The following is a 51,996-nucleotide window of genomic DNA, read 5'->3' on the forward strand; positions in this document are numbered from 1 at the left end:
CGTTTGAATCCGCTTTCTTTTCAGAAAAAACATCTCTATCAATCTTAACAACTAGCAGACTATACATCTATACTTTACCTTTTTTAAGAGCATTTGTGTAGCATTTACACAAATTTGCAAATTTTTTCGCCCCAAAAAATTGTTACATCATTTCAGTTCACCTTTCTTGACTGGTACATTGACCACTACATATACTCGAAAGAACAGAGAAAAATATTTAGGGGATGAATATATGGGAGAAGCAGCACTCGTAAAACGAGAACCATTATGGACAAAAGAATTTATTGCGCTCATTTTAGCAAACTTATGTATGTTTTTAGGCTTTCAAATGTTAATTCCAACATTACCTGTTTACGTGAAAGAAATTGGTGGCACGAGTTCAAACATCGGATTTGTTGTTGGAATGTTTACTGTGGCAGCTTTAATTATTCGGCCGCTCACTGGAAATGCACTACAAAAATTTAGTAAAAAGCTAATTTTAATGACTGGTACTGCAATTTGCCTACTAGCGATGGGCAGCTACCTATTTGCCTCTACTATCTTCCTCCTTCTTGCTGTTCGCATTTTACACGGAGCTGGTTTTGGTATTACAACCACAACATATGGAACTGTAGTCTCCTATTTAATTCCTGCAGCCCGCCGTGGTGAAGGTATGGGATATTTCGGTCTCTCTGGAACGATCGCTATGGCACTTGGTCCTCTTATCGGACTCTGGCTTATGCAAACTTATAACTTTACGATTCTTTTTTTATGTGCACTATCTTGCACAGTCGTTTCATTAATATTAACAAAGCTACTCAAAATTCAAACTACTGAGAAACCAATTCAACAAACACACGAAACGTTTTTAGATGGATTTATCGAAAGAAAAGCTTTACTTCCTTCATTATTAATATTGTGTATTACATTAATGTACGGAGGAATTGGAAGCTTTATCACGTTATTTGCTACGCAAGTCGGTATCGCTGATATTAGCCTTTTCTTCTTATTTAACGCCCTTGCCATCGCTGTAACACGTCCCTTCTCAGGAAGACTATACGATGTAAAAGGCCATGCATTTGTTATTATTCCCGGTGTTATCTTAACATTTACAGGAATTATTCTGTTATCGTATACAACAACAATACCAAGTTTAATCATTGCAGCAAGCTGTTACGGAAGTGGATTCGGCGCTATTCAGCCGGCCTTACAAGCATGGATGATTGACCGTGTAGCTCCGCATCGCCGCGGCGTTGCTACCGCAACATTCTTCTCGGCATTTGACCTCGGCATTGGAGCAGGTGCAATTATTTTCGGATTCATCGCACACTTTACAGACTATGCAACTGTATATCGTTATTCTTCTGTATTACTTATCGCGTTTCTCTTTATTTACATTACAAATGTACGAAAACAAAAACAGATGGATAAAAAGAATGAAAAAGCTGCTGGATAACCCAGCAGCTTTTTCTAACCCTCATCTATCTCGATGATACTTTAAATTTGTTGTTACATTGTCTCCAAAATAAGTCTCAGATTCATACTCTCCAGAAGCAACTATTTTAGTTGTTAACAACACTTTATTTCCAGCTAATTGAATGTTTGCCTTTTGCAATACATTACTTCTTATATTTGTAAATGTAAAAGTCCCAACACCATTATTATCAAACGTAACAATAGCTCCGCATAAAATGAATATTATTATTAACACAGTAGATGCATATTTCATTATTTTCTCCACGCCTATACTTAATTCTGAATTTGATTATATCCTCTTTATTTGGATATATATTATCCTCTCATATTATATAGTTCTAAGACACTATTTACTTCGCATATTTTTTTACGTTAAACAAAAAGTATACAAAGGACTTCCAAATCAAATGTTATTTCTTTACAATACAACCCTATATAACGCATTAAAACCAATTAAATCCAGGGGTTTCTTTAAATAAATGTAAACTTTTTATCCCTTTGTAAATTTAATGTAAAGTTTACATTGATATCATTTACACCACCTCAAATTTTAGTTAATAATTACACCGTACATGAAATTTTAAGGAGTGAAATGCGTGGAATTTAATGTTCAAGACATGATCTTCCAGTTTATTGGTGGATTAGGTATTTTCTTATTTGGGATTAAGTACATGGGGGACGGTCTGCAACAAGCAGCTGGTGATCGCCTACGTGACATTCTCGATCGTTTTACAACTAACCCACTTATGGGCGTACTAGCAGGTATGTTAGTTACCGTACTGATTCAATCTAGCTCAGGAACAACCGCTTTAACAGTTGGACTTGTAAGTGCTGGATTTATGACACTAAGACAAGCAATTGGTGTTATTATGGGTGCTAACATTGGTACGACCGTTACAGCATTTATTATCGGAATTAAAATCGGAGAATATGCTCTTCCAATTATGGCAGTTGGAGCAATCTTACTATTCTTCTTTAAAAATAAAAAAGTACAATCTCTGGGACAAGTCGTATTCGGATTTGGTATGTTATTCTTCGGTTTAGAATTAATGAGCACAGGTATGAAGCCACTACGCTCTTTAGAATCATTCCAAGAATTAACTGTTAGTATGAGTAACAGCCCAGTCCTAGGAGTTATCGTAGGTACAATCTTTACATTAATTGTACAAAGCTCAAGTGCAACAATTGGAATCTTACAAGAATTATTCGGCCAAGGTGCAATCGATTTAAAAGCTGCTCTACCTGTACTGTTTGGTGATAATATCGGAACAACAATTACCGCTGTATTAGCAGCGATTGGTACTTCTATTGCAGCAAGGCGCGCAGCATTAGTACACGTTATCTTTAACATAGTTGGTACCATCATCTTTACAATTTTATTAGTACCATTTACAAACTTAATTCAATATTTCCAAACATCGTTAAACTTAAATCCAGAAATGACAATTGCTGTTGCGCATGGAACATTCAACGTAACGAATGCGATTATTCAGTTTCCATTCATTGCAGTGTTAGCGTGGATTGTAACAAAAATTATTCGCGGAGAAGATGCCGCTATTGACTTTAAACCGCAGCATTTAAATCCAATCTTTATTGAACAATCTCCTGCTATCGCCTTAACAGAGGCACAAAAAGAGATTATTCGTATGGCAGAGTTCTCATTACACGGCCTAAAAGAAGCAACTCAATTTTTAAATACAAAAGAAAAGAAACATGCTGATATGGCAACTCAACTAGAGGGTGCTATTAACAACTTAGATAGAAAAATTATGGAGTATTTAGTGCTACTTTCTGAAAAACCACTTTCACCAATGGATTCCGAAAAACATTCTGTCTTAGCGTCTGTTGTTGGAGATATTGAACGCGTTGGCGACCATGTAGAAAACGTTGTAGAACTTGTGGACTCCCAAATTTCTAACCGTGTCACACTATCCGATGAAGCAATGGCGGAACTAAATGAAATGCTTGAACTAACAATTTCAACATTACAAGATGCAATTGGAGCTTTAACAAACTTCGACACTGAACTTGCACAAACGGTCATTACGAAAGAACGTAAAATTGACCAAATGGAACGTGTATTACGTAAGCGCCACGTGCTACGCCTGAATGAACGTAGTTGCTCAGGTGATGCAAGCATCATCTTTATTGATATGGTAAGTAATTTAGAGCGTATCGGTGATCACGCTGTAAATATTGCAGATGGAGTTTTAGGGGAACAAGGGAAAGTTGCATTAAAACAAACACTATAATACAAATTGAAAAAACTGATATAAAATCTTTCTTTTTTGGTGAGAAAGAGCGTCCGTCCTTGCATAGAAGCGGTCAGGGTCTTTTTTAGCCCCATGACGAGTGAAAACAAAGAGAGAAAACGAGTACAGGTCTCCTTTTGTTTTCATAGCAGCGACTTATATGCCAACAAATCAAAATGGATTTAATCGAGTAGAAGACATGGCAATCCCATGTCTTCTATCACTTTATAATTGATTTTTTTCCTTTTCATTTATAAGAATTGCTCGAAATGATGTATGATTTATTATGTCTATCTCCTTTACTCCTAACAAACAGTTTTTTCACTTCATTATATAAGGCCTATAGAAGAATGTAATATAATCTTCCTCTTGAACATATTTCAACAAATCTTACTTCTTTATTATTTTTTCATAATATGTATTTCTATTTCTAATACGACAAATTATAATTGTTCTATTGCTTATTCTCCTAAAATTCACTTTACGAAAGGCGGAAAAATCTGACTTTTCGTGAAATAAATCGGATTTTAGCGAAATGTAAATGATTTGTAATGTTCTTTTTCGCTAACATTCATTATAATTAGGTGATATGAGTATCGTATTTCAATCCAAATGAAGGAGTATATGAAATGGATCAAAACCCATCTTTGCAAGAAAATATACGAAATAATAAGAAAAAAGGAAAGAAAAAAACAAAAATTATTATAAGTGTCCTTTTATTATTTTTAATAATAGGAGGCAGTTATACTTGGTTTTTAGTAAATAAAGCATCCTCTGCTGTTTTTAATGCCGCCCACGATTTAGCACGCGGTGATAAATCAGATTTACGTGATAAAGCAGTTAAACCTATTTCTAACAATGTATCTGTATTAATCATGGGCGTTGATGAAAGCGATGTCCGTGGCAAAGAGTACGGTGCTGCTATAAGAACAGATGCAATGTTACTTGCAACTTTTAATAAAGATAGTAAAACTGTAAAACTTTTAAGTATTCCACGAGACACATATACTTATATCCCAATAGAAAAGAAAATGGATAAAATTACGCATGCACATGCATTTGGTTCGGCTAAAAATGGAAAAGCTGGTGGCCCGCAAGCTAGTATTGATGCGGTAGAAGATTTACTCCACGTTCCTGTTGATTACTTTGTAAAATTCAACTTTAAATCATTTATAAAAATTGTGGATGATTTAGGTGGTATTGAAGTAGACGTTCCTGTTGAATTTACTGAACAAGATAGTAACGATAATGCAGGTGCAATCCATTTGAAAAAAGGCGTTCAAAAATTAAACGGTGAAGAAGCTCTTGCTCTTGCTAGAACACGCCATATTGATAGTGATGCAATGCGTGGTCAACGTCAACAACTTGTTATCGAAGCCATTCTGAAAAAACTAACAAACATTGATTCTGTAACAAAAGTAGGAAATATTATTGATCACATTAATGGACAATTCGTTACAAACTTAACATTTGATGATATGTTATCATTCTATAAATACGGTTCAGATTCTTCACTTGAAAAATTACAAATTAATGGTAAAGATTGTTATATGTCAGCTGGTGATAAAGAATGCGGTCGTGCAAGTGATGGTGGTACGTATTATTATGTACCAGTAGAAAAAGATTTAGACGATTTAACAAAACAACTTCGTACTCATCTTGGACTATCTGAGTATAAGAAAGTTGATTCTGATGATAAAGAGAACAAGAAAAAAACAAGCTCTGAGAAAACAAAAGATACGAAACAAGATAACGATAATCGTCAAAATTCTACTAACCAAAAAAGTAACAATGACGATGAAAACGTAAAGACCAAAACATCATCGAATGAGAAAACAAAAGATACAAATCACGATAGCGATAATCGTCAAAATTCTACTAACCAAAAAAGTAACAATAACGATGAAAACGTAGAGACCAAAACATCATCGAATGAGAAAACAAAAGATACAAATCACGATAACGATAATCGTCAAAACTCTACTAACCAAAAAAATAACAATAACGATGAAGACACAGAGACAACATCGAATAAAAATTAATAAAAAACCCAGCTCTATAGAGATAGAGCTGGGTTTTTATACACCTTAATATAATTTTGAAAACAACAAAAATTCTAATTTTTTTAACTATCAATTTCAATATCTTTAAATTATAATAAAAGGTAGAGTTATATTCTAATTAACAGGAGGCACAAACATATGAAAGCCGCAGTAAAGCATAACGTTTCAGACTTTAAAGATTATCTACAATCCAATGAAATACATATGGAAGAAAACATAGATGAGAATGATGGCTCTGTATTTTTTTCAGTAAACTTAGAAACAGAGAGTGGTGCAAAAGTTCGTCTTATCGCTGCCTTTCATAACGAACATCCTACTGTCGATATATATTGCTTCAATCTCGCTCAAGTTCCTGATTCAGCTAAGAAAAACGAAATATTGCATTTAATCAACGAACTAAATACAGCATATAGATTCGCAAAATTCACAATTAGTAACAGCGACTCCATTGATATTTCAACTTCCCTTGTATTTACAGAACCATACTTTAACCCTGCCCTTGTATTTGAACATACTAGACTATTATATAAAGCTGCAAATGATGAATATGAAAGATTAATGAAACTTATTTGGGCTTAATAACTTGAACGCCACTGGTTCTCCAGTGGCGTTCTTACATTCTTTCTATACTAGCCTTCTTCTTAAAATATCTATCCAGTAATATCTGGTAATACACTTCCCAAAAATCATATTACAATGCGATATCCATCCAAATTTTAATAGATGTTGAAACAATCAATATCGCTAATATCCACTGCAATATTTTTTGATTTAACCTCTTCCCTACACTTGCTCCAAGCGGTGAAGCAATTAAACTTGCAATCGCGATCATTATAGACGGCAGTACTACCACTTGTCCTGTAGTTACTTTTCCAATTGTAATCCCGATAGATGAAATAAAAGTAATTGCTAATGAAGTTGCAATTGTCATATGTGTAGGGATTTTAAGAATGACAAGCATAATTGGCACAAGTAGAAATGCACCGCCTGCTCCAACAATACCAGAAGAAGTACCTACGATAAATGCTAAAACACTAGCTAATCCTTTATTATACGTCAATGCTTCTAAAGGAAGCTCGCTGCGATTTTTTTTCGGAATAAACATCATAATAGCTGCTATCGTAGCTAAAATAGCATATACAATATTAACTTGCCCTGCATCTAATACTCTTGAACCTAGACTCCCGACAAAACTTCCCACTAAAATACTCGTTCCCATATATAATACCAATGTTTTATTTATATAACCGCTTTTCCGATAAACCCATACACCTGCAAATGTTGCGAAAAACACTTGAATAGCTGTAATACCACTTACTTCATGTGCCGTATAACCAGTAAACCCTAATAGCACAGGAATATATAAAATCATCGGATAATTAATAATAGCACCGCCAATACCAACCATTCCTGATATAAATGAACCAACAAAACCAATAAGAAAGATTACAATCATAAAACTGAAGCTCATCTTTATTTTTCTCCCTTCTAGAAAGAAGGCGTTCTTTAATGAATTACCTTTAAATAAATAGATTCACATTCCCATCAGAAGCATCTGCTAGATAAGCTGCCACACCAGCGAATTCAACATCTTCCATAATCTCTTCTTCTTTTAGTCCTAATAAATCAACTGTCATTTGACAAGCTACAAGCTTAACAGCTTGCTCTTTTGCCATATCAATTAAATCTGGAAGCGGCATAGCATTGTGCTTTTTCATAACATGCTTAATCATTTGAGGGCCCATACCGGCAAAATTCATTTTAGATAAGCCCATCTTATTTGCACCGCGAGGCATCATCTTTCCAAACATTTTCTCTAAGAAGTTTTTCTTTACTTTTACATATTCATCTTTTCGAAGTGCATTTAACCCCCAAAACGTATGGAAAATAGTCACCTCTTGATCATACGCCGCTGCACCATTGGCAATAATATAAGCTGCCATCACCTTATCGTAATCTCCACTAAACAAAACAATCGTTGTTTTTTTCTTTTTCTCCATGTTAACTCCCCACCTCGATATACCTATGCGGGTATTTTGTGAAATATACAAAAGCCTTTATTTATAAAAGAACCCTGCGTCGTACTCCGTATTATTCTATTTTACCTTCCCAATCTAACATACCACCAGTCATATTTATAACCCCAAAACCATAGCTTTCTAAAAACTGAACAGCTCGTGAACTTCTCCCACCAGAGCGACACACCATAATATATTCTTTGTTTTTATCTAATTCATGCATGCGAAATTCCAACAGGCCAAGTGGAATATGAATAGCTCCCGGAATTTCCCCTTCCATCACCTCTTCCACTTCACGAACATCAATAACGTGTAATACTTCATGATTCATCAATTTATTTTCTAATTCTTTTGCTGTCATTTCTTTCATTTTTCATTTCCTCCTTAATTCCAAGCATTCATACCACCTGAGACATTCGTAATATGTTGAAAGCCTAATTTTTTTAACATTTTTGTTGCTTGTTTACTTCTCATTCCACTTTGACAAATTACAATTACTTCTTTATTTTTATCTAAATGACCCGCTTTTTGTGCTAACTCATTTAATGGGATATTCTGAAACCCTTGAATATGATTCCCTCTAAATTCACCAGGTGTACGAACATCAATAAATTGTTTATTTTTTTTATTCATCTCCGTCTTTAGTTCTTTCCCGTTTATATTTTTAACTCCTTTAACCGGTAAAAAGCGAGAAATGATAAACCAAGCAACAAGTATAGTTAAAACAATATTGAATACTACATTTGCACTCATACACCATCTCCTCCAATCTTTCTCTATACAATTCGTATCCGTAGAGCAGGTCTTTTTGTTTTACGCCTTTTTAATCCAGAACTTCAGTACACCATTTTCTTCCGTATGCTGTAGTACTTCGTGTCCACCTGTTTTTGACCAAGCTGGAATATCCTTTATTGCACCTTTATCTGTTAAATGAACCTCTAGCGCTTCTCCAGATTGTAAAGCTTCCATAGCTTTTTTTGTTCTTACGATTGGCATTGGGCATGCTAAGCCTTTCACATCTAATACTTGTTTTGCATTCATATTCTATACCTCCAACATATTTTTTTATTATTAATCGTGCACCGCACAGCGATTTGGACCAATTTCCATTTCGCGCTCTTCTTCTACACTTGGATTGATTTTCCCCATATTCGTCTGACGAATATCTTGATATGCATTCGGCTGGGGCGGTAAATTTTCTGTAACTGTTTTTCGAAACTCCAACTCATCTTCAATATTTAATCCTGCATTTCGTTTAAATAGATCTTTCAATTTGGCACGAACCTGCCCTTGCTCATCCAATTCGCTTACTTTCGAATAATGCGCTGGTAAAACAATCAAATCTTGAGATAATGTTTTATAACGTTTATATAAAGTGTTACGCAAATCACTTACCCAGTCTTCCGCTTTGCCCGCAAGATCCGGACGACCAATAGAATCTACAAATAAAATGTCACCTGATAGAAGATAAACATCATCTACAATGAATGATGTACTTCCAATTGTATGACCTGGTGAATAGATCGTCTCAATAGCAATTTTTGTTTCTCCCACCTGAATGACAGTTCCTTCAACAAGTGGCTCATAAGAAAAAACAACTTCTCCAGCATCTTTTGGCGGTAACCAATACGTACCTTTCACCTTCTGTGCTAACTTACGACCACCAGAAATATGATCGGCATGTAAATGTGTATCCATAACGTTTGTAATCATAGCACCTTGTTCTTTTGCAAACTCCTCATATGCTTCAATTGTTCGTATAGAATCAATGACTACAGCTTCCCCATTTGAAATAACCATATAGGACAAACATCCTTTTCCAAGACGGTTAAATTGATACACGCTGCCACCATCTTTTAAATCCCCTACTTTAATCGGCTTCACATATTCACTCCAAGCTTTCATACCACCAGCTAAATAATAAACATTTTTCAAACCAGCCTCTATAAGTTGCTCAGCAACAAACTTGGAAGATCCTTCTTTCGCACATACAACAAGAATATCTTTTTCCTTTGGCAACTCTTCCAAGATGCTTTCTACGCCTTCTAACAAATCAAAGTATGGTTTATTAATAGAAGAAACTTGTTTCCCTTCAATTTTCCAATCCATATAATCCACTTCATTACGAACATCTAAAATAAATAATTCTCCAAATAAAACTTTCTCAGCAACATCTTTCGCTTGTAATCCTATAGCACCCACTACCTTACCCCCTATGGTATAAATTTTATTAAAAAAATTAAAAGTTAACTGCCCTACTCAAATTTTTTCTTATTCTTTTTCTGTAGTAGCTTACCATTACATCACTCAATATACATATACCTGTATGGGTATATTAAAATGCTTTTTAAAATCTGTCAACACATTCGTTTGACAGATTATCTGCTTTTTACAAGCAGTTGTACAGCCTCTTTAATTAAATCTTCATTTGATGTATCGCCTTTTTCAAATTGTTCTCGCAAACAGTTTTCCAAGTTCGTTCCTACAATTAATCCAATTGTGCGATCCATAGCAGAGCGAGATGCTGTTAATTGTGTAATAACCTCTTTACAATCTTTTTCTTCTTCAATCATTCGAAGTACACCGCGAATTTGTCCTTCAATTCGCTTCAACCTATTTTTAATATCTTGATTATATTCCAACGTGCTATCACCTCAATACTTTAATAGACATGCTTTATCTAAAAAAATGTCTACTGCACCAGATTGTAGTAAAATTCTTATTTGAATTTACAACCTCATCATATACCCTTCAGGGTATTTTGTAAAGCCATATTTTTATATTTAAAATTAATTCCTACTATATTACCTTATATTATTAGCCACAGCCCCTAATATATTAATATACAATGCAGTTTGGTAAAGCAGTTGCATACAATTTAAAACCACCATCTACATTCTTCACCTTATATCCTTTTTCCATTAACATACGTGCAGCAACATAGCCTCTCATACCTAGCTGGCATGTAATATATATTTCTTCATTTACTGGAATTTCATCCAATCTTTCACGTAATTCTTCTAATGGAATATTAACTGATCCCTTAATCATCCCTTGTTTCAATTCATTTGGTTCACGAACATCAATTAAATATCCACCTTTTTGGGCAATATGATTAATTTCATGCCACTGCACTGTATCTACAAGCCCTTCAATCATATTACTTGCAACATACCCCACCATGTTTACTGGGTCTTTTGCAGAAGAATACGGCGGTGCGTATGCTAATTCTAAATCTGGTAAATCCATTACCTTTAGCTTAGCTTTCATTGCCGTCGCAATTACATCAATTCGTTTATCTACACCGTCACGCCCAACAGCTTGTGCACCATAGATTTCTCCTGATTCTTTATTAAAAAGCAATTTTAATAAAATTGGATATGCATTTGGATAATAACCCGCATGAGAATTTGCCTGTACATGCACTACCTCATAGGGTATATTTAAACGCTGTAATATCTTTTCATTTACTCCTGTTGAAGCAACCGTTAATTCAAATACTTTTGCAATTGACGTTCCCATCGTCCCTTCGTATACAGACTCTGTATGCCCATGAATGATATCCGCTAATAGACGACCTTGTCGATTTGCTGGCCATGCTAATGGAATCATTGTCTCTGTTTCTGTTACAAAATCTTTTACTTCAATCGCATCACCAATGGCATAAATAGATGAATCAGACGTTTGTAGTTTTTCATTTACTTTAATTGTCCCGCGTACTCCAAGTTCTAGTCCTGCTTCTTTTGCCAAGCTACTCTCTGGCTGGACACCGATAGACAGAATTACCATATCAGTATTGATTTTCGAACCACTTTTTAAGCGTACGACTGCTCCGCCTTCTTCAAAAGTATCTACTCCATCTTCTAAAATGAGCTGAACACCATGCTTTTTCATATGTTCGTGTACATATGCTGCCATTTCATAATCAATTGGCGGCATTACTTGCTTTGCCATCTCAACAAGCGTCACATCAATTCCTTTTTCTCTCAAGTTTTCTGCCATTTCAACACCAATAAATCCTCCCCCAATAACAGTAGCATGACGTGGTTTCTTCTCATCAATATACCCTTTAATGCGATCTGTATCTGGTACATTTCGTAATGTAAACAACGTTTTTGCTGTTTCAATTCCTGGAATAGGCGGTACAATTGGCTTAGATCCTGGTGAAAGAATTAAAATATCATAAGACTCTTCATATGTTTCATTTGTCATTACATTTTTCACAACAATTGTTTTTTCTTCTTTATTAATTTTTATCACTTCACTTAAAACTCGAATATCTAAATGAAATCGCTTTGACATCTTTTCAACAGTTTGCACTAACAACCTCTGTCTCTCTTGAATCACACCACCAATGTAATATGGTAACCCACAGTTTGCAAACGAAATATATTCGCCTCGCTCGAACATAATAATTTCATCCTCTTCACTTAAACGACGAAGACGTGCTGCTACTGATGCTCCTCCTGCAACTCCACCGACTACAACAATTTTTTTGCTCATCTTTTCATAACCTCCACGATTATTTTCATTTAACTTTTCTTCTTTTTACTTACTACATATAAATATACAGGACATCAAATTACATATACCCGTATAGGTATATAATAAACACAAAAAAATATAATGACAATATATAAAGCTCAAACTTTATACTTGTTCACAAAATTGAAACAAACTTGGTATGAAAAAAGCCGCTGATCCCAGCGGCTTTACACATATTTCTATCATAAAATCATACTACGCTTGCTTTTAGCTTCGCAAATTCGTTTGAAATAACATCATTTATTTTAAGTAAAATATAGAACAAGAGCTCAGATTATTTCTAAGCTCCTACTATTGCTACTAGACTCTTTTTTATTCCACTACAGCCCCAAGTTATTTTATTTATTGTATAGCTCCATAATTCTGTTCACAATCAACTCAGCAGTATTTTCTTCTGGTGGCATTAATAAGTTTGTAGTTGGTCCATACACTACAGGATTCAATTCCACTTCATATCCTCCATATGTATATTCCTCTTTTGTTGGTAAATAACCAAGATAACCATTCGTATATCCACCAAAAAAAGCTAGTTCATTGTTTAGATTTTCTTTAATAGCTAGAGCTGTTTCTGAGAAAGGTTCCATCGGTATTCCAGAAAATGATCCATCATTGATCCGAAACAATTGAATTTCCAAATCAATTGTTAACTGTTTAATATTTTCTTTATGCTTAGCTACAACGACTTTAAGCCAGTCATCAGTATTAACCCCCCACTGCTTTTCAGCTAGTAGTGCCATTCTTTTTATCTCTTCAGGTTCAGGAATTTCCTTTAATTTCATTTGTAGTGTAGTTGAAATAATTTTCAACTTCGAAATGGGGTTATAAGTAATTGTTGGCAACATGGTTAGGACGTTTCCACTCAATATGTAAGCCATTTGCTTTAATGCATCCTCTGAACCACGATATTTTGCATTAATGTTTCCAGCTGCCCCTTGGACAATTGCTACAGGGCAGTTAAGCGTCCGTTCAAGAATCTCCCTTGTCACGCCTGGGTAATCTGCTGATAACCTATCACTATCTGACTTTAATACGTTAGGATGTGCAGTACAAAAGACAATGATTCCCGTTAAGTTCTTTGTTTTATCGTTTCTAATTGCTAAAACGCCAATTCGTTTATCTACAACACCATTTATGTTTATACCCATCTTTACTTTTCCGTCAGATGTTCTTTCTCTTCGATTTACTCCTAATTCACCCGTAGTTACATTCCACCCCACCTCTGATAATTGCATATTATCATTCGCAATAACGGATCCTTTAATTACATTAGTGATTAAAATCGTTTTATAAGACTTTACTAAACTATCATTGCCGACTGTTTCGGGACCAGAATGGGTATGAGTATAAACAACCGTTATGTTTTCAAATGAAACATTCAGCTCATTTGCTACTTGTTCTCGAATGATTATTGTATCTTCTATTAGCATTCCTATATTATCAATGCTAATAAATACCGCCTTTGTTTGATTATTTTCAAACACATATATTGTTGCATAAATGCGTTCTTCAATATTACTAATTCCCGTTTCCCTATGATATCCAATAAAATCAATACCTAAAGGAGGTGTAATATCCACCTTACATACCCCTACTTTACTCATTTGAACCTCTCCAGTCATCTATGTAATTTTTATATCTCACTCCGCTAAACTCCCCTTTAAATAAAAAAGCCCAATCTAAACAGACAACAATATTATTACATATAAATTTGATTATTTCATTAAATTACCAATTCAAAAAAAGCCGCTGATCCCAGCGGCTTTACACATATTTCCGATGCACCATCTTCCCATCATATGAGAAGATAACACCTTTATTCTCAACATTAGATTCCATATGCACCGTTCTTCCCCATAACTGATGAATGTACGGCAGTACTTTCTCTAAGTATTTTAAATCAAGCTCAATTCCTTCATAACAATGCTTAATATATAATTCCCCATTTTTCAAATAATCCCCATCTTCCACCACTAAATATGGAAATCCGCCATTTGTTCTCATATTAACAAGCTGATCACGAACATGTTCCCATTCTTTATCAATTACTTTATACTCTTTTCCTTGGCGCTGGAATAAGTACATATCTTCTCTCATAACCAATTCTTTATTTAAGTAATTCCTTAAGAAGGATACATCCCATTCAATTTCTCGCACTTCAAAGATTTTTTCACGGCCTGATCCTGGTTTTACACCACGACGTTTCATTTCTTCAGTTGGATTATTATAACGTTCTTCAATATCTTCGAACATTTTAATGCCAAGGTAGTATGGGTTAATGCTTGTTTTTGATGGTTGAACTACCCCAGCGTTAAGCTTCGCAAATTCAATTGCCTCATCAGATGTTAAGTCCATTTCGCGAAGGATACGTTGATGCCAGTACGAAGCCCAGCCTTCGTTCATGATTTTCGTTTCTAGTTGCGGCCAGAAATACAACATTTCTTCTCGCATCATTGTTAAGATATCGCGTTGCCACTCATCTAGCTCCCTACTATATTCTTCAATAAAGAGTAGCAAATCTTTCTCTGGCTGCGGCGGGATTTTCTTTTTCTTCCGCATATTTGGCCGTTCTCGTTTTTTATTTCTATCATCTAAATTCCACAAATCATCATACTGTGAAACTCGTTTCTTTTCTACTTCTTCCTCTTCTAAGTCATCTATGCTCCAAGCTAGCTTCGGCCGCATAAGCGATGGATCAATATGTTCTTGAATGGCCAAAACAGCATCTAAAAACGTTTCTACCTCTTCTTTTCCATATTTATGTTCATATGCTTTAATTCGTTCTGCTGTCGCTGCCATACTTTCAACCATATCGCGCTTTGTATTTGAGAAGCGGATATTATTTTTAAAGAAATCGCAGTGTGCTAATACGTGTGCTACAATCAATTTATTTTGAATCAATGCATTTGTATCGAGTAAAAATGCATAACATGGGTCAGAGTTGATGACAAGCTCATATATTTTACTAAGTCCCAAATCGTAATGTAGCTTCATTTTGAAGAATTGTTTCCCAAAACTCCAATGTGAAAACCGCGTCGGCATGCCATAAGCACCAAATGTATAAATAATTTCCGCTGGGCATACTTCATAGCGCATCGGATAAAAATCCAGCCCAAATCCAGTTGCAATTTCAGTAATTTCAGCGATTGCATATTGTAGTGCTTTATCATCACTAGTTCTCATTATTTTCCCTCCTTACACTTTCCCTTAAGAAAGTGTATGAAGGAAAACAAGCTTTCATGAGAAATGATGAAAAATAGATACTCTACCATTCACTTTAACCAGTAGTCTTCTTCATAATCATATGACAGATACTGCTCTTCATAACAGCGTTGGCACATATTATAAGGGTAATCCCCTAGCATATATTTTTGACAATACTTGTACCTTTTACGATGGTTTAGCAAGTGTTTACTTACATACTCATCAATTACTGCAATATAAAAAAGTACTAGAAAAGCACAAAAAAGCCGGATACAAATTTCACATCATTTGCATCCAGCTTTCCACCTTTATCTATTACCCTTCAATAACTTCAAGCTTCTCCATAATCGGCGTGCGCTCTTTTCCTTCTGGCTTCTTATCGAAATAACCAATATGAAGGATTCCTACAATGCGTTGTCCTTTTGTTAATCCAATTCCTTCTATAAATAAAGGATTATAATTCAATCCGCCTGATTTCCAAACACAGCCTAGTCCACGTTCCCAAGCGAGTAACTGAAAGTTTTGCATCAATGCACATACTGCTGCGTAGTCTTCATCGCGCTGGATTTGACGTGGATCTTCATCCATATACACAATGATTTGAGCTGGTGTACTTAGAAAACGATCGGATAAAATTTTACCTCGTTTTGTTCTTTCTTCTTCTGTAAAAGAATTTAATACAGCATCTACTAATGTTTTACGTCCTTCACCAATATATAATTTACATTTCCATGGCTCACGATGCTGATGGTTTGGTGCCCACGTTGCATCATTTAATAATTCAATTAATAATTCTTTTTCTACTTCTCTATCTGTAAATGTACGAATCGAACGTCTTTCTTTAATGATATTTGCAATGGAAGTATATGTAGTCATATGTTTCTCTCCCTTATTCTCATCTATATGTATAAGTTTGTTATTGATATTGATTTTCAATTTCGATTATAACGCAGTTTTCTACCATTAATCAATGTTTTATGTTGTGAAACTAATAATTTTTTTTTTGTTACATTGCGAAAAAAACTTGAAATGTTCACAAGTTTTTCACAACTTACGGACATGCTATGTGTAAAGTTTTCCATTTCATTCAATTAGGAGGAATTTGTATGTACAAAAGAATTGTATTAAGTATGGCTATGGTAGCACTGCTATGTGGAGTATCTGTCTTCCCAGCTGCAGCTGCCTCGCAAAAAGAAGTAGCGGTGCATCATCATAAGTTAATCTCAGAAGAACAAATCCAGTCGTTAGAAAAACAAGGATACAACAAGCATGAAATTTGGAAAGCAGCACACATTGCAAAGATTAGCAAAAAAGATATTAAAGATGTTTTATCGTACTATAAACAAAATAAATCTTGGAAAGAAACAGCAAAGCATTTTGGCATGGATCCAAAGAAACTGCATAAACACCATATGAGTAAAGAAATGAAGCACGCACTACTGCAAAAAGTAGCCGAAATGCAAAACTCCACACCAGAACAAATGCAGAAAATAATGAAAGATAATAATATTCGTTTGCATCACCTTACAGTTTTAACTATCATTGCACAAAAAAGCAATACACCATTCAATGACGTATTAAAAATGAAAAAAGATGGCATGCATATTAAACAAATCGCAGAAAAATTAAACGTGAAGAAAGAAGATATAAGAGCTGAAATGATGAAATTAATACAGTCTGTGAAAGAAAAAAAGACAAATTAAACATAAAAAGGAAGAAGCATTTGTTGCCCTTCCTTTTTTATGTTTCCTGTATAAAATTTGTTCTTCCCAAAAAAACTAACAAGAGCATTCCATATAAGGGAAGGAGTGAAAATTATTGTTTAGCTTACCACGAAAAAATTCTAAAGCAAAAAACAAAAAAATGAGCTGTACCATTCCAGAATTTATTCATACGATGAAAGAATCTACGGATTTTGTATCCTACAACATAACAGAAAATGGAAAACTCTGTCTTTTTTATTATAAATCTGTCGTGGAAGAGCTCATAATTAAACGATTTATTTTGACACCTATTAAAAAGCAATTAGAACAAATCCAAAACATTGCAGACTTGACAAACATCGTCTTTATTGAAGACATTATTATCTCTCCTTCCATTGATGATATTCGTGAAAAGTTATTGGGTGGATATGTACTCATAGAGTTACAAAATACATCACATGCTGCACAGTATGCTTTAATTCAAGCAGAAAGTACCGTTCTTGGTAAGCGTTTATATAATGATACTGAAAATGAATATAGTGTAATTGGACCGAAAGTTGGTTTTGTGGAGAGCATTGATATAAATATTCACTTATTACGTCGCGGCATCATAACAGAGCAACTCATTTTTAAAGAGATTATTGTCGGTTCTATGTCCAAGACACATGTTACCATTGCCTATATAAAAGGACTAACAAATGAACAACACATTAATACAGCGACGCAGCGTCTTCAAGATATTGATTTTGATGTTCCTTTTGATGCGACAATGATTGAACAATTTTTGAGTGATAATAGTAACTCACCCTTTCCCGTTTTACTGCCAACTGAGCGAGTTGATCGGGCTGTATTCGCTCTTATCACTGGTCAAGTATTAATTTTAACAGACGGATCACCGTATGCATTAGCCGGACCAACAACATTATTAGACTTTTTTGTTTCTCCAGAAGATTATTATTTACCATGGATCATCGGCTCCTTCTTCCGGATTATTCGCTTTTTTGGTGCTTTATTTTCTCTATTTTCTTCTGCCATTTATACAGCTGTCTTAACATTTCATTATCAAATGATCCCATCAGATTTGTTAGGACCTATTATTTTTTCTAGAGCCAATGTACCTTTTCCCCCAGTTTTAGAAGCACTCTTTTTAGAAATTACAATTGAATTACTTCGTGAAGCTGGAGCACGCTTACCTACAAAGGTCGGTCAAACCATTGGTATTGTCGGTGGAATTGTTATTGGACAAGCTTCTGTTCAAGCTGCTTTAACGAGTACAATTTTATTAATTGCAGTCGCATTATCTGCATTAGCTTCTTTCACCACACCGACAGTGAAGATGTCTTCGACAATTCGTTTGCTCCGGTTTCCACTCATTGTTTTAGCCGGTGCCTTTGGCGGACTTGGTCTTATTGTTGGATTTGTGATGATACTTACGCACTTAATTCAGTTAAAATCACTTGGATCACCTTACTTAGTACCTTTATATCCATTTCGTGGTTTAGCTGCATCTGAAGGTTTTATTCGCTTCCCATTTAGCCACACAGCACAGCGTCCTTCTTTTCTACGCCCAAAATCGAATTGGCGCTATAACCCGAGTAAAGCAAAGACAAAACGTGATGGTGAAAAGACATGAAAAAATTTTTAACTGTATGGATCATTGGGGGATTATTTTTCCAATCTGCTTGCACTCAAACTCAAATTATTGATACACAAAGAATTATTCATGTTGCGGGATTCGATATAAACAAAAATAAAGAAGTTCAAGGAACGATTTTGTATCCCGACTATACCCGTGGTGTACAGACGAAACCAAAAATTCAGTCAACATCGGCAAATTCGATTGAAACAATCGCATCTCGTATGAATGGAAAGTCCCCTCACAATGTTGTTGTAGGACAAATGCGTACCGTGTTATTTGGGAAGTCTTTTGGTACATATGGAATTGGTGATATTGTGAATAATTTACAAAGAGATCCCAATATTGGAAGGGATGTACAATTTGCATTTGTCGATGGCTCAGCAGAAAAGCTGTTAAAACACGTTGCGTCAAATGGTTCATTATATCTCTCTGACTTGTTGGATCAAAATATGATGAATGAAAATATTCCTCGTGCTACTTTAAATATTTTTTTATATGATTACTATTCATATGGATCCGATCCATTCATTCCTTACATTCAAATGAGTAATAATAAAGCGGCTACAGTAAAAGGACTTGCATTTCTCAAAAAAGACAAAGTAGTTATGTTTGCCGATCAAAAAGATTCATTTTTAGTAAAATTACTGACTCATCCTACTAAAAATGGTCGTTATGAAACGTCCATCCAAAAAGATGGCCATAAAGGGCTTGTAGTCACACAAAACTTATCTGGAAAAAGCACCTATTACCTTGATGGAAATGGTGAGATTCCGAAAGTAAACATTCATTTAAAACTAAATGGTTTGATAAAAAATTCTCCGAATTGGCTTAATTTAACGAAGCCTCAAAATATAGCTTATATCAAAAAACAAATCGAGCAAACGATGGAAAAACAGTCTAAAGCTTTGATTCAGCAATTTCAACAAAAACAAATAGATCCGTTAGGAATACAGGATCAAATTAGAAGCCGCACGAGAAAATGGAACATACAACAAATACATAAAATGTATCCATCTGTAGATGTAAATATTGATGTAAAGGTTAATGTTGTGCAATCTGGTATCGGAGAATAATGAGGTGACGATATGAATACCCGCAGCAAAGAACTAACAGTATCTCCTTACTTCGCTTTCTTTTTAGTTCACTCTCTTCAAATCGGAGTAGGAATTTTAGGATTTCAACGTATCCTGATTAAAAGAGCTGGATATGACGCTTGGATTTCTCTTATCCTTATGGGATTTGCAACTCACATTGTTTTATTTTGTATGTTAGCGATGCTAGAGAAAGATAACGACTTAATCAATATACACACAACATGCTTTGGAAAGTGGATCGGATCTTTCTTTTCTCTATGCTTTACTGCTTATTTTCTTTTATTTTGCCTTACCATTCTTCAAACATATATTGAAATCATTCAAGTTTGGGTATTTCCTACACTTAAATCGTGGAAGTTGAATGTACTCTTTTTATTCATTGTTTTTTATGTTATAAAAGGTGGATTTCGCTCTGTAACCGGTATCTGCTTTTGGGGGATCGTCATTCCTTTTTTTGTAATCTTTTTTTTAATTTTCCCGATGAAATATGCTCATTTCCGTAATATTTTACCTATTTTGACGCATTCACCTTTACAAATTTTTCAATCAGCAAAAGATTCTATATTAGAATTTCTCGGATTTGAAGCATTACTATTTGTATACCCACTCATTGAAAAAGGAAAATCTCTAAAAAGATGGGCACACGGTGGAATTGCTTTAACAACCATTATTTACGTTATCTTAGCACTCATTTCTTTCATGTACTTTAGTGAAGGACTTTTGCAGCGTACAATTTGGGCAACCTTAACAATGCTTAAAATTATTAAAATTCCTTTCATTCAACGATTTGAGTACATCATTATTTTTGTTTGGTTTCTCATCATTTTACCTAATCTTTGTGTAACGATTTGGTCTTCTTGCCAATCCATGAAACGATCGTTCCATATTCCGTTTAAGTTTACATTGCCTTTTTTCATTTTCGTTGTGTATATCGCGTCTTTATTTATTATAAACAGAGAACATATTAATACATTGAACACGCTCCTATCTCGGGCTGGTCTGTATATCGTATATGTTTATATCCCTCTCCTTTTTCTATGGCATTCCATTCGCTGGCGATTGAAAAATAAACAAAATAAAACTTCACCATAGGAAAGTACTAGCGATTTTGATACAATTTTACTAATACAAAGGCAAAGGGGATATGCAGATGAAAAAATATCTATTCTCTCTACTTGTAATAAGCAGTCTTATGCTTTCTGGATGCGGCGCAGCGGACAAGAAACAAACGTCTGAACCGAAAGAAGAACACGCTTCCCATTCTCAGCAAGGTGATATACAAGAAACAACAAAAGGAATCGACACGCTACCAACGTTTCTGAACAAACTAGACCCACAAATGAAAGAAATCTATACAGTTGCAGGAAAAAATGCCGAATTATTAAATTGGATACCTTGTTACTGTGGATGCGGAGAAAGTGTGGGACATAAAAATAATAAAAACTGTTTTATTCGTGAAATTAAGAAAAATGGAGAAGTTGTTTGGGATTCTCACGCAACGACCTGTGTAAACTGTTTAGAAATTGCGGTAGAATCTGCATCTATGCATCAAAAAGGAAAATCGACTCTTGAAATTCGAAAATACATTGATAATAAATATAAAGAAGGCTACGCAAAACCAACGCCTACCCCAATGCCAAAAGCGTAAAAACGAGGAATTTCCTCGTTTTTTATTTTTTACGTAACATTTCCCTTAGCAAATTCTTTCAAGTGTTTTTCTTCTCGATTGACGTACACTATATGTAACTCCTCAGTAAGGAGGGTACACAATGCAGACATATAACGACTACGATAAAGCTCTCTATTACACGTATTGTTGTAATTGGGACAAGTTGCTTGTTTTAATGGTGCAAACTGATGATCAATTATTTTCTAAACGAATCGAGCATTTTTTACATGCTTACAAATATGGAAAAGAACTACCAGAAGTAGATAAACAACTTCAACTTCTATTCCAATATATCGACCATGCTTCACAAAAGTCGCATATAGAAGAAATAGACCAAGTACAAATGTAAATGAAGCGCTATTCTCTCTTTGAGAATAGCGCTTTTTGAATATTTTTCCACATTCCTGTTCATAATACACATATCAATAGTGGACGGACGTGATTATTTGTATAAATCCTTGTACGTATTTCTCAGCATGATGATACTGCTAATTGGTTGTGAAAAAGCGAATAATCCTCATTTATTTCAAGGGGTAAAACAAGAGAAAAACATATGGAATATCTTAATTATCGGTAGCGATTCACGAGGTGAACAACAAGCCCGTGCTGATACAATTATGATTGCCCAGTACAATAAAAAAGAAAATACAGCAAAGCTCGCTTCAATTATGCGGGATAGTTATGTAGAAATTCCTTCTTATGATAAAAAATATAATAAAATCAACGCTGCCTATTACTATGGCGGCCCTGAATTATTACGAAAGACGATTCAACATAATTTTGGAATCGATGTTTCTCATTACGTTACGATTGATTTTGAAGCATTTGTTAAAATTGTGGATACCATTGCACCGGAAGGAATTGAAGTGAATGTTACACAAACAATAATCGATGATATGGGACTACATGTAAAGCCAGAAATACAACCTCTTCACGGGAAAGATTTACTAAAATACGCGCGTTTTCGCCATGATACTGAAAGTGACTTTGGCCGTGTGAAACGACAACAAGAAGTACTCCGGGCATTGAAACAAACCCTTACTGATAAAGTTCACTCTATAGATGGGGTACTAAATTTACCAATAATGGCACATGAACTCTCTCCATATATAAAAACAAATCTAGATATACCAACGCTCTTTTCACTTGGGAATAATATTTTGTTTCAACCCATTGATAATATAGAGACGATGCGAATTCCAATTGATAACGAATATGAATCTGCTCTTACCAAACACGCTGGTTCCGTATTAAAAATAAATCCAGAAACAAATAAAGAAGCAATTCAAAAATTTTTCAATGCTACAAAAGCCGTAAACACCCCCTAAAAACAAGGTTCATGGACCTTGTTTTTTTATTTCCAAGTTTTCCCCTTATAAAACTTTCCTTGATAAAAATATTTTCTCTTTATTTTCTTGTCCTTTTCATACTATAATTTAGTATGTAACTATTATAAGAGAGGTAAAAAACATGAAACGTGAGAAAAAACAAGAATATGCATTGTTTACTGCTTGGGGAGCTTCTTTTATTGCTACACTTGGAAGCTTATATTTTTCTGAGATCATGAAATTTGAGCCTTGTGTACTTTGTTGGTATCAACGCATTTTTATGTACCCATTTGTTTTATGGCTTGGTATTGCAGTTGTAAAAAAAGACTACCGCATTGCTACATATTCTTTACCAATTGCAAGTATTGGTGCCTGTATTTCGTTATATCATTATGCCATTCAAAAAGTTTCTGCATTCTCAGCAGCAGGAGCAGCTTGTGGACGTGTGCCTTGTACGGGGGAATATATAAACTGGTTCGGATTTGTCACAATCCCATTTTTGGCACTTATCGGATTTGTCACAATTGCCATTTGTAGTTTGATTGTAATTAAAAATAAATAAGGAGATGACATAATGAAAAAAATGCTTATCTTTGGCGGTATTATTATCGTCTTATTTGCAGCTATTTTTGCTGTAACACAGATGGAAAACAAAAATACAGCGAAACAAGAAAAAAATTACTATACAAATAAAATCTCTTCTTCTGATATTCGTAAAAATAACGAGGAAAAGAAAGAACAAACCATTTACTTCTATCAAACAGATTGTCACTACTGTGAAAAAGTTTCACCTATTGTTGTACCAATGGCTAAAGACATGAACATTGATATGAAAGTCATTGATATTTTAAACGATAACCCAACTTGGGATGATTATAAAATTGAAGGAACACCAACAATTATTCATTTCAAAGACGGAAAAGAAGTAAGCCGCATTAGTGGCGAACAGCCAAAAGATACTTTTGAAAAATGGTTTAAAGAAAACAAGAAGTAATAAGAAAAGGAAACTCCTTCTATACATGAAAGCTGTGTAAAATCCCACACTAATGTATAAGGAGGGGGTTTTATGCCAGAGGTACGCTGTTCTGTGTCCAATTGTTCATTTTGGGGACAAGGGAATTTTTGTCAGGCGAATTCAATCTTTGTCCAGCCTGATGATCAAAACACGAATCAATCAAATGAATCTTATACAAATTCGGCCTTAACAGGTGAAACACTTGAAAGCTCTGCGTCAGCAAGTGTTGAGACTTGTTGTCAAACGTTTAGACCAAAATATTAAGACGTAAATCCCCATCTCCTTTTGAGATGGGGATTTTTCTTTCTTTTTTTCCTCATGTCTTAAATAATATGTATAAACATACTATTTAAGAGACGAACAAAAATAAGACATGTTTTTTATATCGGGGAATTACTAATCGACTTTGTATGCCATGATATTCATTCATCATTAACAGATGGTAAACATTTTGAAAAGAAAGTTGTCGCCTTAACTTGTACAAATCGCGGGCAATCGTTTCTTTCCTAACGCTTAAAGATGTAGAAGCATACAGCTAAAGGTATGCTTCTACATTATAACAACCCCATATTTCCATGCATCATGCATTATCGTTATATACACAATCAATATAAAAACTGTTCCAAACAATGTTATCCTGCGATAGATTCCATCTTCCCCTTCTCTCGCTTCAACAAAGGACCAAATAAAACCAACGAAAAGTAATAAATCAATATAGGGAATATACAGATTAAACATAAATGAAACATACAAATAAATAATAAATAAACAATTCGTTAACAAAAAGATTTTAAATGCAAATTGGCTATTCCCTTTTCTCATAACACGCCCGCCCCCAATCTGTACTGTATTATATTCACAAGAACAGAATAGTTGCGATTGGACCAACTAATTATACTTTGCTATATAAATCGCGGCTATGAAAACAAACAGAGATCTCCACTCATTTCCTCTCTTTGTTTCAACATGGCATGGGGCCAAACTTCTATCCACGGACGGATCCTCTCTCTCATCCAAAAAGAAAGGTCTTTCGCTTTTTATTTATATAACAAATAAGCTATCGCCTATTTACGATAGCTTTACTGTACATTATATTTCCTCTTATATATATTACTTAAAATGGAATAAGGCACTTGCTCATAACGAATTTCCCCGCCTGTTTCATCCATAATATACAAATTATTACCTATATAATAACTTCCATTTTTCCCTCGAGAATAAACAGTATATCGTTCATTCGGCAATACTGTTTTTACTTTCGTAAATTGGCCATTTGGTTCTTGCCAATATATATTCATACGATCCACAAGTGTTAACATTCCAATTTGTTCTTCTTCTATTATACGTCCATTCCAACTTGTAACACGATATCCAAGCTTATGCGCTGCATATTCTGGAGATGTATAAAACTGAGAAATAATTACTTTTGTCCGTAACGATACTCGGTCATATAGCCATTTTATATCTCGATCATGCATACGAATGCAACCGTTTGATTCTCTTCTTCCAATTGTCCCTTCTCGATTTGTACCATGAATTGCATATTCTTTTTCATTTAAACCAAGCCATCTTGTTCCAAGTGGATTATTCGGTGCACCACCCGGAATATTTTTACGGTGATATTCTTTATTTTTATATTTATTAATGATACAAAATGTGCCTTCAGGGGTTGGCGTTTGACGCTTTCCAGTTGTAACAGGAAACGTTCTTACATAGTTGCCATTTTCAAAAAAAGATAATTGATTCGTTGTAAGGTTAATTAATATCAGATGATCTGTATCCGCAAAAGTGCTAATTGGTAGACAGAAAAAGAGTATTACAACTAAACATACTTTTTTCATTCATATCCCCCCAAGCATCCCCCTTTAAAATTGACCATAATATATGAGGGTACAATTAGCTTTTACTATGAATTCTATTCTTATGAATGAAAGTACAAAGCTTCTTCAGATTTAACTTATCCATTCACAATTACACCACCATTTACGTGAATGATTTGTCCGGAAACATATGTGGAATCGCCTGAAGCTAAATATACATAAGCAGGTGCTAATTCATACGGCTGCCCTGGTCTTTTCATCGGTACATTACTTCCAAATTCCGATACCTTCTTCTTATCAAAACTCGCTGGAATAAGCGGTGTCCAAATCGGGCCTGGCGCAACACCATTTACACGAATTCCTTTTTGAACTAGTGATTTTGCAAGTGAACGTGTAAAAGCAACAATCGCTCCTTTTGTTGCAGAATAATCAATGAGTTGCTCGTTTCCTTCATACGCAACGATCGAAGCTGTATTTATGATTGTATCTCCCTGCTTTAAATGTGAAAGCGCAGCTTTTGTAACATGAAAATAAGAAAAAATGTTAATGCGAAATGTTTTTTCAAGTTGCTGCGCTGTAATGTATTCTAAACTTTGCTGTGGATATTGCTGTGCGACATTATTCACAACAATATTCAGCCCCCCTAGCTTCGAAGCCGCTTCCTTTACAATATGCTGGCAATGTTGTTCACTACTTAAGTCACCAGGAAGTAATATACACTTCACTCCTTGTTTTTCAACAAGTCTTTTTGTCTCATTTGCATCTTCAAGTTCATCTAAATAAGCAATAGCAATATGCGCCCCCTCTTTTGCAAACGCAATAGATACCGCCCTTCCAATTCCACTATCCCCTCCTGTAATAAGCACGTTTTTCCCTTTTAGTTTTTCACTGCCGCGATAATTAGGATCTTCGTACTCTGGGAGAGGATTCATCATCGCTTCAATCCCCGGTTGTTTATTTTGATGTTGTGGTGGTAATGTTAAAAACCTTTTTTGCTCAGGCATACACATTTCAGCTCCTTCTCATTTCTCTTTCTTATGATGTACACATTTATAAAAAGTACTTATACATGAAAAGCCGAAACATAGGAGCTGTTCTGTGATTAATATTCGAAATTAAGACATAAAATAGAAATTGTTATAAAATTTTTTGTACGAAACTCTTGCAATAGAACTAAAAAACGAATATTATATATAACTGTTGTGACAATTATTCGTAAACAGAAAGGATGTTTATATGTTTAACCTTTCAAAACATAAAACTTCTATTAAAACTGAAATTATGGCAGGTATAATTACCTTCTTAACAATGGCATATATCATTGTCGTAAACCCTGTCATCCTTGGGGATGCAGGTGTTCCATTTGAACAAGCATTTACAGCGACAATTATTGCCGCTGTTGTTGGAACATTATTTATGGCAATCTTTACAAATTTACCAATTGCAATCGCGCCGGGTATGGGACTTAACGCTTATTTCTCTTACTCTGTTGTAAAAGCGCATGAAGGAATGACATTCGCAATTGCATTCTCTGCTGTATTTGTGGCAGGTATGATTTTAATGTTGTTATCATTAACTTCTTTCCGTACAAAATTAATGGAAGCAATTCCTGAAAACTTAAAACACGCAATTACTGCTGGTATTGGCTTATTTATCGCCTTTATCGGTTTACGTATGACGGGCATCGTAACAAAACATCCATCTAACTTAGTTGGACTTGGAGATCTTCATTCGCCTCCAGTACTACTAGCGTTAGCTGGACTTGGGATCACACTTATTCTTATGTCCTTAAATGTAAACGGCGCATTATTCTTCGGAATGTTATTAACAGGAATTATCGCTTATTTCACAGGTCAGTTAACATTCCCAAACGGCATTACATCTATGCCTGGATTACCAGAAGGAATTATTGTTTCAAATCCAATTACTGCTGTTTCTGATGTAATTAACTACGGTTTATACGGCGTTGTATTCTCCCTCTTCCTTGTTACATTATTCGATACAACTGGTACATTACTTGGTGTCGCACAGCAAGGTGGACTTATGAAAGATGGTAAACTTCCAAAATCGGGACGAGCTCTTCTATCTGATTCTTTCTCAGCAACAATCGGGGCTATGTTCGGAACAACACCATCAACAGCATATATTGAATCATCTGCGGGTGTTGCAGCTGGTGGACGTACTGGTTTAACAACAATTACAGTAGCTGCATTGTTTGCCGTTGCTGCATTCTTTGGTCCTCTAGTAGGTGCTGTTTCTGGTGTTTCAGCAATTACATCTCCATCATTAATTATTGTTGGTAGCTTAATGATGGGCGCTGTACGTCATATTGATTGGGATACATTCGACGAAGCATTTCCAGCATTCTTAGTAATCTTAAGCATGCCACTTACATCAAGCATCGCAACAGGTATTGCACTTGGATTCATTTCATATCCACTTATGAAAATGGCAAAAGGACAATTCCGTGCTGTTCATCCACTTGTATATGTATTTGGTATTTTGTTTGCTTATCAATTAGTTTTCTTACCGCACTAATAAAAAAGCCTTGGCTCACAAATTCTGTGAACAAAGGCTTTTTCTAATATTCCTTATTCATTTGCAATTCTTTACTATACTTTTGAATCAAAAATGAAGAAATAAACATTGCCGTATATCCCATACGTCTAAGTCCCTTATATACATTTTCCATATGTATCATTCCTCTATACACTTTTACCCAAATTACACCACAATTAGCTCTAAATAAATTTTATATTCAGTCTATTCCAAGGACAAAAACCCCTTAAAGAGGTTTTTCCATCCATTACCTTTGTAAAAACGCCTGTAAATCCGCAAATTGTCTTGCTGCATCTTTATAGCCTTGTTCATATAAATTTTGCAGCTTTTGTGTATCTTTTTCCATTCGATCCACTTGAAGTGGTACTTCTGGACGAATGACAAATAGATTTCCAGCTAACTCTTCTTTTTCAATATAATGAAGTGTCTCATTGTATACTTCATAACGAGAAAGCATCGTATTGACAAGATTAGGATATTTTTTATAAGCTTTTGCTGCAATCCATCCAAATTTTGATTTTTTCTTCGCATATCCATGGTTTCTCGTTAAAATAACAACCGATTTCTCATAACCATCTTGCTGTGCTTTACGAACTGGGATTGGATCCGAAATTCCACCATCCAATAATTGTTTACCACGGTAATTTACAACTGGTGCGATAAATGGCAATGAGCTAGAAGCTTGTAATAAAGTCAATGCATCTTCATTTGTTCCTTCTTTTTCAAAATACATTGGTTCACCAGTTTCACAATCTGTCGTTCCTACTAGAAAACGCTCTGCACTATTAAAATATGTGTCAAAATCAAATGGCACGTGCTGTTCTGGAATCTCACGAAAAATAAAGTCCATATCAAATAACTGACGTTTTTTCCATAAATTTTTGTAAGATAAATACCTCGGATGTGTTGCATAATCAATATTTACTGTTTTATTTCGATTTCTTTGTCTTGAAATATATGACGCCGCATGGCACGCTCCCGCTGAAACACCAATAACGTATGGAAAATATAACTCCTGTTCCATAAAGTATTCTAGTATTCCCCCCGTATATACACCGCGCATACCGCCGCCTTCTAATACTAAACCCGTATTTTCAAGCATTGTTTTCTCTCCTCTTTATATACATAGACTCTTTAATTATTCATCTTGTTAAATATCTCTTTCTATTATATAAGAGTCTTCACGAAAACCATATTCAGAAGGCTTGGTGCGAACGAAAAATTATTCTTCTACTTCTCTAAATGAGCTCCTACATCCTTTACAAACCTTTGAATCAATGATAATTCCTCTTCTGTATACTGATTTAAAAGTAACAACCACTTCTCTTCAGCTTGTTGATGCAATTTCTCATGCGCCATATAAATTTCATTTCCGTTGTCTGTTAAACGAAAAAATATTTCCTTTTGATTATCTAACATTTTCATCTTTTCAACAAATTGTTTATTAAACAATTTTGTACAAATTTTAGAAATTGCTCCCTTTGTCATTCCCATCTCTTCAGTAATAGCTGTTACATTCATTAATCCTTTTTTTCCTATGCATTGGATCACATGTAATTCTGATAAAGACATACCACTTACCCCTGTCTCACGAAGAAAACGCTCATCATTTCCTTTCATATGCTCTTCTTGTTTATGAAAAAGTGTACGAATATCCGAAAGTATTTCTATTTGCCTTACAGTACGGTCCAAGTCGAATCCCCTCCATGATACTTCATAAGTTTCCACAGAAACAATTTAATTATATACCATTTCAAAATAAAAATTAAATTCATTTTTATCTTTACAAGTAAGAAAATAATGTTAAAATTATTTTAGTTTCCTAGGAAACTAAAATAAGGAGGTTTTCTGATGAATCACTCATTATCTTCATCAAAATTAAAATCTATTTTGTATATCGTTTGTATTAGCGCTCTATTAGGTTCCTTTGCTCAAAACATTTACACGCCCCTCTTACCAATGATTCAAGATTCTTTTCACACCTCTCTTTATCTTGTGAATTTAACTGTCTCTATTTTTACTTTTGTTCTTGCAATTATGCAGCTTGTTTATGGACCATTAATTGATACAAAAGGACGCAAATATATTCTTCTTCCCAGTCTATTCATAGGTACAATCGGTGCAATTGGTTGTGCTTTTACAACAAACATTTATTTATTTCTTATTTTCAGAGCAATTCAAGCATCAGGGATAGCTGCGATACCTGTTGTAGCGGCTACTATTATTGGGGACTTATTCGAAGGAAAAGAACGAGGGAAAGCCATGAGTCTTTATCAAATGCTACTTTCCATTGCTCCTGCTGTAGGCCCTCTCATAGGCGGCTATCTTGGAAATATAAATGGTCACGTATCTATTTTTCTATTCTTATCTACGATTGGCATAGCCCTATTAATTGTAAATATTGCATGGCTACCAGAAACAAAACCGGTTATTCCTAAAAAAGCTACAACAACTAATAATTATTGGAGTATCTTAAAACACAGAACTGGTTCTGCTATTGCGATCATTGGATTTATGCAGTTCTGCATTTATTTTTGTTTTCTTGTTTTTTTACCAGCAATATTAGCCAATTTAGTTCATTTCAACACAAGTAAAATTGGGCTTATGTTTGTACCAATGTCTCTATGTATTATGCTTGGAAGTTATTGCTACAAGTTTTTACAAACATTACTTACAACAAAACAAGCTTTACTTCTCACCAGTTTTCTCAATATCACATGCGTTATTCTATTTTCTTTCACATATCATATAAATATCCCAATCCTTATCATTGCAACATCCCTATACGGTTTTAGCATGGGACTATCAATTCCAACCCATACAACTCTACTAACTGAAGAATTTGTAAGCGAACGAGCAACTGCCATTGGTATCTACAACTTTATCCGTTATATCGGAATGGGTACAGGACCAATCGTAGGCAGTTTTCTACTCTTTAATCAAAATTACTTTTGAATTTTCTTTGTAGAGGCAATTGTTTTTCTGATTGTGGTCTTATATTCTATGAAAAAGCTAACTTCTCATCCTGTAAGAAAAGCTAGAATTCAAAAAGCTAAATAAATATTTATGTATATTACAAACAAAAAAGAGAATGTCCGAAAACAGCTATTTTGCTGCATTTGGACATTCTCTTTTTTATACTCTCTGATCCGCCACAATATGAATATCAATATGCTTCGTCTGCCTCATAATTTCATTTACAATTGATCCTTTTCGAATTTCTTCCCATCTTGTTCTTGCTGATTGACCAAGTAAAATTTGGGTGACCTGTAATCGTTTTGCCACTTCAATAATGACATCAGCTGGCTTTCTTCCTTTCGCTTCTTCCAATACGAAAGTAGCATGAAATTGATTCGTTAACGCTTGCCACTCCTCAATTGTTTGCCTTTTGCTTGCCGATAATGATTCTATATTTTCTCTTTCAACATTTAATACATACAATTCAGCGTTTAATCGATCTGCCATACGCCAACCACGCCGTATTAATTTCTCTGCTGTTGAACTATATTGCACACAAACGAGAATTTTTTCTTTTACACCTATTGGTTCTGTCACTGACTGACTAATCTTCTCGTCCATATCGTCAGCAACTTCACGAAGTGATAACTCTCGTAAAGCTCCTAAATTATTAACCGTAAAAAAATTTTGTAAGCTTTGCTGAATTTTTTCTTCTTTATATATCTTTCCATCTGTCAATCGTTTCCTCAAAACTTCAGGGGTTACATCAACAAGTTGAATTTCATTTGCTTTTTGTAAAATAAAATCAGGAATACGCTCTCGTACTTTTACATTCGTGATTTGTTCCACAATATCATGAACGCTTTCTAAGTGTTGAATATTAAACGCTGATAATACTGATATCCCAGCGTCCAATAATTCTTCTACATCCATATAACGTTTTTTATGTTTTAATCCAGGTATATTACTATGTGCCAATTCATCCACAACAACTACTTGCGGTGCTCGCTTTATAATCCCCTCTACATCGAGCTCATAAAATACTTTTCCTTTATAGTTTATTTCTTTTAACGGTATTCTTTCTAAATCAGCAATTGCTTCTTCTGTTTCTTTTCTTCCATGCGTTTCAATTAAACCTATTACAATATCAATATTCTCTTTTTTCATTTCTTGCGCATCAAACAACATTTTATAACTTTTCCCTACTCCTGGAGCAGCACCTACATACAGCTTTAATTTCCCGCGATTTTGCTGGCGTATATATTCTAAATATTCTTCCGGCGTTCGTCTTTGAAACGTCGGTTTATAGTCATCTGCATACATTACACGCACTCCCTCCCAGTAAACAACGCTACCTCAATCGATTGGATTGAGGTAGCAACAGTACTATTTCATTATTTTTTGTAATTCTAAATTTAATTTCAAAACGTTCACACGATCCTCTCCAAATAATCCTAATGTAGCACCTTCTGTTTGAGACTTAATCATTTGATTTAGTTTTTCTTTCGGAATATTCGTTAATTTCGAAATGCGATCAACTTGTACGTAAGCTGCCTTTGGACTAATATCAGGATCTAATCCAGAACCTGAATTCGTCACTAAATCCATCGGTACTTCCGTAACTGAAACAGTCGGATTTTTATCCTTCCAATCCGCTACACTTTCTTCTACACGTTTTACTAAATCAGGATTAGATGGTGCATAGTTATTTGATCCTGACGCTTCTGCTTTATATTCTATACTAGAGACGCGTCCATGAAAATAACGTGGGTCTTTAAAGTTTTGGCCGATTAACTTTGAGCCAATTACTTCATTTCTTTCATTATATATAAGACTTCCATCCGCATTATCCTTCATCACTGCTTGCGCAATTCCAGTTACAAGCAGCGGGTATAAAAGCCCACAAAGAACAAGAAATGTAAAGGTAACACGAATGACCGGTGAAAGTATATTTTGTTTTTTAGCCATTTTCTTTTCCCCTCTTCCTTATATGAACAATCCTACAATTAGATCAATTACCTTAATCCCAATGAAAGGAACCATGACTCCTCCAAGTCCGTAAATTAATAGGTTTCGACCAAGCAATGCATTGGAACTCATCGGTTTATACGCAATCCCCTTCATTGCTAATGGAATGAGTAATGGAATGATAATCGCATTAAATATTAATGCTGATAAAATAGCTGAAAGTGGCGAAGTTAATTTCATTATGTTCAGTGCTTCCATTTGCGGAATTGCTAATGTAAACATCGCTGGAATAATCGCAAAATATTTTGCTATATCATTCGCGATACTGAACGTTGTTAACGCACCACGCGTCATTAACAGCTGTTTACCAATACCTACAACCTCAATAATTTTTGTTGGATTGGAATCTAGATCAATCATATTAGCCGCTTCTTTCGCAGCTGTTGTTCCACTATTCATCGCTAACCCAACATCCGCTTGTGCTAATGCTGGTGCGTCATTCGTACCATCACCAGTCATTGCCACAAGTTTTCCTTTATCTTGTTCTGCTTTAATAACTGCAATTTTATCTTCTGGCTTACATTCTGCAACAAATTCATCTACACCTGCTTCTTTCGCAATTGTTGCTGCTGTTAATGGGTTATCCCCTGTACACATGACCGTTTTGATTCCCATTTGGCGAAGTTGTTCAAAACGTTCACGCATACCAGGTTTTACAGTATCCTTTAAATAGATTAAGCCATAAATACGATCATCCACTGCAACTACAAGTGGTGTCCCACCTTCTTTTGAAATTAAATCTGCCTTTTGATTCACATCTTTTGGAATCGTACCACCTTGCGCTTGTACCCACTCAATAACAGCACCAACTGCACCTTTTCTTACTTTTGTACCATCAAGTAAGTCTACACCACTCATTCTTGTTTCTGCTTTAAACGGAACAAACTCTCCTTGCTCAGCAAGCTCACTGTTATATGATAAAGCTTTTGATTTTACATATTCAATTACAGAACGACCTTCTGGTGTTTCATCTAAAACTGATCCTAATGCAGCCCATTTTGCTAATTGTTCAATTGTTTCGTTTCCTACAGGAAGTAATGTATGTGCCATCCGGTTTCCAAAAGTAATAGTACCCGTTTTATCTAAAATAATTGTATTAATATCACCCGCAGCCTCTACAGCTTTACCTGACATTGCTAATACATTAAATTTCGTAACACGGTCCATTCCTGCAATCCCAATCGCGGATAATAATCCTCCAATTGTTGTTGGAATTAAACAAACAAGAAGTGCAACAAGTACGGCTGTATCAATCTTAAACCCTAAATAATTTGTAAAAATCGGTAGTGTTACAACTACAATTAAGAAAATAAGAGTTAAACTTGTCAGTACTGTATTCAGAGCAATCTCATTTGGTGTTTTTTGACGGGCAGCCCCTTCTACTAAAGAGATCATTTTATCTATAAATGACTCACCTGGATTGCTTGTAATCGAAATTGTAATCTCATCACTAACAACCATTGTACCGCCTGTTACCGAACAAAAATCACCACCTGCTTCTTTAATAACAGGAGCAGATTCACCTGTAATTGCTGATTCATCCACCGATGCCAAACCTTTAATGACTTCACCATCACTTGGAATCATTTCCCCTTGCTTTACAATTACAATGTCACCTTTTCTCAGCTCAGTCGCTGAAACTTGAACGATTTTCCCATTCTCTTTTATGACATTTGCAAATACATCTTTCTTCGATTGTTTCAAAGAATCTGCTTGCGCTTTCCCACGCCCTTCAGCTAATGCTTCTGCAAAATTCGCAAATAACACTGTAAATAATAGAATGAGAGAAACTGTTATATTAAACCAACCTGGTATACTACTAGATATATTAGGAAGAAACGATAAAATAAAAGTGATAATAAATCCAATTTCTACTACGAACATAATTGGATTTTTCACCATTACTTTTGGATTCAGTTTTGCAACTGATTGTTTCATCGCATGTGTAACAATATCACGATCCATTGTTTTCGCTTGTCTAACTTCACTTTCTACAGCATGTATTGACGATGGAATCGATTGATTTGCTTGTTTTTCTTTTACCACTACTGGTTTCATCATTTACCCTCCATTACTTCAATGTAAGAAATTCTGCAATTGGTCCTAGCACTAACATTGGGAAGAACGTTAATGCACCAACAATTACAATTGTTCCAATGAAAATGCCCCCAAATAAACTATTATCTGTGCGGAACGTTCCTACTGTTTCTGGCACTACCGTCTTCTCTTTCAATGAAGCTGCGACAGCTAACATCGTAATTAAACTGAAATAACGTCCTAAAAACATTACTAAACCAGTTGTAATATTCCAAAATGGTGTATTATCTCCTAGTCCCTCAAATCCAGATCCATTGTTGGCAGCAGAAGATGTATACTCATATACAACTTGCGTTAAACCATGAAAACCTGAATGAGAAATCGCATCCGTCCCTAAATGAGTTGAAAGGGCCAATGCTGAAAATCCTAAAATAAGCAATGGATGAAATAATATTGTTACCGCAATTAATTTCATTTCTTTTCCTTCAATTTTCTTACCTAAAAATTCTGGTGTCCGTCCAACCATTAATCCAGATATAAAGACTGCAATAATTGCGTACATAATGATATTGACAAAACCTGCTCCAACACCACCAAACACTGTATTTAACATCATGTTTACAAGTGGTACCAATCCACCAATTGGTGTTAACGTATCATGCATTGTATCAACTGCACCTGTTTCAGCTGCTGTTGTTACTGTCGCATACAGTGAAGAAAAGACTGTTCCAAATCGTACTTCTTTTCCTTCTGTACTGCCTTGCACATGTTCCATACCCATTTGATTTAATACTGGATTCCCATGTAATTCAGATGAAACAATCGTTACAAACCCAATTAAAAATACCATAAATAGGGAAACGAAAAGGATACGCCCTTGTTTCTTATTGCCAACCATTCGTCCATACGTAAACGGTAAAGCTGTTGGCAGTAACATCATGAGCATCATTTGTAAGATGTTACTGATTTGTCCTGGATTCTCAAATGGATGTGTGGAGTTTGCTCCGAAGAATCCGCCACCATTGTTACCAAGTTCCTTAATTGAAACAAATGAAGCTACAGGACCACGCAAAATACTCTGTTTCACACCTTCAATTGTTTGTGCTGTAACTGCTCCGTCTAAAGTTTGCGGTACACCAAGCGCAACAAAAATCAGTGCTGCAACAAATGCAATGGGAAGAAAGACCCTTGTTAAAGCTCGAGTAAAATCAACGAAAAAGTTCCCCAGTTCCTTGCCTGCTAATCCTCTTATAAAAGCCATAACAAGTGCTAATGTCGTTGCCGGTGCAGCAAACATTAAAAATGTGATCCCAATTAATTGTGATAAATAAGATAATCCGTTTTCGCCGCTATAATGCTGTAAGTTTGTATCCGCCATAAAGCTGATTGCTGTATTAAAAGCAAGCGTTGGCTCCATCCCTTCAATATGAGCCGGATTTAATGGAAGCACGCCTTGTAAGCGAAAGATGAAGTATACAACAACGATCATGAAACCATTGAGTGCAACTAGCGATAAAGCGTATTGTTTCCAACTCTGGTTATACGCTTTAACACCTGCAATTTTGAAAATAATCTTTTCAAAAGGCCCAAATACTTTTTCTAATCTGCTATTTCCTTGAAAGGCTTTCTCTAAATAAGTACCCGTTGGCTTTGCGACAAGAATGAATAACAACATTGTGATTACAACTGCGACCCAAATCATAATAAATGCTTCCCCCTAGTTAAAACTTTTCTGGATTTAATAACGCATAAACTAAATACACCGTAATTGCTGCAACAATAACCGATAAGGCAATCATCATGATTGCTTCCCTTCTTTCACAACTTTATCTGACCAGCTCGCTAGCCCTATCATAGATGCTACCAATACAACACAGATTCCGATCATCACAACATCAAGCATTATAATCCCTCACTTTTGAATGTTAAATTTTACCATATACCCATCAAAAAAAGAACACTGAGGCTCTACTCAGTGTTCAAAAATGAACAACACAAAAGTAAACCTCCTCTCCAAACGCTTACGAGGTTAGCTGTCGGATTCGGGCCTAAAGAGTAGCCCTACTTTCGTAATGAAAGATTCACCCCAAGTGACAATGCACAAAATTGGTTCCCCCGCTCCATTTCTGGACTCAGCGATATCAGGTTGTTTTTGGAAATATTTATGAACAATTTATGAATGTAAATATACTCCTCTATATTTAACTTGTAAAGAGTAAAATTACCTAAAATAAGAAAATATTTCATCATTTAAACGCTTACATTGATTAAGATTAATATTTTATCATCTGTTTCCTTGTCTTTTCTTTCTTTTTCATCAAAATCGATTTTTAATATGAAATAAAAAAAGAGAATGAATTTGAGTACCGTTTTAATAGTACCTTGAATTCATTCCCTTTTTGCATTATAAAAATGAACGCAAGTTTCTCCCACGAATATAGACTCGTGTTAGTTCCACATGCCGCATTTCATACGCAATAATATCCGTTTCTAAATACAAACTCTCTTCTGATGGCAATATCATATATGGTTTTGGAAACATAGAATCCATTGCTAATTCTTGAACTCGCTCTACTGATACTGCCCAACGATGCGCTATATCCTCGCGTAATAACACCTTCATCATCACTTCCCCCGCCCTATTCAAAAAATAAAAAAGAAATGTTATCACAATTTGTAAACACTACAAATGTAGCTCCAATTGTTTGATAGAGCCTTACTGGATATCTTTTATTTCTTGTGACAACTGTAATAGGTGCTTGAAAAGAAAATCGAATACGCTCGGTAAAAAAGCTAACTGTTGGAAGCTCATCTCCTAGCAGGATTACTTTTTTAATCCTCTTGCAAATATTAGTTAAATTCTGCTCACCATTGCAACAATAAGTTGATTCAAATCCACATGCTCGCACTTCAGCCGCTACATGTTCAGTTGCGGTAAAAATAATCATATCTTGTTGAAAAGGCACTAATTCTCGTAAACTGTTTACTTTTTCCTCTTCCCCTACACAAATGAGCGTTACCTCTTTTTCCCCATCCATGTACATCATCCTCCTTAGCATAAAAGAATTCAAATATAGATTGATATTCTCCTATACTAGTCAGACCGATGAAGTGATGTATCCATCCATGCACCATCCTCTCTCAAGACGCTTACGAAGTTAGCTGTCGGATTCGGACTTTGAGAGTAGCCCTACTTTCATCATGAAAGATTCACCCCTAGTGACCATGCACAATTTGGTTCCCCCGCTCCAAATGAATCGGACTCAGCGTTACAAAAAACAGATTCTGGCTGATATAATACTCCTAAATATGGAAAAAGTAAACAATAAAAAAAGCCAGTTATAAAACTGACTTCCCCATCAAAACTTGAATATTTATGCACGGGTTTCTTGACGTTTGCCCCGCATTAACAGGCAGTAAGATCCCAAAAAATGCAGCGAAAGCAAAAGCTACTAGATGGGGAATCAACTGCCTGTAAAAGCCCGATTGGTAAAGGCTAATAATCAGTGGGGGATGAAGCTCTCCACTGATTAAAGTTTCACTTTATATGCAAAATGGTTCGTTGGCCCATGACCACTTCCAATATTCAATTGCTGTTCAATTGCTATGCTAATAAACTTTTTCGCTTCTCGAACCGCTTCTTCGATTGGATACCCATTTGCAAGTCCTGCCGTTACAGCAGATGCAAATGTACAACCGCTACCATGCGTTTGTTTTGAATCAATTCTTTCACTTCTATACTCAATAAATTGTTCACCATCAAATAAGAAATCAATAACTTCATTTCCTTGATAATCCGCATGTCCACCTTTCATAAGAACGTACTTGGCTCCTAATCTATGCAACTCTTTTGCAGCTTCTTTACTATCTTGGATGTTATGAATCTCCATCCCTGTTAATGCTTCTGCTTCCGGTACATTCGGAGTCACAACTGTTGCAATAGGCAATAAATATTCCTTTAATGCTTGCACAGCTTCTTGTTGTAACAATGATGCTCCACCTTTTGCAATCATAACAGGATCTAGTACAATATTATTCCAGCCAAACTTTTTAATATTTTCTGCAACGACCTTAATAATTTCACTACTAAATAGCATGCCGAGCTTAACAGCATCTGGTGTTAAATCAGCACCAATTGAATTTAATTGCTCCTGAATCCCTTCAAGTATAACAGGATATACTCCTTGCACACCAAGTGTGTTTTGAGCTGTAATAGCTGTAATAGCTGTCATTCCATATACACCAAGCTCTTGAAATGTTTTTAAATCTGCTTGAATACCTGCACCACCGCCGCTATCTGATCCAGCAATTGTTAAAGCTTTATTCACTTTCATCTCACTCATCCTTTTCTATCCAAAATAGCGATGATAAATCGTTTTTGCTTCTACTATACCTTTTGTTCCATGCACAAGTACGCGTCCATCTTGAAAGGCAACTAGTCGCTTTCCTTCAACTGAAAATGATAATAAATAGGGATTTACCATTAAATCTGCTACGCGATCGCGCAGCAGCTCTTTATATCGTTTAAAATCTAATTGTTCTTTATAAGGAGGTCTAATTTGAACTGTATTTCTTCCACATAAAACTGCAGTTTTCGATGTATTCTCTTTACTTAAATATGGGTAGAGTGCTTCCCCACCACATGATGGACAATTCGGCTTTCGAAGCTTTTGCACATTCATACATGAATATTCGTTTTTCCATACATCAAACGACACAAGTCCATCACGAAGTGCTTCATAATCCTCTACTAAAATTTTAATCGTTTCCGTTACTTGATGAGAAACAACGAGAGATACAGCAGGTGAAATAATACCTGCTGTATCACATGTTGCTCCGCCAAGCGGAATAGATTGTAATAAACAAGATAAACATGGCGTTTTTCCTGGTAAAATCGTATAAGAAAGGCCGTAACTTCCTACACACGCCCCATAAACCCACGGAATTGAATGTTTGTGTGATATATCATTAACGATAAAACGTGTTTCAAAATTATCAGTCGCATCAATCATTACATCGACATTTGTAACAAGCTGTTCTAATTCCTCTGCTGTCACATCTTGAACATATGCTTCTACAATTACATTGCTATTAATCGCTTGCAAACGTCTTTGTGCTGCTACAGCCTTCGGAAGATTACTTTCTACATCCTCCTCACAATATAGCTGCTGACGTTGTAAATTGCTCCAATCAATATAATCGCGATCCACAATCGTCACATGGCCGACGCCAGCTCTTACAAGCATCTCTGCATTCGCGCTACCAAGTGCCCCAGCACCAATGATTAACACATGCTTTCCGCCTATTTTTTGCTGCCCTTTTTCACCAATTGGAGAAAATAACTCTTGGCGAGAATATCGATTATTCAACTACGCTCATTCCTTCTAACGGGCTACTTGCTGTCGCACAACGCTTACGTGCAATACGTCCTGCTTCAAATCCTAAACGTCCTGCATGAATACCTAATTTCATTGCTTCTGCCATTTTAATAGGATCCTTCGCTCCAGATACAGCTGTATTTAATAGCACACCATCCGCTCCTAATTCCATCGCAAATGCTGCATCAGCTGGGCTACCAACACCTGCATCCACAATTACCGGTACTTTTGCTTGTTCAATAATAAAGCTTAAGTTTAATGGATTTACAATTCCAAGTCCTGAGCCAATTGGTGATGCACCAGGCATAATCGCATGAACACCAAGTTCCTGTAATTTACGTGCTAATACAACATCATCAGATGTATAAGGAAGAACAATAAATCCTTCTTCTAACAACATTTCAGAGGCTTTTAAAGTCTCCACTGGATCAGGTAATAACGTTCTGTCATCACCAATAACCTCTACTTTTACCATGTCACAAAGCCCTGAAGCTTTTGCTAATTTCGCAATACGAACTGCTTCTTCAGCATTTTTTGCCCCTGCTGTATTTGGGAGTAATGTATATTTTTTTACATCAATTTTTTCTAATAAATTGGGTTGGTCTGCATCAAATATATCCATACGACGTACTGCAAATGTTAAAATTTCTGCCTCTGATACTTCAATTGCTTTTCTTTGCACATCAAAATCAGAAAATTTCCCTGTTCCTAATAAAAGTCTAGAATGAAATGTAAATGGTCCAATGTTCAACATAATCAACCGCCTCCTACGAAAGTTACAATCTCAATTTGGTCTCCATCAAAAACAGATATATCTCGATGGTCTTCTTTTTGCAAAATATCTTGGTTACGTTCCACCACAACAATTTTTGTATCCAATCCTAAATGTGTAAGCAATTCTGCTACTGTCTTAACACTCCCAGGTACCTCTACTTGCTTACCATTAATTTTCAAATTCAAACTTCCATCCCCTTTCTATATAAACCTTTCTTGTTAGGTGGGAGAGAGCATCCGACCATGCATAGAAGCGGTCAGATCCTTTTCCTGCCCCATGCCAAGTAAAAACAAAGAAAAAAAACGAGTGTAGTTCAGCTTTTATTCTTTGTCACATTGACTTACATGTTAAAAAATCAAAATACATTTATATAAAGTGAAACTTTAATCAACATGTGTTCTCTTTATCCCCCATCAATCAGGCGTTTACTGCCAGTTCATGCAGGATAAATTGATTTAGAAACCAATGAATCTAGCAAATAATTCCCTTGCTTTCCTTCTATTAAATCTGCCATATATTGACCAGAAACGGGACTTAATAAAATACCGTTTCTGTAATGACCGGTACAAGCATATAATCCTTTTATTTCCTCGTGTGCCCCCATATAAGGAACCTCGTGATTAGATTGCGGGCGTAATCCCGCCCACGTACTTTCCCATTCAGCTTCTTTCAAAGCCGGCAAGATTGTATAAGCACGTTCTAATATCGAAGTAATACTTTCTGGTTGTACAGACTTATTAAACGTGTGAGGCTTCATCGTTGCTCCAATTACATAGCGTCCACCACGTTTTGGCGTGATATAAAACCGCTCTTGGAAAATAGGAGATTGCAGCAATGGTTTACGGCTCCTTACGGCAACAACTTCTCCTTTTACAGGATATGTACCCCAATCACTATGAAAATGATGAAGTAGTTTTGTACTCCACGAACCACCAGCAATTACTACCTTTTCACATGTAATCATACCTTCATTCGTAACAATTCCTACTACTCGGTTGTCTTCTATTTTGATATCAAATACTTCTGTTTGTTCATATATATCAGCACCAGAAATGGCCGCAGAGTGTGCAAATGCCTTTGTAAGTTCCGGTGCAATAACATGACCATCTTTTGGATAATATACAGCCCCAATGATCGATGAAGAGAGGAATGGCTCTTTTTCATAAAGCTCATCTCCTGTCAGAAAATATGATTCTTCACCTATTTTCTGTTGCCAGCCCATAATATCTAGTATTCTTGTCTTCTCATCTTCATTTTGGGCTATACGATATATACCTTTTTCTTCATATCCAATATCAATACCCGTTTTTTCACGTAAAGCTGCTGCAAGTTGTGGAAATATTGCACGGCTTTTTCTAGCAAGCTCAAATAGTGGATCGTACGCATCCCACTCCGCCTGTACACCAAGTAAACCTGCCGCTGCTTTAGAAGCTTCAGACGCAATCCTTTGTTTCTCAACAATTGCAACTTGGTATCCTCTTTCCGCTAGAAAATGTGCAACTGAACTCCCAATCACACCGCCGCCAATAATGGCTACATCATACTTCTTACTCATGATTTTTCGCCCCCTTTCTTATTGTCTCCTTGTACAACCTTGCCTGCTTATACGGATTACTATCACTTACAATCCCAGACATAACAGCAATACCACTCACGCCAGCTCTAAGAACCTCTCCTATATTTTTAGGTGTTATCCCTCCAATAGCTGTAATCGGTATCGTTAATCGCCTTGCTATATCTGAAATCTCTTCCAACCCTCTTGCCGGAACATCTTTCTTACAACTCGTTGGAAATACATGACCATAAACAAGTGAATCTGCTCCATTTTTGAACGCTACTATCGCTTCTTCTAAAGAATGCACAGAATAACCAACATGCAAATAAGAAAACTTTTCCTTTACAGACCTGACATCAGCACTTCGATATCCCAATTGTACGCGAGGAATATTTAATAGAATTGCAATATCGATTCGATCATTAATCACAAGCTTAGATGCCGGAAAGCCTCCTTTGAGGAGACCTTCCACACCTTCATATAACTCTTTCGTACTTTTCTCTCGCTCACGAATATGCAAATAATCAATCTCACTCTCAATTTTCATCGCTACATTCGCTAACTCTTCGAATGCCATCTGGCCATTTGAGATAACGTGGAGCTCATCTTTCATATTCACTCGCCTACTTTAAAATATTTTCGAATAATTCATTGGCAGGAACACTCTCTTTTGTCATGCCTTTTTCTTTCAACCATTTATTTTGTTTTTCCCATGACTCTTTCGTATCTGATAAAAATGGCTCATCTTTCGTTTCCATTTTCTCTAACAAAATTTTCATACTTTCTTTTTCAACTTCTGGAACAAGTGGGAAATTTTCCTTTTCTTGATAATTTAATAAAATACCCAGTGCTTCGTCTGGATTCTTTTTCATAAATTCATATCCTTTTTTCGCACCTCGTAAAAAGGCTTGCAACGCTTCTTTATCTTTTTTCAACGTTTTATCACCTGTTACAAAAACAAGTTCATGATAATTTGGTACACCATAGTCAGCTGGGTTGAAGTACGCTGGTTCATGGCCTTCATGACGCATAACAGGAACTTCATGGTTAATATAAGCACCTGTGACAGCATCTACTTTTTTCGTAATTAATGCTGGTACTAAATCAAATCCAACATCTACTACTTTTACAGTATCAGGATTACCACCAGCTTCTTTTACCATCGTTTTTAAATACGCTTCACTTAAAGGTGTTCCAGAATAACCAACTGTCTTTCCTTCTAAATCTTTTGGTGAATTGATTCCCGCTGATTTTAATGATACGACGTGATTTAATGGTGAACGGACCACAGCTCCGATTGATTTCACTGGAATTTGTTCATTCGCTTTTGCAATGACAACGTCTGGTTGATAATATAAACCAACTGTTACTTTCCCCGCTGCCGCTAATGTTAATGGATCGGTTGGATTAGAAGGGAATTTAATATTCACCTTTACTCCTTCTTCTTTAAAGTATCCTTTTTCAATCGCTGCATAGATAAAGCTATGCACCGCATTTGGATACCAGTCGAGCATAACTGTTACTTCTTTTTCAGCCTTTTTCTTTTCTGATGATGAATTGCTAGAACATCCTGCAATCATTACAACTAATAATGTAAACACAAAGATGCGTTTGAATAATTTCATGAATGTTTCCTCCAACTAATGAATTTCTTTTCTAATATAGAAACAAATAATACAAATAAAATAGCTAGTAATGATAGAAGCACAATCGGTGCAAACACACCAGCTCCGTCTAACTGTGTCATCATTCGTTTACTAAAGTATCCTAAACCAGCTTGTGCACCAAGCCACTCACCAATTGCTGCTCCAATGACACTAAGTGGAACAGCAATTTTTAAAGCAGAGAAAAAGTACGGAAGTGCAGATGGCAACTTTAACTTTAGAAAAATATCTTTTTTCGTTGCACCATATGTCACTAAAAGCTCCTCCCATTCCTTTTTCGTGCTGCGCAATCCATCATACGTATTTACCGCAATGGGGAAAAAGGTAATCAAAACTGTCACAACGACTTTGCTCCAAATTGAATAGCCAAACCATAAAACAAATAATGGTGCTAAAGCAGTAATTGGAATCGTTTGTGAAGCAACTAGTAACGGATAAAAAGCTCTTTCTATCCATTTACTCGCATTCATAGACATCGCCAGTCCAACACCAAGTACAATAGAAATAACTACACCGATTAAGACTACATATAAGGTTGCTGGCAAATGAACTGTAAGTAATATGTCACGCAGTGCCCACATTTTAGCTAGAATTGCAGTAGGGGATGGCAAAATATACATCTCATCTACAATTCTAGCCCCCACTTCCCAAGCTATGAGCAGTATGCTACTTAAAATCAGTGCAGGTAGTAGCTCTGTCACACGTTTCATACGAGCACCTGCCTTTGCAGCATACCGAGTAACTCATCTTTTAGCCCTAGTATCTCAGGCTTATGCAAATCTTTTCTTGAGCGCTCCGTTCCAAGTGGTACAACACGCTCCGTTAAAGTTGTTATAGGCTGCTCTGTCACTATTAAAATCCGATTAGAAAGAAAAAGTGCTTCTTCTACATCGTGTGTAATAAATAAAATGGTTTTTTGCCACTGTTTCCATTGCTCAAACAACCATTCTTGCAACGTTGCTTTCGTTAATGCATCTAATGCGCTAAACGGCTCATCTAACAATAAAATGTCCCCGCCTGTTAATAAGGTTCGAATAAAGGATACTCTTTGCCGCATACCCCCTGATAAATCTTTCGGATATTTGTTCTCGTATCCTTGCAAACCAAATTGCTCTAAGAGCCTCTTTGCTTTTAGATGAGCTTCTTTTTTCTTTATCCCCTGGCATTCTAACGGCAGTGCTGCATTTTCAATAATTGTTCTCCATGGCAGAAGCATATCTTTTTGTGGCATATACCCTACAGGATGACTCGAGGTTTCTGTAAGTTGAATCGTTCCAGCCGTCGGTTCTTCTAATCCTGTAATTAAACGAAACAATGTACTTTTGCCACAGCCACTCGGTCCAATGATGCTAACAAACTCTTTTTCCTGTACCGAGGCATCCAGACCCTTTATAATTGGCTTTTCATCATAATGAAAGGAAACATTATGAAATTGTAGTATGCCCTTGCTCCTCAAAACCCCACATCTCCTTACGATACGCCATATCCCAGAATAAATACTCAAATCGGCTAGAATATAAGAAAATCTCTTCTAATTTGTCTAACTCTTGTTCAGACTTTCCTTCAGCTAGTTCATTTAATAAATCCATTAGCCAAATGCAAAGTTTTCCATACTCTTCTGAGCTATATCCTTGAATCCACTCCCCAAAGAACTCATGATCCCTTGCTCCTGGAATATCATTTAAACGTTTTCCAATTTCCCAGTAGCTCCACATACATGGAAGCAGAGCCGCAATTAACTCTGCAAACGTACCATTTTGAGATACTGACATCATATAGTTTGTATACGCTAAATTTTTAGCAGATGGTTTTGCCTCTTCCATCTCTTGTACAGAAATACCAAGGCGTTTTGCATACTGTTTATGGATCGTCATTTCTCCATTTAAAATGCCGTCTATTTGTTCTGCAAATTTTGCCATAACTTGTGGATTAGTCGCTTTCACAACTCCAATTGCATATAATTTTGCATAATCTAGTAAATATAAATAATCTTGTATGATGTAATATTGGAATTTATCTTTTTCTAATGTACCGTCCCCCATCCCAGTTACAAATGGGTGATTATGACTTTTTTCCCAAACAGGCTGTACTGTCTCAAATAATCTCTCACAAAACTTCATTTATATTTCCCCTTCCTTTATATCAATTTATTCAAATAAAAAACCACTCCTCTATAAGAAGTGGTTACATCAAATAAAAATACATTTATTCGTTGCTCCACTTCCCTACGCTAGCATAATCTAGATCAGGTCTGTAAGGGTTAAGGATTATTCCTCTCTCAGCACATAAAGCACCCCTAGTGGTTTCTACTATAAAATTGTCAAATAAAAAAGCCCTGTTTCTTTACGCAAAGAAACAGGGACTTACTGTTAATGTCCGAATTGCTTCCCTACGCTAGCATAATCTAGATCAGGTAGTAAAGGATCTAAGACTCTCGGCCTTACTCTCAGCTGGCAACACCAACTCTCCTAGCACAATATGAAATTACCATAGTCAGTATAACACTGTCATCCATCATCAGCAACTGTTTTAACTTATTCCAATCCTATTTACAAGCCATGAATCCAATACAAAGTAAGAATTCTTTACATCAAATTTATACTTATATAAAATATGAAAAATAAATATATATATCCATTTTGATTTTCCAACATATAAGTCGCGGCTATGAAGAATAAAAGGTGACCTGTACTCATTTTCTCTTTTTGTTTAACTTAGTACGGGGTAGGAAAAGGATCTAACCGCTTCTATGCATGGCCGGATGCTCTCTCCCTCCTAAAAAGAAAGCTGTTCTCCCAGTTTTTAATTTAGATTTATATACCTATTCAGAAAATATCAATTATCTTTAATCTATATTATAATGATTATTAATCTATTATTCTTTTAATATATTTCGATTCCATTAAAAAATTGTTATTTTTCTCATTTCATATTACAGTTATGTGAATAATGCACAAAATATTATATCTTTATACTATAATAGGGGATGTATTAACACATCTATGGGGGGCTAATATTAGATGAAACAGAAAGCTATAGCTTTAACGACAACTACTGTCGCAGTCGCATCTCTACTTCCATCCATAACTCAAGTAGATACACGTACTGTAGCAGCTCAAGGATTGCCTACACAAGACACTCAATATATAAAACCGAATCTAAAAATATTATATTCGAATAATAAAATAAAAACAAGGAATAATGCTAACTCCGTAAAAAATACAAATATTTCTACATCTACTAAACGGAAAAACAGTTATATTGTAAATGTTGGTGATCAAGTTCAGACTGGGGAATTGTTAGGACATATGGGAAATACAGGCCATTCATTTGGGCAGCACCTCCATTTTGAATTACATAATGGTGAATGGAATTTTGAAAAAACAAACGCAGTAAATCCACTGCAGTATTTAGTTCGGTAATATTATATGCCACGTAATATTGCCTTAATAATTGAGTATTTGGCTTTTCTCGGTTTAATTTGTTGTTTAGTAATTTACAATACTAACATTGTTTTTTTGAGTATCGTTATCTTATTTGTTACTATCGAATCTTTGATGGAAGCATTCAAAATCCGACTAAAGAAACACATTTCTCATATATATACTGCATTTGTTATTATCGGCGGTTTAATAACAAATATTATTTATAGTGGTTTTCACCTGGCTGCTATATTCCCTGTATTTTTTATAGGGGTACTACTCATTATTTCCCAATATATTTACATTCCTGATCACCGTAAGAAACAACAAGAAGCTTAGGATGGACGTATGTCTACTTCTCATTTACGACTAAATAAAAAAAGGTCTCACTTGAAATGTGAGACCTTTTTTTATTTATACATTATAGAGAGTGAACAAGGAAAAGCACAAAACTTTTCTTTACCCACACGCATATCGTTCATAAATAAAACTCAAATTATATTTCTTCTCTAATCCCACTCGTTGTTCATCATCACACCAGTAAAATAAAATATCATGAATCGTTGCATAACGCTTATTCTTTAGAAATTGTTTGATAAATGACGGTAAACAATCATGTAATTGTATAAATATATAATTCCGCAAAAGTTCTTCCTTATGTTCAATTCCTTTACAAACATACATCAACTCTTCACAATAATATGCATGTTGCGGAACTTGAATCATTTCAAAAAATGGTACATATGATAATAGTTTTCCAATGAAATGCTCATATCGATTCATAAATTCAAACGACATGTGCTCCATCATTTCTTTCATTACATAAAGATAATCATCCACATGCGTGGTTTTTAATGGATTAAGGCGATCAGAAATTTGAGAAATTACAGCCCTTTGACATGCAACAACAGAACGACTTGGTCCATAATATGTTAAAAAATCCGTACACTTACGATATTTTTTTAATAAGTCATATATGTATAAGTCATAAACGTATGTATTGCAGTATATTGCTAAATTCATCATCTCTTGATCTAATTGTTCTTTAGACAATAGTTTTGCCTGTTTGCAAATATAAAAGAATGTAAGTTCCATTACTTCCTTATGAGATAATAGCTTCTCACATTTTTCAATACACTCTGTATTAAATTTAATTCTTTCCCATATCATTACATCATCATTTTCCAATTTACCAATTCTATATTTTACAATTAAGTAGTTCCAAGCCACAACTTGAGTTAAAATATCCCATGTTTCATATTCCATAGATGTATGTACAAATTCATCTAATCTTTGGTTCACCATAAATGTATACGCTTCCTTATACCAACCGATTTTCTGGCATAAACGAACAATACGAATTAAAGTTGGTATTTCATCCTTATGGAACTGTGGCAAGTCCTGCACCTTATTCATTCCATATAAAATAAACGGAGCCAAGTTTTCTTGTTTATAAAATTCTTTTTCTTTCCAAGCTAAAATTGTCCGTTCTTTTCCTTCGCCTTTTGGATGATTTGGTACAAGTAAAGAAAATAAATCCGCAAAATTATTTGGTTCTACATAAACATCTGTAACCAAATTCCAATTTGGATTACTTTGTACATCCCTCATATCATTTCCCCTCCATTTCTATTTATATATAAAACCTTTGATAGCTTAGTAGATAAACATAACATTATAAATATTAATATATTCAAAATAAATTATAAAACTTATATTTATTATATCATTTTTAACATAACAAAAATTAGCAATAGGAATTTTTAACCAAAATTTCAAATGAAATTAACATATATCATTCTTCATATATACTTAGTTAAGCATCTTTACACCTTATATACATCTATGCCTAATATTTTGGATACGTTTTAATAACAATATAATTTTGCTTGCAGTATTAATAAGGTGAAACTTCCATCAGTAGGGATTTTCTTCATCCACCACTGATGGAAAGTCCTCACCAATCGGGCTTTTACAGGCAGTTATCCCTCACCTATCTTCCTTGCTTCTCTCTGAACCTTGAGGTGGGGGAGCTTACTGCCCGTTAATGCGGAATAAAACGTATCCAATCTTACCTATTCTCTAGCACCTAAATACACTGTATTTTCTAGCCTGAAAATAATCTGCATCTATTCGTTATTCTGTATGCTCGGAAATCTCACTTAAAGCAAATCCAGCTTGATCATCAGCTTTCTCTGCTATTGCTAAATCACCTAGCGCTAACATCCCAACAAGCTCGCCATTCTCAACTACAGGTAGTCTTCTGATTTGATGCTGTGCCATTAACTCTGTAGCATTTTCAATAGGGTCATCAGGAGATACGGAAACAATTTCTGTTGTCATGACATTTGTAATTTTATTAGACCCAGGATGTTTCTCAGCAATTCCACGAACAACTAAATCACGATCTGTGACAAGACCAACCACTTGATTATTCTCTACAATTGGAATCATCCCAATGGCCTCTTCTTTCATTTTCACAGCGGCTTCATATACATTATCTAGCGGTGTACATTGCACAATATCGGTACTCATAAATTCTCTAACTGTTGTCATGTAGCTCTATTCCCTCCTTTTTATACATACTATAGTTTTTCCAAAATCCCTCTATTTATTTCATAATAAATAGAGGGATTTTGGATTGACGATATCGTATATTAGAAAAGAACGTAACTTCACATTATATTTTTCACAAGAAAAAAAGAGCCAGCTAATTGCTGACTCTTTTTTATGACCCGTACGGGATTCGAACCCGTGTTACCGCCGTGAAAGGGCGGTGTCTTAACCGCTTGACCAACGGGCCATGGCTCCGCAGGTAGGACTCGAACCTACGACCGATCGGTTAACAGCCGATAGCTCTACCACTGAGCTACTGCGGAATATGGTGGGCCTAAATGGACTCGAACCATCGACCTCACGCTTATCAGGCGTGCGCTCTAACCAGCTGAGCTATAGGCCCATATTTCTTTACAGGGGCAGTAGGAATCGAACCCACACTGGAGGTTTTGGAGACCTCTGTTCTACCTTTAAACTATGCCCCTAAGTGGTGCCGGCTAGAGGACTTGAACCCCCAACCTACTGATTACAAGTCAGTTGCTCTACCAATTGAGCTAAGCCGGCTTGTCAAAAAAAAAAGATGGCTCGGGACGGAATCGAACCGCCGACACGAGGATTTTCAGTCCTCTGCTCTACCGACTGAGCTACCGAGCCTTTATATAAATGGCGGTCCCGACCGGGGTCGAACCGGCGATCTCCTGCGTGACAGGCAGGCATGTTAACCACTACACCACGGGACCATTTGGTTGCGGGGACAGGATTTGAACCTGCGACCTTCGGGTTATGAGCCCGACGAGCTACCGAACTGCTCCACCCCGCGACGGTATTATATTATTTTAAAAAATGGAGGAGGTAGAGGGATTCGAACCCCCGCGCGACTCTCGCCGCCTGTCGGTTTTCAAGACCGATCCCTTCAGCCTAACTTGGGTATACCTCCATGAAATAAATATTAATTATATCTTTTAGTTATCTTTGTACATCTAATAGTTTTTATTAACTATCCAATCATTCCATTTTAATTATTATAAAATGGAGGAGGTAGAGGGATTCGAACCCCCGCGCGACTCTCGCCGCCTGTCGGTTTTCAAGACCGATCCCTTCAGCCAGACTTGGGTATACCTCCAATAAATAACCAAAGTGGAGCCTAGCGGGATCGAACCGCTGACCTCCTGCGTGCAAGGCAGGCGCTCTCCCAGCTGAGCTAAGGCCCCATGTTTTAAAAATATCGGGAAGACAGGATTTGAACCTGCGACCCCCTGGTC

54 protein-coding genes, 11 tRNA genes, 2 pseudogenes and 4 riboswitches are annotated in these 51,996 nt (G+C 35.6%); of the genes and pseudogenes, 19 read left to right on the top strand and 48 right to left on the bottom strand.

What is annotated here, in order from left to right; all coding sequences use genetic code 11:
* Positions 1-232 precede the first annotated feature (232 nt).
* Positions 233-1,435, top strand: a complete 1,203-nt coding sequence (locus ORL93_RS10855; protein WP_006093623.1) for an MFS transporter — start codon at positions 233-235, stop codon at positions 1,433-1,435.
* Positions 1,436-1,456: 21 nt separating this feature from the next.
* On the opposite strand, the gene ORL93_RS10860 is transcribed toward ORL93_RS10855, so the two are convergent.
* Positions 1,457-1,720 carry a hypothetical protein gene (locus tag ORL93_RS10860; protein ID WP_006093622.1) on the bottom strand — a complete coding sequence of 88 codons (264 nt, stop codon included), beginning with the start codon at positions 1,718-1,720 and terminating at the stop codon, positions 1,457-1,459.
* 331 nt (positions 1,721-2,051) lie between these two features.
* On the opposite strand from ORL93_RS10860, the gene ORL93_RS10865 reads away from it, so the two are divergent.
* The 3 genes from ORL93_RS10865 to ORL93_RS10875 all read left to right on the top strand — a co-directional run bounded on the left by ORL93_RS10865 (position 2,052) and on the right by ORL93_RS10875 (position 6,349).
* Entirely contained in the window at positions 2,052-3,707 is a 1,656-nt protein-coding gene (locus ORL93_RS10865; RefSeq protein ID WP_265959049.1) for a Na/Pi cotransporter family protein, read from the top strand.
* A gap of 629 nt (positions 3,708-4,336) precedes the next feature.
* The gene (locus ORL93_RS10870) at positions 4,337-5,749 is read left to right on the top strand and encodes an LCP family protein (RefSeq protein WP_018782356.1); all 1,413 of its coding nucleotides are present in this window, start codon (positions 4,337-4,339) and stop codon (positions 5,747-5,749) included.
* A 159-nt stretch (positions 5,750-5,908) separates the two neighbouring features.
* Positions 5,909-6,349 (top strand): YbjN domain-containing protein, encoded by a 441-nt coding sequence (locus ORL93_RS10875; protein WP_097793671.1) that lies wholly within the window; start codon positions 5,909-5,911, stop codon positions 6,347-6,349.
* Positions 6,350-6,461: 112 nt separating this feature from the next.
* Here the strand turns inward: ORL93_RS10875 and ORL93_RS10880 are convergent, their stop codons facing one another.
* The 11 genes from ORL93_RS10880 to ORL93_RS10930 all read right to left on the bottom strand — a co-directional run bounded on the left by ORL93_RS10880 (position 6,462) and on the right by ORL93_RS10930 (position 16,410).
* Entirely contained in the window at positions 6,462-7,241 is a 780-nt protein-coding gene (locus ORL93_RS10880; protein ID WP_097793670.1) for a sulfite exporter TauE/SafE family protein, read from the bottom strand.
* Positions 7,242-7,290: 49 nt separating this feature from the next.
* Entirely contained in the window at positions 7,291-7,770 is a 480-nt protein-coding gene (locus ORL93_RS10885) for a DsrE/DsrF/DrsH-like family protein (RefSeq protein ID WP_097793669.1), read from the bottom strand.
* Between the two features lie 91 nt (positions 7,771-7,861).
* Positions 7,862-8,158 (bottom strand): rhodanese-like domain-containing protein, encoded by a 297-nt coding sequence (locus ORL93_RS10890; protein ID WP_265959050.1) that lies wholly within the window; start codon positions 8,156-8,158, stop codon positions 7,862-7,864.
* 14 nt (positions 8,159-8,172) lie between these two features.
* Positions 8,173-8,541, bottom strand: coding sequence for a rhodanese-like domain-containing protein (locus ORL93_RS10895; protein WP_265959051.1), 369 nt, complete (start codon positions 8,539-8,541; stop codon positions 8,173-8,175).
* 60 nt (positions 8,542-8,601) lie between these two features.
* Complete coding sequence (locus ORL93_RS10900; RefSeq protein ID WP_265959052.1) at positions 8,602-8,829, bottom strand: sulfurtransferase TusA family protein; 228 nt, start codon at positions 8,827-8,829, stop codon at positions 8,602-8,604.
* Between the two features lie 30 nt (positions 8,830-8,859).
* Entirely contained in the window at positions 8,860-9,990 is a 1,131-nt protein-coding gene (locus tag ORL93_RS10905) for an MBL fold metallo-hydrolase (protein WP_265959053.1), read from the bottom strand.
* A gap of 176 nt (positions 9,991-10,166) precedes the next feature.
* Positions 10,167-10,430 (bottom strand): metal-sensitive transcriptional regulator, encoded by a 264-nt coding sequence (locus tag ORL93_RS10910; RefSeq protein WP_003195373.1) that lies wholly within the window; start codon positions 10,428-10,430, stop codon positions 10,167-10,169.
* A gap of 196 nt (positions 10,431-10,626) precedes the next feature.
* A complete protein-coding gene (cdr, locus tag ORL93_RS10915) occupies positions 10,627-12,291 on the bottom strand; it encodes a CoA-disulfide reductase (protein WP_265959054.1) in 1,665 nt (554 codons plus the stop codon).
* A 380-nt stretch (positions 12,292-12,671) separates the two neighbouring features.
* Entirely contained in the window at positions 12,672-13,934 is a 1,263-nt protein-coding gene (locus ORL93_RS10920) for a neutral/alkaline non-lysosomal ceramidase N-terminal domain-containing protein (RefSeq protein WP_265959055.1), read from the bottom strand.
* Positions 13,935-14,094: 160 nt separating this feature from the next.
* Positions 14,095-15,513: a stage V sporulation protein SpoVR gene (spoVR, locus tag ORL93_RS10925; RefSeq protein WP_265959056.1), complete on the bottom strand. Its 1,419-nt coding sequence runs from the start codon at positions 15,511-15,513 to the stop codon at positions 14,095-14,097.
* A 336-nt stretch (positions 15,514-15,849) separates the two neighbouring features.
* Positions 15,850-16,410 carry a nitroreductase family protein gene (locus ORL93_RS10930; protein WP_098160831.1) on the bottom strand — a complete coding sequence of 187 codons (561 nt, stop codon included), beginning with the start codon at positions 16,408-16,410 and terminating at the stop codon, positions 15,850-15,852.
* A gap of 230 nt (positions 16,411-16,640) precedes the next feature.
* Here ORL93_RS10930 and ORL93_RS10935 point away from each other — a divergent pair, with 230 nt between their 5' ends.
* From ORL93_RS10935 to ORL93_RS10985, 11 genes and pseudogenes are all read left to right on the top strand, one after another.
* Complete coding sequence (locus ORL93_RS10935) at positions 16,641-17,237, top strand: hypothetical protein (RefSeq protein ID WP_098160832.1); 597 nt, start codon at positions 16,641-16,643, stop codon at positions 17,235-17,237.
* A 115-nt stretch (positions 17,238-17,352) separates the two neighbouring features.
* Positions 17,353-18,870 (top strand): spore germination protein, encoded by a 1,518-nt coding sequence (locus ORL93_RS10940; RefSeq protein WP_373926164.1) that lies wholly within the window; start codon positions 17,353-17,355, stop codon positions 18,868-18,870.
* Positions 18,867-19,949, top strand: coding sequence for a Ger(x)C family spore germination protein (locus ORL93_RS10945; RefSeq protein ID WP_097793665.1), 1,083 nt, complete (start codon positions 18,867-18,869; stop codon positions 19,947-19,949). Before ORL93_RS10940 ends, ORL93_RS10945 begins: the two co-directional genes overlap by 4 nt.
* 12 nt (positions 19,950-19,961) lie before the next feature.
* Positions 19,962-21,062 carry a GerAB/ArcD/ProY family transporter gene (locus ORL93_RS10950; protein WP_265959057.1) on the top strand — a complete coding sequence of 367 codons (1,101 nt, stop codon included), beginning with the start codon at positions 19,962-19,964 and terminating at the stop codon, positions 21,060-21,062.
* A 58-nt stretch (positions 21,063-21,120) separates the two neighbouring features.
* Positions 21,121-21,618 (top strand): PCYCGC motif-containing (lipo)protein, encoded by a 498-nt coding sequence (locus tag ORL93_RS10955; RefSeq protein WP_040119152.1) that lies wholly within the window; start codon positions 21,121-21,123, stop codon positions 21,616-21,618.
* 121 nt (positions 21,619-21,739) lie between these two features.
* Entirely contained in the window at positions 21,740-21,988 is a 249-nt protein-coding gene (locus ORL93_RS10960; RefSeq protein ID WP_018766899.1) for a YhdB family protein, read from the top strand.
* A gap of 97 nt (positions 21,989-22,085) precedes the next feature.
* Positions 22,086-22,967: an LCP family protein gene (locus ORL93_RS10965; RefSeq protein WP_026008665.1), complete on the top strand. Its 882-nt coding sequence runs from the start codon at positions 22,086-22,088 to the stop codon at positions 22,965-22,967.
* Positions 22,968-23,109: 142 nt separating this feature from the next.
* The gene (locus tag ORL93_RS10970; RefSeq protein ID WP_003195354.1) at positions 23,110-23,529 is read left to right on the top strand and encodes a disulfide formation protein C; all 420 of its coding nucleotides are present in this window, start codon (positions 23,110-23,112) and stop codon (positions 23,527-23,529) included.
* A gap of 12 nt (positions 23,530-23,541) precedes the next feature.
* Positions 23,542-23,961 carry a thioredoxin family protein gene (locus ORL93_RS10975; protein ID WP_006093605.1) on the top strand — a complete coding sequence of 140 codons (420 nt, stop codon included), beginning with the start codon at positions 23,542-23,544 and terminating at the stop codon, positions 23,959-23,961.
* Positions 23,962-24,033: 72 nt separating this feature from the next.
* Positions 24,034-24,246 carry a DUF1540 domain-containing protein gene (locus ORL93_RS10980; RefSeq protein ID WP_033795903.1) on the top strand — a complete coding sequence of 71 codons (213 nt, stop codon included), beginning with the start codon at positions 24,034-24,036 and terminating at the stop codon, positions 24,244-24,246.
* A gap of 102 nt (positions 24,247-24,348) precedes the next feature.
* Positions 24,349-24,444: pseudogene (locus ORL93_RS10985) on the top strand (carbohydrate kinase); the annotation flags it as partial.
* Positions 24,445-24,531: 87 nt separating this feature from the next.
* Here ORL93_RS10985 and ORL93_RS10990 read toward each other — a convergent pair.
* The 3 genes from ORL93_RS10990 to ORL93_RS11000 all read right to left on the bottom strand — a co-directional run bounded on the left by ORL93_RS10990 (position 24,532) and on the right by ORL93_RS11000 (position 26,806).
* Positions 24,532-24,804 carry a hypothetical protein gene (locus tag ORL93_RS10990; RefSeq protein WP_003195348.1) on the bottom strand — a complete coding sequence of 91 codons (273 nt, stop codon included), beginning with the start codon at positions 24,802-24,804 and terminating at the stop codon, positions 24,532-24,534.
* A gap of 257 nt (positions 24,805-25,061) precedes the next feature.
* The gene (locus ORL93_RS10995) at positions 25,062-25,823 is read right to left on the bottom strand and encodes a L,D-transpeptidase (RefSeq protein WP_098160833.1); all 762 of its coding nucleotides are present in this window, start codon (positions 25,821-25,823) and stop codon (positions 25,062-25,064) included.
* 116 nt (positions 25,824-25,939) lie between these two features.
* Complete coding sequence (locus ORL93_RS11000; RefSeq protein ID WP_006093603.1) at positions 25,940-26,806, bottom strand: SDR family oxidoreductase; 867 nt, start codon at positions 26,804-26,806, stop codon at positions 25,940-25,942.
* Between the two features lie 232 nt (positions 26,807-27,038).
* Between ORL93_RS11000 and ORL93_RS11005 the strand changes: the two genes are divergently transcribed.
* Positions 27,039-28,340, top strand: coding sequence for an NCS2 family permease (locus ORL93_RS11005; protein WP_006093602.1), 1,302 nt, complete (start codon positions 27,039-27,041; stop codon positions 28,338-28,340).
* A gap of 268 nt (positions 28,341-28,608) precedes the next feature.
* Here the strand turns inward: ORL93_RS11005 and ORL93_RS11010 are convergent, their stop codons facing one another.
* Together ORL93_RS11010 and ORL93_RS11015 are read right to left on the bottom strand one after the other, a co-directional pair.
* Complete coding sequence (locus ORL93_RS11010) at positions 28,609-29,463, bottom strand: patatin-like phospholipase family protein (protein ID WP_097793662.1); 855 nt, start codon at positions 29,461-29,463, stop codon at positions 28,609-28,611.
* Between the two features lie 128 nt (positions 29,464-29,591).
* Positions 29,592-30,053, bottom strand: a complete 462-nt coding sequence (locus tag ORL93_RS11015) for a MarR family transcriptional regulator (protein WP_018782374.1) — start codon at positions 30,051-30,053, stop codon at positions 29,592-29,594.
* A 159-nt stretch (positions 30,054-30,212) separates the two neighbouring features.
* Between ORL93_RS11015 and ORL93_RS11020 the strand changes: the two are divergent.
* Positions 30,213-31,421, top strand: a pseudogene (locus ORL93_RS11020) (MFS transporter).
* Positions 31,422-31,496: 75 nt separating this feature from the next.
* Here the strand turns inward: ORL93_RS11020 and kdpDN are convergent.
* From kdpDN to tenA, 18 genes are all read right to left on the bottom strand, one after another.
* On the bottom strand, positions 31,497-32,642 hold the full coding sequence (kdpDN, locus tag ORL93_RS11025) for a KdpD-like non-kinase potassium sensor (RefSeq protein WP_003195332.1): 1,146 nt from the start codon (positions 32,640-32,642) through the stop codon (positions 31,497-31,499).
* 63 nt (positions 32,643-32,705) lie between these two features.
* Positions 32,706-33,287, bottom strand: coding sequence for a K(+)-transporting ATPase subunit C (gene kdpC / locus ORL93_RS11030; protein WP_097793661.1), 582 nt, complete (start codon positions 33,285-33,287; stop codon positions 32,706-32,708).
* Between the two features lie 18 nt (positions 33,288-33,305).
* Positions 33,306-35,405: a potassium-transporting ATPase subunit KdpB gene (kdpB, locus tag ORL93_RS11035; RefSeq protein WP_141556332.1), complete on the bottom strand. Its 2,100-nt coding sequence runs from the start codon at positions 35,403-35,405 to the stop codon at positions 33,306-33,308.
* 13 nt (positions 35,406-35,418) lie between these two features.
* A complete protein-coding gene (gene kdpA, locus ORL93_RS11040; protein WP_006093595.1) occupies positions 35,419-37,086 on the bottom strand; it encodes a potassium-transporting ATPase subunit KdpA in 1,668 nt (555 codons plus the stop codon).
* Positions 37,087-37,105: 19 nt separating this feature from the next.
* Positions 37,106-37,186, bottom strand: coding sequence for a K(+)-transporting ATPase subunit F (gene kdpF / locus ORL93_RS11045; protein ID WP_000972378.1), 81 nt, complete (start codon positions 37,184-37,186; stop codon positions 37,106-37,108).
* Positions 37,183-37,287, bottom strand: a complete 105-nt coding sequence (locus ORL93_RS11050; RefSeq protein ID WP_016113183.1) for a hypothetical protein — start codon at positions 37,285-37,287, stop codon at positions 37,183-37,185. Before ORL93_RS11050 ends, kdpF begins: the two co-directional genes overlap by 4 nt.
* 101 nt (positions 37,288-37,388) lie before the next feature.
* Positions 37,389-37,532: riboswitch (cyclic di-AMP (ydaO/yuaA leader) on the bottom strand.
* Between the two features lie 256 nt (positions 37,533-37,788).
* Positions 37,789-38,010, bottom strand: a complete 222-nt coding sequence (locus ORL93_RS11055) for a hypothetical protein (RefSeq protein WP_097793659.1) — start codon at positions 38,008-38,010, stop codon at positions 37,789-37,791.
* A 13-nt stretch (positions 38,011-38,023) separates the two neighbouring features.
* Complete coding sequence (locus tag ORL93_RS11060) at positions 38,024-38,422, bottom strand: hypothetical protein (protein WP_003195320.1); 399 nt, start codon at positions 38,420-38,422, stop codon at positions 38,024-38,026.
* 93 nt (positions 38,423-38,515) lie between these two features.
* A riboswitch (cyclic di-AMP (ydaO/yuaA leader) is annotated at positions 38,516-38,663 on the bottom strand.
* Positions 38,664-38,914: 251 nt separating this feature from the next.
* Positions 38,915-39,727, bottom strand: a complete 813-nt coding sequence (thiD, locus tag ORL93_RS11065) for a bifunctional hydroxymethylpyrimidine kinase/phosphomethylpyrimidine kinase (protein ID WP_097793658.1) — start codon at positions 39,725-39,727, stop codon at positions 38,915-38,917.
* Positions 39,728-39,733: 6 nt separating this feature from the next.
* Complete coding sequence (locus tag ORL93_RS11070; RefSeq protein WP_265959058.1) at positions 39,734-40,753, bottom strand: thiazole biosynthesis adenylyltransferase ThiF; 1,020 nt, start codon at positions 40,751-40,753, stop codon at positions 39,734-39,736.
* Positions 40,746-41,516, bottom strand: coding sequence for a thiazole synthase (thiG, locus tag ORL93_RS11075; protein WP_003195314.1), 771 nt, complete (start codon positions 41,514-41,516; stop codon positions 40,746-40,748). Before thiG ends, ORL93_RS11070 begins: the two co-directional genes overlap by 8 nt.
* A gap of 2 nt (positions 41,517-41,518) precedes the next feature.
* Complete coding sequence (gene thiS / locus ORL93_RS11080) at positions 41,519-41,722, bottom strand: sulfur carrier protein ThiS (protein ID WP_006093590.1); 204 nt, start codon at positions 41,720-41,722, stop codon at positions 41,519-41,521.
* A 251-nt stretch (positions 41,723-41,973) separates the two neighbouring features.
* Complete coding sequence (thiO, locus tag ORL93_RS11085; protein ID WP_098160835.1) at positions 41,974-43,092, bottom strand: glycine oxidase ThiO; 1,119 nt, start codon at positions 43,090-43,092, stop codon at positions 41,974-41,976.
* Positions 43,085-43,705, bottom strand: a complete 621-nt coding sequence (gene tenI, locus ORL93_RS11090; RefSeq protein WP_097793656.1) for a thiazole tautomerase TenI — start codon at positions 43,703-43,705, stop codon at positions 43,085-43,087. Before tenI ends, thiO begins: the two co-directional genes overlap by 8 nt.
* 10 nt (positions 43,706-43,715) lie before the next feature.
* Entirely contained in the window at positions 43,716-44,717 is a 1,002-nt protein-coding gene (locus ORL93_RS11095) for an ABC transporter substrate-binding protein (RefSeq protein WP_097793655.1), read from the bottom strand.
* Positions 44,714-45,466, bottom strand: coding sequence for an ABC transporter permease (locus ORL93_RS11100; protein ID WP_018782383.1), 753 nt, complete (start codon positions 45,464-45,466; stop codon positions 44,714-44,716). The genes ORL93_RS11095 and ORL93_RS11100 overlap by 4 nt, the downstream gene beginning before the upstream one ends.
* On the bottom strand, positions 45,463-46,212 hold the full coding sequence (locus ORL93_RS11105) for an ABC transporter ATP-binding protein (RefSeq protein ID WP_097793654.1): 750 nt from the start codon (positions 46,210-46,212) through the stop codon (positions 45,463-45,465). Before ORL93_RS11105 ends, ORL93_RS11100 begins: the two co-directional genes overlap by 4 nt.
* A complete protein-coding gene (gene tenA, locus ORL93_RS11110) occupies positions 46,181-46,876 on the bottom strand; it encodes a thiaminase II (RefSeq protein WP_097793653.1) in 696 nt (231 codons plus the stop codon). The genes ORL93_RS11105 and tenA overlap by 32 nt, the downstream gene beginning before the upstream one ends.
* Positions 46,877-46,961: 85 nt before the next feature.
* Positions 46,962-47,064: riboswitch (TPP riboswitch) on the bottom strand.
* A 61-nt stretch (positions 47,065-47,125) separates the two neighbouring features.
* Positions 47,126-47,236: riboswitch (TPP riboswitch) on the bottom strand.
* A 540-nt stretch (positions 47,237-47,776) separates the two neighbouring features.
* Between tenA and ORL93_RS11115 the strand changes: the two genes are divergently transcribed.
* Together ORL93_RS11115 and ORL93_RS11120 are read left to right on the top strand one after the other, a co-directional pair.
* The gene (locus ORL93_RS11115; RefSeq protein ID WP_097793652.1) at positions 47,777-48,178 is read left to right on the top strand and encodes a M23 family metallopeptidase; all 402 of its coding nucleotides are present in this window, start codon (positions 47,777-47,779) and stop codon (positions 48,176-48,178) included.
* A gap of 6 nt (positions 48,179-48,184) precedes the next feature.
* Positions 48,185-48,517 (top strand): hypothetical protein, encoded by a 333-nt coding sequence (locus ORL93_RS11120; RefSeq protein ID WP_018766918.1) that lies wholly within the window; start codon positions 48,185-48,187, stop codon positions 48,515-48,517.
* 120 nt (positions 48,518-48,637) lie between these two features.
* Here the strand turns inward: ORL93_RS11120 and ORL93_RS11125 are convergent, their stop codons facing one another.
* The 13 genes from ORL93_RS11125 to ORL93_RS11185 all read right to left on the bottom strand — a co-directional run bounded on the left by ORL93_RS11125 (position 48,638) and on the right by ORL93_RS11185 (position 51,945).
* Positions 48,638-49,789, bottom strand: a complete 1,152-nt coding sequence (locus tag ORL93_RS11125; protein WP_006093582.1) for a DUF3965 domain-containing protein — start codon at positions 49,787-49,789, stop codon at positions 48,638-48,640.
* A gap of 525 nt (positions 49,790-50,314) precedes the next feature.
* A complete protein-coding gene (locus tag ORL93_RS11130) occupies positions 50,315-50,734 on the bottom strand; it encodes a CBS domain-containing protein (RefSeq protein WP_006093581.1) in 420 nt (139 codons plus the stop codon).
* A 175-nt stretch (positions 50,735-50,909) separates the two neighbouring features.
* A tRNA-Glu gene (locus ORL93_RS11135) sits at positions 50,910-50,981 on the bottom strand.
* 1 nt (position 50,982) lies between these two features.
* Positions 50,983-51,057 (bottom strand) — tRNA-Asn (locus tag ORL93_RS11140).
* Between the two features lie 3 nt (positions 51,058-51,060).
* A tRNA-Ile gene (locus tag ORL93_RS11145) sits at positions 51,061-51,137 on the bottom strand.
* Between the two features lie 11 nt (positions 51,138-51,148).
* A tRNA-Trp gene (locus ORL93_RS11150) sits at positions 51,149-51,219 on the bottom strand.
* 3 nt (positions 51,220-51,222) lie between these two features.
* Positions 51,223-51,298: transfer RNA gene (locus ORL93_RS11155), tRNA-Thr, on the bottom strand.
* A gap of 17 nt (positions 51,299-51,315) precedes the next feature.
* Positions 51,316-51,388, bottom strand: a tRNA-Phe gene (locus ORL93_RS11160).
* A 10-nt stretch (positions 51,389-51,398) separates the two neighbouring features.
* Positions 51,399-51,474: transfer RNA gene (locus ORL93_RS11165), tRNA-Asp, on the bottom strand.
* Between the two features lie 3 nt (positions 51,475-51,477).
* Positions 51,478-51,554: transfer RNA gene (locus tag ORL93_RS11170), tRNA-Met, on the bottom strand.
* 24 nt (positions 51,555-51,578) lie between these two features.
* Positions 51,579-51,671, bottom strand: a tRNA-Ser gene (locus tag ORL93_RS11175).
* A 93-nt stretch (positions 51,672-51,764) separates the two neighbouring features.
* Positions 51,765-51,857: transfer RNA gene (locus ORL93_RS11180), tRNA-Ser, on the bottom strand.
* Between the two features lie 15 nt (positions 51,858-51,872).
* A tRNA-Ala gene (locus tag ORL93_RS11185) sits at positions 51,873-51,945 on the bottom strand.
* Positions 51,946-51,996 lie beyond the last annotated feature (51 nt).

This window comes from Bacillus sp. DHT2, from assembly GCF_026241455.1.
In the GTDB taxonomy this organism is placed as follows: Bacteria; Bacillota; Bacilli; order Bacillales; family Bacillaceae_G; genus Bacillus_A; species Bacillus_A pseudomycoides.

Excerpts from the sequence above, each read along its gene's own strand:
- ORL93_RS10855 (WP_006093623.1), top strand. The coding sequence starts at position 233 with ATGGGAGAAGCAGCACTCGTAAAACGAGAACCATTATGGACAAAAGAA.
- ORL93_RS11000 (WP_006093603.1), bottom strand. The coding sequence starts at position 26,806 with ATGCCTGAGCAAAAAAGGTTTTTAACATTACCACCACAACATCAAAAT.
- ORL93_RS11095 (WP_097793655.1), bottom strand. The coding sequence starts at position 44,717 with ATGAAATTATTCAAACGCATCTTTGTGTTTACATTATTAGTTGTAATG.
- tenI (WP_097793656.1), bottom strand. The coding sequence starts at position 43,705 with ATGAAAGATGAGCTCCACGTTATCTCAAATGGCCAGATGGCATTCGAA.
- ORL93_RS11125 (WP_006093582.1), bottom strand. The coding sequence starts at position 49,789 with ATGAGGGATGTACAAAGTAATCCAAATTGGAATTTGGTTACAGATGTT.
- ORL93_RS10945 (WP_097793665.1), top strand. The coding sequence starts at position 18,867 with ATGAAAAAATTTTTAACTGTATGGATCATTGGGGGATTATTTTTCCAA.
- kdpDN (WP_003195332.1), bottom strand. The coding sequence starts at position 32,642 with ATGTATGCAGATGACTATAAACCGACGTTTCAAAGACGAACGCCGGAA.
- ORL93_RS10890 (WP_265959050.1), bottom strand. The coding sequence starts at position 8,158 with ATGAAAGAAATGACAGCAAAAGAATTAGAAAATAAATTGATGAATCAT.
- ORL93_RS10995 (WP_098160833.1), bottom strand. The coding sequence starts at position 25,823 with ATGAAAAAAGTATGTTTAGTTGTAATACTCTTTTTCTGTCTACCAATT.
- ORL93_RS10990 (WP_003195348.1), bottom strand. The coding sequence starts at position 24,804 with ATGAGAAAAGGGAATAGCCAATTTGCATTTAAAATCTTTTTGTTAACG.
- ORL93_RS10970 (WP_003195354.1), top strand. The coding sequence starts at position 23,110 with ATGAAACGTGAGAAAAAACAAGAATATGCATTGTTTACTGCTTGGGGA.
- ORL93_RS11100 (WP_018782383.1), bottom strand. The coding sequence starts at position 45,466 with ATGAAACGTGTGACAGAGCTACTACCTGCACTGATTTTAAGTAGCATA.
- spoVR (WP_265959056.1), bottom strand. The coding sequence starts at position 15,513 with ATGAGAACTAGTGATGATAAAGCACTACAATATGCAATCGCTGAAATT.
- ORL93_RS10980 (WP_033795903.1), top strand. The coding sequence starts at position 24,034 with ATGCCAGAGGTACGCTGTTCTGTGTCCAATTGTTCATTTTGGGGACAA.
- ORL93_RS10870 (WP_018782356.1), top strand. The coding sequence starts at position 4,337 with ATGGATCAAAACCCATCTTTGCAAGAAAATATACGAAATAATAAGAAA.
- ORL93_RS11055 (WP_097793659.1), bottom strand. The coding sequence starts at position 38,010 with ATGATGAAGGTGTTATTACGCGAGGATATAGCGCATCGTTGGGCAGTA.
- ORL93_RS10920 (WP_265959055.1), bottom strand. The coding sequence starts at position 13,934 with ATGAGTAAAGTAGGGGTATGTAAGGTGGATATTACACCTCCTTTAGGT.
- ORL93_RS10895 (WP_265959051.1), bottom strand. The coding sequence starts at position 8,541 with ATGAGTGCAAATGTAGTATTCAATATTGTTTTAACTATACTTGTTGCT.
- thiD (WP_097793658.1), bottom strand. The coding sequence starts at position 39,727 with ATGAGTGAGATGAAAGTGAATAAAGCTTTAACAATTGCTGGATCAGAT.
- ORL93_RS11005 (WP_006093602.1), top strand. The coding sequence starts at position 27,039 with ATGTTTAACCTTTCAAAACATAAAACTTCTATTAAAACTGAAATTATG.
- ORL93_RS10975 (WP_006093605.1), top strand. The coding sequence starts at position 23,542 with ATGAAAAAAATGCTTATCTTTGGCGGTATTATTATCGTCTTATTTGCA.
- thiG (WP_003195314.1), bottom strand. The coding sequence starts at position 41,516 with ATGTTGAACATTGGACCATTTACATTTCATTCTAGACTTTTATTAGGA.
- ORL93_RS10955 (WP_040119152.1), top strand. The coding sequence starts at position 21,121 with ATGAAAAAATATCTATTCTCTCTACTTGTAATAAGCAGTCTTATGCTT.
- ORL93_RS10880 (WP_097793670.1), bottom strand. The coding sequence starts at position 7,241 with ATGAGCTTCAGTTTTATGATTGTAATCTTTCTTATTGGTTTTGTTGGT.
- ORL93_RS11050 (WP_016113183.1), bottom strand. The coding sequence starts at position 37,287 with ATGCTTGATGTTGTGATGATCGGAATCTGTGTTGTATTGGTAGCATCT.
- kdpA (WP_006093595.1), bottom strand. The coding sequence starts at position 37,086 with ATGATTTGGGTCGCAGTTGTAATCACAATGTTGTTATTCATTCTTGTC.
- ORL93_RS10875 (WP_097793671.1), top strand. The coding sequence starts at position 5,909 with ATGAAAGCCGCAGTAAAGCATAACGTTTCAGACTTTAAAGATTATCTA.
- ORL93_RS10900 (WP_265959052.1), bottom strand. The coding sequence starts at position 8,829 with ATGAATGCAAAACAAGTATTAGATGTGAAAGGCTTAGCATGCCCAATG.
- thiO (WP_098160835.1), bottom strand. The coding sequence starts at position 43,092 with ATGAGTAAGAAGTATGATGTAGCCATTATTGGCGGCGGTGTGATTGGG.
- ORL93_RS11010 (WP_097793662.1), bottom strand. The coding sequence starts at position 29,463 with ATGCTTGAAAATACGGGTTTAGTATTAGAAGGCGGCGGTATGCGCGGT.
- ORL93_RS10950 (WP_265959057.1), top strand. The coding sequence starts at position 19,962 with ATGAATACCCGCAGCAAAGAACTAACAGTATCTCCTTACTTCGCTTTC.
- ORL93_RS10885 (WP_097793669.1), bottom strand. The coding sequence starts at position 7,770 with ATGGAGAAAAAGAAAAAAACAACGATTGTTTTGTTTAGTGGAGATTAC.
- ORL93_RS11115 (WP_097793652.1), top strand. The coding sequence starts at position 47,777 with ATGAAACAGAAAGCTATAGCTTTAACGACAACTACTGTCGCAGTCGCA.
- ORL93_RS10930 (WP_098160831.1), bottom strand. The coding sequence starts at position 16,410 with ATGACTACATATACTTCCATTGCAAATATCATTAAAGAAAGACGTTCG.
- kdpF (WP_000972378.1), bottom strand. The coding sequence starts at position 37,186 with ATGATGATTGCCTTATCGGTTATTGTTGCAGCAATTACGGTGTATTTA.
- ORL93_RS10960 (WP_018766899.1), top strand. The coding sequence starts at position 21,740 with ATGCAGACATATAACGACTACGATAAAGCTCTCTATTACACGTATTGT.
- kdpC (WP_097793661.1), bottom strand. The coding sequence starts at position 33,287 with ATGGCTAAAAAACAAAATATACTTTCACCGGTCATTCGTGTTACCTTT.
- ORL93_RS11060 (WP_003195320.1), bottom strand. The coding sequence starts at position 38,422 with ATGGATGGGGAAAAAGAGGTAACGCTCATTTGTGTAGGGGAAGAGGAA.
- tenA (WP_097793653.1), bottom strand. The coding sequence starts at position 46,876 with ATGAAGTTTTGTGAGAGATTATTTGAGACAGTACAGCCTGTTTGGGAA.
- ORL93_RS11130 (WP_006093581.1), bottom strand. The coding sequence starts at position 50,734 with ATGACAACAGTTAGAGAATTTATGAGTACCGATATTGTGCAATGTACA.
- ORL93_RS10935 (WP_098160832.1), top strand. The coding sequence starts at position 16,641 with ATGTACAAAAGAATTGTATTAAGTATGGCTATGGTAGCACTGCTATGT.
- ORL93_RS11120 (WP_018766918.1), top strand. The coding sequence starts at position 48,185 with ATGCCACGTAATATTGCCTTAATAATTGAGTATTTGGCTTTTCTCGGT.
- kdpB (WP_141556332.1), bottom strand. The coding sequence starts at position 35,405 with ATGAAACCAGTAGTGGTAAAAGAAAAACAAGCAAATCAATCGATTCCA.
- cdr (WP_265959054.1), bottom strand. The coding sequence starts at position 12,291 with ATGAGCAAAAAAATTGTTGTAGTCGGTGGAGTTGCAGGAGGAGCATCA.